Origin of the sequence: Pseudomonas fluorescens (assembly GCF_902497625.1) — a bacterium.
Taxonomy (GTDB): domain Bacteria; phylum Pseudomonadota; class Gammaproteobacteria; order Pseudomonadales; family Pseudomonadaceae; genus Aquipseudomonas; species Aquipseudomonas fluorescens_BQ.
In genome coordinates, this window is the sequence record NZ_CABVGX010000012.1 from 1 (window position 1) to 57,671 (window position 57,671).

The 57,671-nt window shown below is 56.4% G+C and carries 51 protein-coding genes and 9 pseudogenes (1 of these 60 running past the window's edge); 44 read left to right on the plus strand and 16 right to left on the minus strand.

What is annotated here, in order from left to right; translation table 11 throughout:
• Positions 1-566, minus strand: a 566-nt coding sequence (locus F8N12_RS09630; RefSeq protein WP_150580258.1) for an alcohol dehydrogenase catalytic domain-containing protein, incomplete at its 3' end; no start/stop codon positions are given.
• A gap of 289 nt (positions 567-855) precedes the next feature.
• Between F8N12_RS09630 and F8N12_RS27835 the strand changes: the two are divergent.
• From F8N12_RS27835 to F8N12_RS27840, 3 pseudogenes are all read left to right on the plus strand, one after another.
• Positions 856-984, plus strand: a pseudogene (locus F8N12_RS27835) (Na+/H+ antiporter NhaA); the annotation flags it as partial.
• 97 nt (positions 985-1,081) lie between these two features.
• Positions 1,082-1,297 (plus strand): annotated as a pseudogene (locus F8N12_RS09640) (chromate transporter); the annotation flags it as partial.
• Positions 1,291-1,509, plus strand: a pseudogene (locus tag F8N12_RS27840) (site-specific integrase); the annotation flags it as partial. The pseudogenes F8N12_RS09640 and F8N12_RS27840, both read left to right, overlap by 7 nt.
• A 46-nt stretch (positions 1,510-1,555) precedes the next feature.
• Here F8N12_RS27840 and F8N12_RS09650 read toward each other — a convergent pair.
• The 6 genes and pseudogenes from F8N12_RS09650 to F8N12_RS09675 all read right to left on the minus strand — a co-directional run.
• A pseudogene (locus F8N12_RS09650) lies at positions 1,556-1,790 on the minus strand (transposase); the annotation flags it as partial.
• A 358-nt stretch (positions 1,791-2,148) separates the two neighbouring features.
• Positions 2,149-3,411, minus strand: coding sequence for an OprD family porin (locus tag F8N12_RS09655; protein ID WP_077748054.1), 1,263 nt, complete (start codon positions 3,409-3,411; stop codon positions 2,149-2,151).
• 104 nt (positions 3,412-3,515) lie between these two features.
• Positions 3,516-4,691: a 3-hydroxybenzoate 6-monooxygenase gene (locus tag F8N12_RS09660; protein ID WP_077748053.1), complete on the minus strand. Its 1,176-nt coding sequence runs from the start codon at positions 4,689-4,691 to the stop codon at positions 3,516-3,518.
• The gene (locus F8N12_RS09665; protein WP_020300858.1) at positions 4,688-5,545 is read right to left on the minus strand and encodes a fumarylacetoacetate hydrolase family protein; all 858 of its coding nucleotides are present in this window, start codon (positions 5,543-5,545) and stop codon (positions 4,688-4,690) included. The genes F8N12_RS09660 and F8N12_RS09665 overlap by 4 nt, the downstream gene beginning before the upstream one ends.
• Positions 5,542-6,588 carry a cupin domain-containing protein gene (locus tag F8N12_RS09670; protein WP_020300859.1) on the minus strand — a complete coding sequence of 349 codons (1,047 nt, stop codon included), beginning with the start codon at positions 6,586-6,588 and terminating at the stop codon, positions 5,542-5,544. Before F8N12_RS09670 ends, F8N12_RS09665 begins: the two co-directional genes overlap by 4 nt.
• 18 nt (positions 6,589-6,606) lie before the next feature.
• Positions 6,607-8,073 (minus strand): MFS transporter, encoded by a 1,467-nt coding sequence (locus tag F8N12_RS09675; protein WP_057445146.1) that lies wholly within the window; start codon positions 8,071-8,073, stop codon positions 6,607-6,609.
• Between the two features lie 186 nt (positions 8,074-8,259).
• Here F8N12_RS09675 and F8N12_RS09680 point away from each other — a divergent pair, with 186 nt between their 5' ends.
• On the plus strand, positions 8,260-9,006 hold the full coding sequence (locus tag F8N12_RS09680) for an IclR family transcriptional regulator (RefSeq protein ID WP_032904489.1): 747 nt from the start codon (positions 8,260-8,262) through the stop codon (positions 9,004-9,006).
• A gap of 14 nt (positions 9,007-9,020) precedes the next feature.
• Here F8N12_RS09680 and leuD read toward each other — a convergent pair whose 3' ends face one another.
• Both leuD and leuC read right to left on the minus strand, forming a co-directional pair.
• The gene (gene leuD, locus F8N12_RS09685; RefSeq protein ID WP_020300862.1) at positions 9,021-9,665 is read right to left on the minus strand and encodes a 3-isopropylmalate dehydratase small subunit; all 645 of its coding nucleotides are present in this window, start codon (positions 9,663-9,665) and stop codon (positions 9,021-9,023) included.
• Positions 9,666-9,671: 6 nt separating this feature from the next.
• A complete protein-coding gene (gene leuC, locus F8N12_RS09690; RefSeq protein ID WP_020300863.1) occupies positions 9,672-11,084 on the minus strand; it encodes a 3-isopropylmalate dehydratase large subunit in 1,413 nt (470 codons plus the stop codon).
• A 291-nt stretch (positions 11,085-11,375) separates the two neighbouring features.
• Between leuC and F8N12_RS09695 the strand changes: the two genes are divergently transcribed.
• The 3 genes from F8N12_RS09695 to F8N12_RS09705 all read left to right on the plus strand — a co-directional run bounded on the left by F8N12_RS09695 (position 11,376) and on the right by F8N12_RS09705 (position 16,019).
• The gene (locus tag F8N12_RS09695) at positions 11,376-12,971 is read left to right on the plus strand and encodes a GMC family oxidoreductase (protein WP_032904492.1); all 1,596 of its coding nucleotides are present in this window, start codon (positions 11,376-11,378) and stop codon (positions 12,969-12,971) included.
• Between the two features lie 49 nt (positions 12,972-13,020).
• Positions 13,021-14,346 carry an NAD(P)-dependent benzaldehyde dehydrogenase MdlD gene (mdlD, locus tag F8N12_RS09700; RefSeq protein WP_020300865.1) on the plus strand — a complete coding sequence of 442 codons (1,326 nt, stop codon included), beginning with the start codon at positions 13,021-13,023 and terminating at the stop codon, positions 14,344-14,346.
• A gap of 236 nt (positions 14,347-14,582) precedes the next feature.
• Positions 14,583-16,019 (plus strand): carotenoid oxygenase family protein, encoded by a 1,437-nt coding sequence (locus F8N12_RS09705; RefSeq protein ID WP_106118106.1) that lies wholly within the window; start codon positions 14,583-14,585, stop codon positions 16,017-16,019.
• Between the two features lie 155 nt (positions 16,020-16,174).
• On the opposite strand, the pseudogene F8N12_RS09710 reads toward F8N12_RS09705, so the two are convergent.
• Positions 16,175-17,563: pseudogene (locus F8N12_RS09710) on the minus strand (aldehyde dehydrogenase family protein).
• Positions 17,564-17,581: 18 nt separating this feature from the next.
• Positions 17,582-19,378 carry an FUSC family protein gene (locus tag F8N12_RS09715; RefSeq protein ID WP_020300869.1) on the minus strand — a complete coding sequence of 599 codons (1,797 nt, stop codon included), beginning with the start codon at positions 19,376-19,378 and terminating at the stop codon, positions 17,582-17,584.
• A 114-nt stretch (positions 19,379-19,492) separates the two neighbouring features.
• Between F8N12_RS09715 and F8N12_RS09720 the strand changes: the two genes are divergently transcribed.
• From F8N12_RS09720 to F8N12_RS09745, 6 genes are read left to right on the plus strand one after another with little or no spacing between them, the layout of a single operon-like run.
• Positions 19,493-20,956, plus strand: a complete 1,464-nt coding sequence (locus F8N12_RS09720) for an MFS transporter (protein ID WP_224787691.1) — start codon at positions 19,493-19,495, stop codon at positions 20,954-20,956.
• Positions 20,957-20,975: 19 nt separating this feature from the next.
• A complete protein-coding gene (locus F8N12_RS09725) occupies positions 20,976-21,827 on the plus strand; it encodes a fumarylacetoacetate hydrolase family protein (protein WP_020300871.1) in 852 nt (283 codons plus the stop codon).
• Position 21,828: 1 nt separating this feature from the next.
• Entirely contained in the window at positions 21,829-22,650 is an 822-nt protein-coding gene (locus tag F8N12_RS09730; protein WP_020300872.1) for an IclR family transcriptional regulator, read from the plus strand.
• 29 nt (positions 22,651-22,679) lie between these two features.
• Entirely contained in the window at positions 22,680-24,335 is a 1,656-nt protein-coding gene (locus F8N12_RS09735; RefSeq protein ID WP_169868539.1) for a bifunctional 3-(3-hydroxy-phenyl)propionate/3-hydroxycinnamic acid hydroxylase, read from the plus strand.
• A gap of 14 nt (positions 24,336-24,349) precedes the next feature.
• Positions 24,350-25,198: a VOC family protein gene (locus F8N12_RS09740; RefSeq protein WP_020300874.1), complete on the plus strand. Its 849-nt coding sequence runs from the start codon at positions 24,350-24,352 to the stop codon at positions 25,196-25,198.
• 43 nt (positions 25,199-25,241) lie between these two features.
• Positions 25,242-26,723 (plus strand): aldehyde dehydrogenase family protein, encoded by a 1,482-nt coding sequence (locus F8N12_RS09745; protein ID WP_047531102.1) that lies wholly within the window; start codon positions 25,242-25,244, stop codon positions 26,721-26,723.
• 63 nt (positions 26,724-26,786) lie between these two features.
• Here the strand turns inward: F8N12_RS09745 and F8N12_RS09750 are convergent, their stop codons facing one another.
• Positions 26,787-27,743: a hypothetical protein gene (locus tag F8N12_RS09750; RefSeq protein ID WP_224787692.1), complete on the minus strand. Its 957-nt coding sequence runs from the start codon at positions 27,741-27,743 to the stop codon at positions 26,787-26,789.
• A gap of 414 nt (positions 27,744-28,157) precedes the next feature.
• Between F8N12_RS09750 and F8N12_RS09755 the strand changes: the two genes are divergently transcribed.
• The 20 genes and pseudogenes from F8N12_RS09755 to F8N12_RS09845 all read left to right on the plus strand — a co-directional run bounded on the left by F8N12_RS09755 (position 28,158) and on the right by F8N12_RS09845 (position 46,310).
• Positions 28,158-29,453, plus strand: a complete 1,296-nt coding sequence (locus F8N12_RS09755) for a PucR family transcriptional regulator (RefSeq protein ID WP_150580259.1) — start codon at positions 28,158-28,160, stop codon at positions 29,451-29,453.
• A gap of 221 nt (positions 29,454-29,674) precedes the next feature.
• A complete protein-coding gene (locus tag F8N12_RS09760; RefSeq protein ID WP_090406428.1) occupies positions 29,675-30,670 on the plus strand; it encodes a hypothetical protein in 996 nt (331 codons plus the stop codon).
• A 96-nt stretch (positions 30,671-30,766) separates the two neighbouring features.
• Positions 30,767-31,765: a transporter gene (locus F8N12_RS09765; RefSeq protein WP_032904495.1), complete on the plus strand. Its 999-nt coding sequence runs from the start codon at positions 30,767-30,769 to the stop codon at positions 31,763-31,765.
• A gap of 798 nt (positions 31,766-32,563) precedes the next feature.
• Positions 32,564-32,830 (plus strand): annotated as a pseudogene (locus tag F8N12_RS28215) (HAMP domain-containing protein); the annotation flags it as partial.
• A gap of 69 nt (positions 32,831-32,899) precedes the next feature.
• Positions 32,900-33,688, plus strand: coding sequence for a methyl-accepting chemotaxis protein (locus tag F8N12_RS28220; RefSeq protein ID WP_371101270.1), 789 nt, complete (start codon positions 32,900-32,902; stop codon positions 33,686-33,688).
• A 248-nt stretch (positions 33,689-33,936) separates the two neighbouring features.
• On the plus strand, positions 33,937-34,689 hold the full coding sequence (locus F8N12_RS09775) for a hypothetical protein (RefSeq protein WP_032903637.1): 753 nt from the start codon (positions 33,937-33,939) through the stop codon (positions 34,687-34,689).
• A gap of 115 nt (positions 34,690-34,804) precedes the next feature.
• Positions 34,805-35,035, plus strand: coding sequence for an AlpA family transcriptional regulator (locus F8N12_RS09780; RefSeq protein ID WP_020300882.1), 231 nt, complete (start codon positions 34,805-34,807; stop codon positions 35,033-35,035).
• 4 nt (positions 35,036-35,039) lie between these two features.
• Positions 35,040-35,231: pseudogene (locus tag F8N12_RS09785) on the plus strand (ParA family protein); the annotation flags it as partial.
• A pseudogene (locus F8N12_RS09790) lies at positions 35,231-37,075 on the plus strand (DNA topoisomerase III); the annotation flags it as partial. The pseudogenes F8N12_RS09785 and F8N12_RS09790, both read left to right, overlap by 1 nt.
• Positions 37,076-37,972: 897 nt before the next feature.
• Positions 37,973-38,554 carry an STY4534 family ICE replication protein gene (locus F8N12_RS09795; protein ID WP_020300891.1) on the plus strand — a complete coding sequence of 194 codons (582 nt, stop codon included), beginning with the start codon at positions 37,973-37,975 and terminating at the stop codon, positions 38,552-38,554.
• Positions 38,555-38,624: 70 nt separating this feature from the next.
• Positions 38,625-38,882, plus strand: coding sequence for a hypothetical protein (locus tag F8N12_RS27845; RefSeq protein ID WP_032903653.1), 258 nt, complete (start codon positions 38,625-38,627; stop codon positions 38,880-38,882).
• Positions 38,883-39,097: 215 nt separating this feature from the next.
• A pseudogene (gene radC / locus F8N12_RS09805) lies at positions 39,098-39,478 on the plus strand (RadC family protein); the annotation flags it as partial.
• Positions 39,479-39,530: 52 nt separating this feature from the next.
• Complete coding sequence (locus F8N12_RS09810) at positions 39,531-40,286, plus strand: hypothetical protein (protein ID WP_020300893.1); 756 nt, start codon at positions 39,531-39,533, stop codon at positions 40,284-40,286.
• A gap of 106 nt (positions 40,287-40,392) precedes the next feature.
• Positions 40,393-40,935, plus strand: coding sequence for a PilL N-terminal domain-containing protein (locus F8N12_RS09815; RefSeq protein ID WP_020300894.1), 543 nt, complete (start codon positions 40,393-40,395; stop codon positions 40,933-40,935).
• The gene (locus F8N12_RS09820; RefSeq protein WP_020300895.1) at positions 40,932-41,603 is read left to right on the plus strand and encodes a hypothetical protein; all 672 of its coding nucleotides are present in this window, start codon (positions 40,932-40,934) and stop codon (positions 41,601-41,603) included. The genes F8N12_RS09815 and F8N12_RS09820 overlap by 4 nt, the downstream gene beginning before the upstream one ends.
• Before the next feature lie 9 nt (positions 41,604-41,612).
• On the plus strand, positions 41,613-42,332 hold the full coding sequence (locus F8N12_RS09825) for a TIGR03759 family integrating conjugative element protein (protein WP_032903628.1): 720 nt from the start codon (positions 41,613-41,615) through the stop codon (positions 42,330-42,332).
• Entirely contained in the window at positions 42,314-42,862 is a 549-nt protein-coding gene (locus F8N12_RS09830; RefSeq protein ID WP_020300897.1) for a hypothetical protein, read from the plus strand. Before F8N12_RS09825 ends, F8N12_RS09830 begins: the two co-directional genes overlap by 19 nt.
• A complete protein-coding gene (locus F8N12_RS09835) occupies positions 42,859-43,374 on the plus strand; it encodes an integrating conjugative element protein (RefSeq protein WP_020300898.1) in 516 nt (171 codons plus the stop codon). The genes F8N12_RS09830 and F8N12_RS09835 overlap by 4 nt, the downstream gene beginning before the upstream one ends.
• Before the next feature lie 8 nt (positions 43,375-43,382).
• Entirely contained in the window at positions 43,383-45,488 is a 2,106-nt protein-coding gene (gene traD, locus F8N12_RS09840; RefSeq protein WP_020300899.1) for a type IV conjugative transfer system coupling protein TraD, read from the plus strand.
• Between the two features lie 90 nt (positions 45,489-45,578).
• On the plus strand, positions 45,579-46,310 hold the full coding sequence (locus F8N12_RS09845) for a TIGR03747 family integrating conjugative element membrane protein (RefSeq protein ID WP_150580260.1): 732 nt from the start codon (positions 45,579-45,581) through the stop codon (positions 46,308-46,310).
• Between the two features lie 20 nt (positions 46,311-46,330).
• Here F8N12_RS09845 and F8N12_RS09850 read toward each other — a convergent pair whose 3' ends face one another.
• Complete coding sequence (locus F8N12_RS09850) at positions 46,331-46,912, minus strand: hypothetical protein (RefSeq protein ID WP_020300901.1); 582 nt, start codon at positions 46,910-46,912, stop codon at positions 46,331-46,333.
• Between the two features lie 299 nt (positions 46,913-47,211).
• Between F8N12_RS09850 and F8N12_RS09855 the strand changes: the two genes are divergently transcribed.
• From F8N12_RS09855 to F8N12_RS09895, 9 genes are read left to right on the plus strand one after another with little or no spacing between them, the layout of a single operon-like run.
• A complete protein-coding gene (locus tag F8N12_RS09855) occupies positions 47,212-47,547 on the plus strand; it encodes an RAQPRD family integrative conjugative element protein (protein ID WP_020300902.1) in 336 nt (111 codons plus the stop codon).
• On the plus strand, positions 47,544-47,783 hold the full coding sequence (locus F8N12_RS09860) for a TIGR03758 family integrating conjugative element protein (RefSeq protein ID WP_020300903.1): 240 nt from the start codon (positions 47,544-47,546) through the stop codon (positions 47,781-47,783). The genes F8N12_RS09855 and F8N12_RS09860 overlap by 4 nt, the downstream gene beginning before the upstream one ends.
• A gap of 17 nt (positions 47,784-47,800) precedes the next feature.
• The gene (locus F8N12_RS09865; protein ID WP_020300904.1) at positions 47,801-48,172 is read left to right on the plus strand and encodes a TIGR03745 family integrating conjugative element membrane protein; all 372 of its coding nucleotides are present in this window, start codon (positions 47,801-47,803) and stop codon (positions 48,170-48,172) included.
• A 7-nt stretch (positions 48,173-48,179) separates the two neighbouring features.
• Positions 48,180-48,593 (plus strand): TIGR03750 family conjugal transfer protein, encoded by a 414-nt coding sequence (locus F8N12_RS09870; RefSeq protein ID WP_020300905.1) that lies wholly within the window; start codon positions 48,180-48,182, stop codon positions 48,591-48,593.
• Positions 48,590-49,231: a PFL_4703 family integrating conjugative element protein gene (locus F8N12_RS09875; RefSeq protein ID WP_020300906.1), complete on the plus strand. Its 642-nt coding sequence runs from the start codon at positions 48,590-48,592 to the stop codon at positions 49,229-49,231. The genes F8N12_RS09870 and F8N12_RS09875 overlap by 4 nt, the downstream gene beginning before the upstream one ends.
• The gene (locus tag F8N12_RS09880) at positions 49,228-50,040 is read left to right on the plus strand and encodes a TIGR03749 family integrating conjugative element protein (RefSeq protein WP_150580261.1); all 813 of its coding nucleotides are present in this window, start codon (positions 49,228-49,230) and stop codon (positions 50,038-50,040) included. The genes F8N12_RS09875 and F8N12_RS09880 overlap by 4 nt, the downstream gene beginning before the upstream one ends.
• Positions 50,030-51,550, plus strand: a complete 1,521-nt coding sequence (locus F8N12_RS09885) for a TIGR03752 family integrating conjugative element protein (protein ID WP_150580262.1) — start codon at positions 50,030-50,032, stop codon at positions 51,548-51,550. Before F8N12_RS09880 ends, F8N12_RS09885 begins: the two co-directional genes overlap by 11 nt.
• Positions 51,513-51,929 (plus strand): TIGR03751 family conjugal transfer lipoprotein, encoded by a 417-nt coding sequence (locus F8N12_RS09890; RefSeq protein WP_150580263.1) that lies wholly within the window; start codon positions 51,513-51,515, stop codon positions 51,927-51,929. The genes F8N12_RS09885 and F8N12_RS09890 overlap by 38 nt, the downstream gene beginning before the upstream one ends.
• A complete protein-coding gene (locus F8N12_RS09895; RefSeq protein WP_150580264.1) occupies positions 51,929-54,682 on the plus strand; it encodes a conjugative transfer ATPase in 2,754 nt (917 codons plus the stop codon). Before F8N12_RS09890 ends, F8N12_RS09895 begins: the two co-directional genes overlap by 1 nt.
• Positions 54,683-54,720: 38 nt before the next feature.
• Here F8N12_RS09895 and F8N12_RS09900 read toward each other — a convergent pair whose 3' ends face one another.
• The 3 genes from F8N12_RS09900 to F8N12_RS09910 form a co-directional block, all read right to left on the minus strand.
• On the minus strand, positions 54,721-55,455 hold the full coding sequence (locus F8N12_RS09900) for a zeta toxin family protein (protein WP_150580265.1): 735 nt from the start codon (positions 55,453-55,455) through the stop codon (positions 54,721-54,723).
• The gene (locus tag F8N12_RS09905) at positions 55,452-55,700 is read right to left on the minus strand and encodes a hypothetical protein (RefSeq protein ID WP_020300912.1); all 249 of its coding nucleotides are present in this window, start codon (positions 55,698-55,700) and stop codon (positions 55,452-55,454) included. The genes F8N12_RS09900 and F8N12_RS09905 overlap by 4 nt, the downstream gene beginning before the upstream one ends.
• Positions 55,701-56,065: 365 nt before the next feature.
• Positions 56,066-56,323: a LasR-specific antiactivator QslA gene (locus F8N12_RS09910; protein ID WP_096116162.1), complete on the minus strand. Its 258-nt coding sequence runs from the start codon at positions 56,321-56,323 to the stop codon at positions 56,066-56,068.
• 169 nt (positions 56,324-56,492) lie between these two features.
• Here F8N12_RS09910 and F8N12_RS09915 point away from each other — a divergent pair, with 169 nt between their 5' ends.
• Positions 56,493-56,747, plus strand: a complete 255-nt coding sequence (locus F8N12_RS09915; RefSeq protein ID WP_096116161.1) for a helix-turn-helix domain-containing protein — start codon at positions 56,493-56,495, stop codon at positions 56,745-56,747.
• A 105-nt stretch (positions 56,748-56,852) separates the two neighbouring features.
• Positions 56,853-57,671: the 5' portion of a TIGR03756 family integrating conjugative element protein gene (locus tag F8N12_RS09920; RefSeq protein ID WP_150580266.1), read on the plus strand. 138 nt of this gene lie beyond the right edge of the window; the window shows 819 of its 957 coding nt (coding positions 1-819); it begins with the start codon at positions 56,853-56,855; its stop codon lies off the right edge, out of view.

The following is a 57,671-nucleotide window of genomic DNA, read 5'->3' on the forward strand; positions in this document are numbered from 1 at the left end:
GCCTCGCGTAGCGCCGCCTCCTTCGCGCGCGTCCGGGTCGTCGCGATCGGAATGGCGCCGACGCTGTTGGCGATCTGGATCGCGGCCAAGCCGACGCTGCTCGAAGCCGCCGTGATGATCACCGCATCACCGCGCTTGAGTTGGGCAATCTCGATCAGTGCGCCATAGGCGGTCAGATACTGCATCCAGATCGCCGCCCCCTTCACCGCGCCGACGCCCGCCGGCCGCTTCAGAACCCCCGTGGCCGGCACGATCGCCTGCTCGGCATAGACGCCAAACTTGTTCATGGAAAAAGCCGGAATCACGCTGACCGCTTCGCCAACCTCGAAGCCGTGAACGCCGCTGCCCAGCGCCTCGACGATGCCGGAAGCTTCGTAGCCGAGCCGGGCCGGCAGATGCGTCGGCTCCAGGTACACACCCGAGCGGAACATGGCTTCCGCGCGATTCAGGCCGATCGCCTCGACGCGGATGCGCAGCTCGCCGGAGCCCGGAGCGCCAACTTCGAGCTCTTCGATCTGCAAGACTTCGGGGCCGCCGATCTGATGAAAACGGACAACACGGGTCATTTTGGGTCTCCTTCTATTGAGGGATGGGAGCAGCGAGCCAGCCCTTGGCTGGCGCAGGTTAGCCGCCCCGCGCGTTACAACGTCGCTTCGGTCTGTGTGTCCGGTGCGTGGCTACTTCACGGACATGCAAATGCTATTCGCCATATATAGATTTGTAAATATGTAATTTTAATAATTTTATGCCCGTCCCTGCTCCCCCTATCTACGCTGCCTATGAACTCTCCCTGTCGAAAAAAATGCTGCCATCCGCTAAGTGCGCCACGGCGTGGTTCGCTCTTCGCCGGTCATCTGGGTCGCCTATGTAATCATGCCGTTATTTGCGCTCGCCAATGCCGGCGTAAGCCTTGATGGCGTCAATCTGGCCAATGAAGGCTCTTTGACGGTCATGCTCGGTGTGTCGTTGGCACTGCTCCTGGGCGCAAGAGCGCCAGCTATTCAGCCCAGCAGGTTTGCCTCACTCGGACGGCCGGGTACCTGGCAAACCTTCGGCTACTTTCATGCACGAAGGCAAACGCATGACAAACACCCACACTGACCACCACAGCCCGTGGTCTGTCTTTCTCATCTTTCTGCGCCTTGGACTGAGCTCCTTCGGCGGCCCCATCGTGCACTTAGGCTATTTCCGTGACGAGTTCGTCACACGACGGCGCTGGTTGTCCGAACGCAGTTATGCAGACTTGTTGGCACTGTGCCAATTCCTGCCAGGGCCTGCAAGCAGTCAGATCTGGATGTTATCGATCGGTGCCAAAACCATGTACTGGCCGGATCTCGGGTGAGACGTCACTACCTGTATCATGATTACGCCGAAGAAAAGAAGCGCGCTTGGAACCTGCTGGGTGATCGACCCAGTGCAGTTTTGTCCTCCACTTACGATCATCAACCGACCGAATCAATGATGTCTTTTCCAGCGTACGCCGCCACTGGATCACTACCACTTTCATAAGCCGGCATCATTAGTGCTGAGTTCTCATAGATTCGTAGATTACGTCCATGCAGCGACCCAGCACTTCATTAAACAACCAGCGAAAGAGATCGCTGTCGCGAAAACGGCCGTGTGGATTTTTAAAACGTCGAATGATTGGGTATTTCATCTTCAAGGCTCAACCGGCAGAACCAGCGATACGCCATATTCAATGGGCCTTCGCACAATCGCGGCTCTGAGCGAATGCCGTAGCAATAGCCCACGTCCAGCATGCAGATCATCAGTTCAAGATCAATCGACGGACAGACGGCCTATCTAGCTATAGAAATCCGCGAGAAGCGGACATCTAGCGTGAAATCCACGACTGCCATTCTTGGGTCGTGTTTCCCCCGGAACTCGTACCAGAGCCAGTCAAAACTTTGTGGGATAACACATCCAGACAGTGCTCACAGTTTCCTTGGGTGTCCCAGGATCGCGCGTGGATATCGACTGTACTGACCGTGCTAACAAGCAAGGTCAAGCTCCTGCAAAACCTTCCCCCCACTAAGTAGTGGGGTGCAGCCGCGAGGGGGGGGGGCTGAGCAGAAGACCCACAGTGACCGCGCACGGGTCCTGGGGTTAAGCCTGATGTTGGCACGCAGGGCTGGGGCGAACGCAACGCTATAGGAGCTTCCAGGTATAACTGAGGACGACGCGATACTCGTCAATATCAGTTCTGTAATTAGACCGCGCTACCGCGTCGCGAAGCCTGATGCCGAATCCCTTGACAGGCCCGCTCTGGAAAACATAAGACATATCGATATCGCGTTCGCTGTCTTTACCTTCATAGCCGCGCCCTGTCTCAACGTTGTTCCCCACGACGTATCTAGTCGAAAACAGCAGGCCCGGTACCCCCACCGCCGCAAAGTCATAGTCGTAACGCACCTGATAAGACACCTCGTCTTGTGATGAAAAGTCATAAGTGGGCAGTTCATTGGCCAAGGGCGCAATATTGGCGAACACCCGGGGGAACGCGGTGTCACCGTACATTCTTTGGTACCCTACGGTCACAGCATGCCCGGACCTTGCCACCCCGAGTGTGCCATACAGAGCGCGGTTATCGACCTTCCCGATTAGGTGATCACCATCTTCAACAGCATCATACTGTGCCAACGTACCGCTTAGTGACCAACGCCCCACTAACTGCTTATGCTTAATGCCAACATAACTCTGCCGGTAAATGTCCTCCAGTTGGGCGTACCAACCACTGACGGTGGTACGTGACTCATTAAAACTATAGTCACCCCCCATATAATTAAAGGCATCACTGGGCGACGCGCGTTGCGGGATATAGCCCAACATGGCGATCAATTTTTCGTCCCCGGCTTCATTTCGAAGGCTAGTCGATTTGATACGCCCGCCTTGAAGGGTCAGTCCAGCAAGTTCGCTACTGGAAAAGGAGACACCCTGATAGGATGGTGGAAGCAACCGAATGTCGCTGAAGGGCAACACGGGAATGTCGGGTTGAAGTTCACCCAGTCTCAGCTCGGTTTTAGAAAACCTGGCTTTTAAGGTTGGCCCCAAACGACTGTAATCGTCGGCAGGGGCCCCGCTATCCTTGATAGACAGCAAGCCCGTCCCTACCCGCCCACGGCCACTATCGAGTTTGAGACCCAAGGTGGCAACAGCATCGATACCAAACCCAACAGTACCTGGGGTATAACCGGATTTGAAATTAAGAATGAAGCCTTGAGCCCACTCTTCAGCCTTGGGTTTCTCGGTCCCACGAATATCTAAGTAGTTGCGTTGAAAGTAGTAATTTCTGGCTTGCAGTGTAGCGGTTGAATCTTTAAAAAAATCCGAATCCTCAGCCCATGCCAAGCCCGGCGCACAAAAATACAGTAACGCCGGCCACACGAGTGGCGCGCAATTTTTGTTGTTCACGATTTCACCCTTTTTATTTTTATAGAATGATCATTGCGTGCAGCTGAAAGCGACGATCAACCCGGCAACTGAGCACCGTTGAATAATTGATCGTCACTGGATTTCTAAATTACCGCGTCATACAACCAAGAGAGACCGGCATACGCCTGTTCAGGAGTACGGGTGCCGAGCATGTTGTTACGTAGTTCGGCCGCAACTCCCTCGGCGTGGTAGAACTCACCATGAACACGTGCCATGACCTGACAACGGCCCGTGCGAAGGTATCGGCGAGCCTGATAGGCTTTAAAAGCCGACTCAAAATCACCCTGACACTTTTCGATCTCCTGTGCGAGTACGACGCCATCCTCCATCGCCATACACGCCCCTTGTGCAAGGTATTGCAACATGGGATGCGCTGCATCGCCCAGAAGTGTGGTACGTCCCTGACTCCAGTTTTTCACGGGTTCACGATCGCACAATACCCACATCCGCCAGCTTTCAATTTTGGACAGGAGCGTTTGTACGGTGTCACACGTGCCGGCAAACCGACGGCGTAATTCTTCAGGGTCGCCCTCGGTGTTCCAACCCTCTACATAGCGGTCGCTGTGGAAGACTGCCACCAGGTTGAATAGTTTTCCACCTCGAAGCGGGTACTGGACCAGGTGGGACTTTGGCCCCCCCCAAAGAATCATCGAGTTGCGTCGAAACTCAAGCGGCACGTCCTCAATGGGCAACACCGCCCGGTACGCAATGTGCCCGGAGACCACAGGCGCACCGTCACCGACAATTTTCTCTCTGACTTTCGACCACAATCCATCTGCGCCAATCAGTGCGCAACCCCGAATGGTTTCACCTTGGTCAGTGGTCACGCATACGGACAGGCCATCATCTTCGTAGCCCACCACTTTTGTGGCGATCCTGAATTCGACATCAGCGGACTCGCGACACGCGGCCAGAAGAACCGAATGCAGGTCCGCACGATGCACCAAGGCGTAGGGATACTTGAAACGTTCCCGAAACGCTGCGCCTGTCGGGATGGTGGTAACCATCTCAGCGCTGACACTGTCCATGAAGATCAAATCATCGGGTAACACGGTCAGTTCGCGTACTTGATCAGCAACGCCGAGCGTCTCCAACACGCGAAAACCGTTAGGGCCCACCTGGATCCCCGCACCGACTTCGCGAAACTCTTCGGCCTGTTCGATCAAGAGCGTTTTGAAGCCCTTATGTGAGAGTGCCAGCGCTGCTGCCAGACCACCAATGCCCCCCCCAATGATTACAATTGGATCTTGTAGGCTCATGACGACACGACCTCGACAACAATTTCACCAATCCCTTCAATTCGTGCTTTGATCTGATCACCGTGAACAATGGGACCCACACCTTCGGGCGTTCCGGTGTACAACAAATCACCCGGCTCAAGTGTGTAATAGGTCGAGGCGAATTCGATCAGCTCTGCCACGTTCATGATCAAATCCCGAGTATTGGCGTGCTGGCGTTTCTCACCATTAACCTCCAGCAGCAACTCCAAGCCCTGTGGGTCGCTGAGCTCATCAGCCGTGACAAGCCATGGCCCCAACACCGAGTAAGTGTCCAACGATTTGCGCAAGCTTCGCTCTTCAGGCCCGCGGATCGTGATGTCCAGGCCAATGCTGTATCCGGCAACATAGGCCAGTGCGTCTTTCGCCTTCACATCCTTGGCACGCTTGCCAATAACAGCGACTAGCTCGATTTCGTGATCGGTACGGCGCTCTGGAAGATTAATCACAATCGGTTTACTGACACCGATCAGCGAGCTGGTAGCTTTCAGGAAGAGGCCCGTCTCCTGGATTTTTCGGACATTGGCACGTGTAAACGTCTCCGTGTCTGCGATGGCTTCATCAAGGTGAGCTTGATAGTTGACAGGCGCAGCCACAATTTTGCCTGGGTTACCGACGGGGCTAAGCAGCTCGACATCGCTTAACTTGAAGACCGCTGCGCTTCCCTTGGCAAGCGAGATTTCGGGGCGTAGCTCGGCCAGGTTAGCGATCAGCAGGTCATGGCGCGGAAACGGATAACGGGCAGGTGACAAAATACGCAGTGCTTGGGAAACGTCATAGACAATGTCGCCCTCAATCAGGCCCAAACGGTTATCGTTAAACAGACAAATTTTCATGGTTTTTCTCCTGGTGTAGTAGTTGCGCTCGGATTGATTTCGCTGCGCCAAAAACCGAGGTGTTCTTGCAACGGTCGATCGGAAAAGCTGAACAGTACGCATTGCTCGTCCGCCTCAAAACAACGCCATGCCCAACCCGGAACAACAAATACGTCGTCCTTGCAGGCTGTCCACGTTTGGTCACCGACCTGAACGCGCAGGCTGCCTTCAACCACGCAGCAAACAGCTCCGTCGGTTTCACGAAAGCTCGTGCCCTTGAACCCTGCTGGGAACATCTGCATAAAGGCACCCATCGAGCGAATCGGGGACAGCCCATTCGTTGGGTTGGTAAACATCAGTTTGAAACCGTTGCACGCGTCCCACTCATCGACGAGCGACAACTGTTCAAGCGCTGCACGCGTGCGCGAATAGGGGTAGTGAAAAAGTGGGCTGACGGGGCCGCCGTGGGTGTCGCCTACAGGTCTCAGGCCAGCGGCGAATCGCGCATTGGAGTCGCCTGTCGGGCGTGTCAGGGCCTGACGTAGATTCGGGTCATCAGCAGAGAAACCGGCGTTGAGCATTTGCACAACAGGCACATCCAGGCCGTCCAGCCACATCACAGGTTCCGTGCCCTGCGCACCATGGTCATGAAAAACGTTCGTGGGCGTGATGACAAAGTCACCCGGGTTCATTAGTACCTTTTCGCCATGCACCGTAGTGAACCCACCCTGGCCACTTAAAATCAGTCTTAGCGCAGACGCCGTATGGCGATGACTGGGGGCGACCTCCCCGGGCAGGATCATTTGAATACCCGCATAGAGGGATGACGTTATCTGCGACTTGCCCCGAAACTTAGGGTTTTCTAGGACAAGCACACGGCGCTCCGCATCTTCGGCGGAGATGACCTCACAGGCCATTTTCATATTTTGGCGAATGGTTTCGGCGCGCCAGATTACGGGGTCCGCCGTCTGCTTGGGCTCGCGCGGGGTAAGCCCGCGCAATACCTCCCAGAGGGGCGTCATGTTGTCATGGGCAATGTGATCTCTAAAGGCATTGTTACTCACAAATATCTCCTTACCTATCTATCGAACTTCGTTCAGCCGTGCATCGCTACGGTCTTGGTTTGCGGTCCGTGCGATGTGGCGACGGACGAGGGTCAGCGCGACAAAAAGAATCAACATCATGGCTGCTATAAAACCGAAGAACCGAGTGCCTGTGCTGGCAAGAATCCAGGGGCCGATGAAAGCGCTCAGCACCGCGCCCAGCCGTCCGAAAGCTGCGGGCAAACCGACGCCACTTGCACGCATTGAGGTAGGGAATATCTGCGCCGCCAGCACGAATAGGATTGCTTGTGTGCCCGGTACGCAGAGGCCGAGCAGCAGCAGGCTAACGGTGATGATAGGGAGCGAATTCGCAGCAGGTTGCAACGGCGTTACCATCAGCGCAGCGCAGCAGGCCAACGCCCCCGCCGCCATGCAGAGCATGGTTTTGCGCGAACCGAAGCGACTGAACAGCCAGCCGCCGCCCACCCCTCCAATCAGGCCACCGAGGCTGAACAACGCCATACTTGCGCTGGACATACTGACGCTGTAACCGGCCTCGACGAACAGGGAGGGGGACCAGGTAAACATGAGGTAGCTAGACAGAATCACGGTAAAGAAAGCGACCGCCAGAACCCGTGTGTCGCCGGCATATTCGCTGGCCATTAACGTTCGCACCGAAGCCTTCTTGACTGCAGCCGCTTCGCCGCTGTCCTCCAACGTGGTGGTCAATGACACCGCATGCCCCAGGTGGCGAATGATGTTCAGGCACGCTGCCGGCTTGATGCCGCGCGCCACCAGAAATCTCAGCGACTCTGGGACGCCAATGATCAGCGTCAGCGCGACGATCAACGGCGCACACCCCGCAATCACGAAAAAACTGCGCCAGCCAAGGGCAGGAAGAATTTGCGCCCCTAACAGGCCAACGACAATACCGCCAAAAGGCAACGCGCTCATCCCGATGGCGAGGGCAAGGCTGCGCCGGCGCAAAGGTGTGTACTCAGCCAGCATTGCCGTGACGTTAGGCATGGCTGCTCCCATGCCCAACGATGCAATCACTCGGCAGACGCCCAGAAAGACGATGTCATCGGCGAGCGCGCCCAATAACGTCATCAGGCCAAACGTTACGCTGGACGCGATGAGGGTCCATTTTCTGCCGATGCGGTCGCCCAACAGGCCCCCGAGGGCCGTCCCCAGTGCCATGGCCACGAAACTGAATCCAAGCACCGGTGCAAAGGCTGCGCGGCTGATACCCCATTCGGCTGAAATGGAGGACAGCGACAGGCTAAGCACCTGCGCGTCCACGCCATCGAACACCATGACGAGGGCGACCAAGAAGAGAATTCGCTTTTGATAGGACGTCCACTCTCCGTGATCGAGAATAGGGGCGATGTCGAGGACGGGGGACGATGGCTGCGCTAGCTGGCTCATGATGGAACCCTCACACCTTAAGGTGTTTTGTATTATTTGTTGTAATACGATAATTATGTTTTTTCCAAAAAGTGTCAACGCTTTTATCTTATGGCGCTATTTTTGTTTTTACTCACCTCGTGGTCGAGCTTGGCGGTAACATGCGGGCTCCGTCAAGCACACCTTTCTAAGGGGGCAGGGTTGATAAAGCAGCAGGTAACCGGCGCGTCAGCCATGCAAGTCTCAGGCGCAGAAGATCCCAAAGGCAGCTCCCAGGATCGCTTGATGCGCCTGCTCGAATTGTTCAGTGGAGACAGCAAATCTGATTGGTCTGTGGACGAAGCGGCGATCGAGTTAGGACTATCGGCGAGCCATACGTACCGTTACTTTCGAACCCTGTCGGGTGCCGGATACATCAGCGCCTTTACCCCGGGGCGCTACGTGCTGGGCCCAGCAATCATCGCGTTGGATAGAAAAATGCGGTTGGGTGATCCGATGATCCAGGCTGCAAGGTTGGTCATGGGTGACATGCTGAATGCGGCCCCCGCTGACAGCATCGCGATTTTATGCCGGTACTTCCAAGAGCACGTCATGTGCGTGCATGAGGAGTTCACCACCCGTTTCAAGCAAGACATCAGCTATGAGCGCGGCCTCCCAAGGCCCCTTTACCAAGGCGCAGCCTCAAAGGTCATCCTGGCGCACCTGCCATTGCGCCAGGTCAAACCCTACTACGAAGGCGTAACGGGCGAATTCGAGCGCTTTGGCCTTGGGGCCAATTGGGCGCAAGTCAAGCAGACACTGAGATCGCTGAGAAACGAGTCCGTAGTCATCACTTCAGGCGAATTGGGCAATAGCGCTGCGGGTATTTCAGCCGCCGTTTTTGACGATAAACGGGTGATCGGCAGCATCAGCATCGTGATACCCGTCGTCGATGCCTCCCCGGAAGTCAGAACACTGCTCGCGCCTATTGTTGCGAAGGCCGGGGCCGAGATGACGCAGAAAATGACGGTGTTGGCGTCTTCTGGATCATGAAATACACAACGCCGTCAGCTCTCTGGAAACAGCCAAGGCTCGGTGGCGCGTCGCTTGCTTTCGTATAAGCGCACGTCGTCGGCTTGAGCGAGCGTCAGGCTGATTTCATCGAGCCCCAACATCACGCATTTTTTGCGGAATGCATCGATCTCGAAACGGTAGATCACGCCCTCAGGCTGGGAAACGGTTTGGTCCGCTAGATTGATCTCAAGTTGCAACGCAGCATCACGGGCCGCGAGTGAGAACAGGTGATCCATTTCATCCTTGGTCAACACGATGGGCAGCACGCCGTTCTTAAGGCAGTTGCCATAAAAAATATCTGCGAAACTGGTGCTGAGCAGCGCTTTGAACCCGAAATCACGCAAGGCCCACGGCGCGTGCTCGCGGCTCGAACCACAACCGAAATTATCTCGGCACAGCAGGATTTGCGCTGACTTGAACCGGGGCTGGTTGAGCATGAACTGCTCGTTGAGCGGTCGTACCGAGCAGTCGTCCCCAGGTTGGCCTTGGTCTAGATAACGCCAGTTATCGAACAGGTAATCGCCATAGCCATATTTGCTGATCAATTTCATGAATTGCTTCGGCAAAATGGCGTCCGTGTCCACATTGATTCGATCAAGCGGCGCCGCTACTGCACAAAACTGCTTGAATGGTTTCACGGCCTTTCAACTCCTTATCTGGGCAGCGGTTATATCAACGAAATGTCCTGCCAGGGCCGCCGCTGCTGCAGTGACCGGGCTCACGAGGTGAGTTCTGCCACCCTGCCCCTGACGCCCCTCGAAATTGCGATTGGACGTAGATGCACAACGCTCCCCAGGGAGCAGCCGGTCCTCGTTCATTCCCAAGCACATCGAACAACCGGGCTCGCGCCATTCAAACCCAGCGTCGATGAATATCCTGTCCAAGCCCTCGGCTTCAGCCATGGCTTTGACCTGTCCTGATCCCGGCACCACCAATGCTTGTTTGATACGCGTGGATACTTTTTGACCGACTACAACCTGGGCAGCTGCCCGCAGGTCCTCGATGCGTGCATTGGTGCAGGAGCCTATGAAAATCTTGTCGAGTTCGATTGAAACGATGGCTGTGCCCGCTGTAATCCCCATATAGTCGAGCGCGCTGACCAAGGCCTGACGTTTAGCGGGGTCTACTTCGTCCGCGGGGTCGGGCACCTTTTCTAGAACATCGCACACCATTTGCGGAGAAGTTCCCCATGAAACTTGAGGGGCAACTTTTGCTGCATCCAGGTTCACCACCTGTTGGAAAATTGCCCCAGGGTCGCTGTGAAGCGTGCGCCAAAACGTAGCGGCGGCCTCCCAGCCTGCGTCTCGCGGCGCATGAGGTCGGCCGTGCAGGTAGGCCAGTGTGGTCTCGTCTACACCGATCAGCCCGACGCGAGCTCCGGCTTCGATTGCCATATTGCAAAGGGTCATCCGCGCTTCCATGGACATGCTACTGACCGTGCTGCCCGTGAACTCGATTGCATGACCGGTGGCCCCCGCAGTACCGATTTTGCGAATCAAGCTCAGGGCCAAGTCTTTTGCGGTCACGAACGGCTGCAATTCGCCGTCGATCTGAACCTTCATCGCCGCCATGGGTGAAACACGCAGGCACTGGGTGGCGAGAACGTGCTCGATCTCGGAAGTGCCGATGCCAAATGCCAAGGCCGCGAAAGCACCATGGGTACTGGTATGAGAGTCGCCACAGACGATGGTCATTCCCGGAAGACTGGCGCCAGATTCAGGCGCGATGACATGCAAAATGCCCTGCCTTTGATCACCCATTTTAAAGTGGCGCAGGTTCAGGTCATCGCAGTTACGCTCAAGCGTCTGAACCTGAATTTTCGCTACCGGATCCTGAATGCCCAGAGCCAAGTCCCTAGTCGGCACATTGTGGTCCGAGGTGGCGATGATCGTGCCGCTTCGCCAAGGGTTCAGCCCCGCTGCCGATAAACCTTCAAAAGCCTGGGGGCTGGTGACTTCATTGATCAACTGCAGATCGATGTAAAGCATCGCCGAACCGTCCGGGTCATGACGTACGACGTGCGTTTCCCAGAGTTTTTGCAGCAGCGTTTTGGGCACTGGAGGCTCCTCTTGTCAGATCGATCATTACGGACCTGCCTGGCCGGATTGTAGGCAAGCTTGCTCAGACAATATAGAGCGCTTTTATCGTAATGCGCTATTTTTGATTTTTAAAGAGTGGCAAAGTACTATGTGTTGTCCAACTGTACTGTTCAGATTTGTAAAATCTGAACAGCGAAAGCGCCCGCTTAAACGATTCCTGATCTCGGCTTTTGATAGCGATGTCTGATAGGCAGTGCGCTATCCCCCCTCAATACTCATCCGTTCAAGAGCGATCCGCAGTGGGTAAATATGACAACTAAAAGCTTTGACGTGCTGATTGTAGGAAGTGGTGCAGCCGGATGCGTGGTGGCCAGTTATCTGGCCGAGAACAGTCGGGCCAGCATTGCCGTGATCGAAGCCGGCGGCAAGGATTCCGACCCGCTGATCCATATTCCAGCCGGCTTCGGCACCATCCTGGCCAAGGATAAACACGTGTGGACCCATTCCACCGTCGCCCAGCATGGTACTGAGCGACGCTTTCGCTCCGGCAAGGTGTTGGGGGGAGGCACGTCGGTAAATGCCATGGCGTATGTGCGTGGCCAAAAACGCGACTTCGATGCGTGGGACGAAGCCACCGCAGGCGACGGGGACTGGAATCACGCCAGCATGTGGCGTGCCTTCATCGAGCAAGAAAAAAACGACACGTTCCATGATGAACATCATGGCACCCAAGGCAATCTGGCCGTGCAGCTGCCCAAAGGGATCAACGAACTGAACCAGTATTGCCTGAAGGCATTTCAGGAATACGGCCTGCCCTACAATCCGGATTACAACGGCGCCAGCCAGATCGGTGTGTCACCGGTGCAATCGAACATCGAGAACAGTCGCCGTTGCAGTGCCGTAGTCGCGCACCTGCGCCGTCATCTGGAGAGTGGCCGCGTCACCTTGCTGGCGAACACAACGGTCACTCGGGTGCTGATCGATAGCCACCGCGCGGTAGGGGTCGAAATACTCCAGGGCGGGACTACGCAGCAAATCCAGGGCAAGCAGGTCATACTCAGCGCCGGGGCGGTACACAGCCCGAAGATTCTCATGCATTCCGGCATAGGCCCCAAGACCCAGTTGCAGGAATTCGGCATTGAGGTGATGGTCGATTCCCCCGGCGTGGGCGAAAACCTACATGACCACCCTATCGTACCGCTCAGCGCCTATGTGAAAGGGAACTTGGGCTATCAAAGCGTTGCCCAGGGCCTTGGGACGCTGAAGGCAGGGATCCGCTACATCCTGACCAAAGACGGCCCGGCCGCAGGCAGCGGTATCGAGACGGTCAGCTATTGGGATCCCCTGAACTTACAGGGCGACCCTACCGTTCAGTGCTATCACGTACCAATCATTTCCAAAGACGGCTTGAGCCCTACCGGTACGCGCCCCGGCGTGACCTTCGAGTTAGTGGTGCTTCAGCCTAAAAGCCGCGGCTGGGTACGTTTGGCTGACGCTGACCCTACCTCTATGCCGCTGATCAACCCAAATTTCATCGGCCACGAATACGATTTGAAAGTGGCCGTTGAGTCGGTGAAAGCCATGCGCCATGTCCTGACTCAGGAATCGCTAGCGCCGGTGATCGACGAAGAGGTCTCACCGGGTCCCAGCGTGCAATCCGATGAGCAGATTGGCGAATGGGTCAAACGCGTCGCCACCACCATGTGGCACCCGGTCGGCACCTGTCGCATGGGCAAGGACGAAGGTGCCGTCGTTGATGGTCGCCTGCGTGTGAAAGGCGTGGAGCATCTACGTGTCATCGATGCCTCGATCATGCCCAACATTACTAGCGGCAACACCAACGCGCCCACTCAGGCGCTGGCCCTGCACGCTGCCAAAATGCTCTGTGAAGATTACTTTCGCTGATCTGCGTGACGCTCATAAACATCCACTGAATTCGATAAGGTGACAACCCATGAACTATCCAAGCTCCGAGTCCATCGATGCAGTATTCGAGTCGCAGCGTGCCTATTTCGCCTCCCGCCAAACCCACCCCATCGAGTTTCGCAAACACAGCCTGGAGCGCCTGAAACAGGCAGTGCTCAATCACAAAGAGGCGCTGTACGTCGCACTGGACGAAGATTTAGGAAAACCCAAGGCCGATGTGGACCTCGCGGAGATCGGCGCAGTCCTCCACGAAATCGATTTCGCCCTCGCCCACCTTGACGAGTGGGCGACACCAGAAACGGTACCCACCGCAGACCTGATTGCGCCGTCCCAGTGCTATGTCACGCAAGAGCCCTTTGGCGTTACTTACATCATCGGGCCGTTTAACTACCCCGTAAACCTGACGCTGACGCCGCTGATAGGCGCAATCATTGGCGGCAACACTTGCATCCTTAAGCCCTCCGAAACCACCCCCAACACTTCACTGGTCCTCGAGAAAATCATTCAGGAAGCGTTCTCTCCCAACTACATAGCTGTGGTTCAGGGTGGACGCGATGAGAATACTCACCTGCTGAGCTTGCCGTTCGATTTCATCTTTTTCACGGGCAGCCCTAACGTCGGCAAGATAGTGATGCAGGCAGCCGCCGCGCACCTCACACCAGTGATCCTGGAACTAGGCGGCAAGTGCCCTTTGATTGCCCTGGCCGATGCCGATGTCGATCTGGTGGTGTCGCAGCTGATGTTTGGCAAGTTCATCAACAGCGGCCAGACCTGCATCGCACCGGATTACTTGTACGTCCACAGCAGCATCAAGGATGAACTGCTAACTCGCCTGACGCAGCGCATTCAGCAGGACCTGCCCGACATAGGTTCCACGGGAAAAGTCGTCACGAGCCAACAAGTATCGCGTCTTCAAAACTTGTTGAGCAAGAGCGCGGGCAAGGTGCTGGTCGGCGGCGATGCAGACCCAGAACGGCGCGTATTCAGCGCCACCGTGGTCGACCAAGTGCAATGGGACGATGCGCTGATGGCCGAAGAGCTGTTTGGGCCCATTTTGCCGGTGCTGACTTTTGATTCGGTGGATAATGCAGTCGATCTCATCAATCAACATCACTCCAAACCACTGGCCGTGTATGTGTTCACAGGCCACACAGCCAATGCCAACCCCGTCATCGACCACATTCAAGCCGGCGATGCTCAGGTCAACGGCGTGCTGGTGCACGCGTTTTCGCCATACCTGCCGTTCGGTGGGGTGGGCGGTTCAGGGATGGGCGAATATCACGGCCGATACAGCTACCTGGCATTTACCCACAAAAAGTCTGTACGGATAGTTGAGTCTGGCAAGCCGGTATAAATAAAACACCAACTCCGCGAACCTGAGGCAGGTCAACGGCAGGTATTCTTTGCAATCCTGCCTTGATCGCGCGACCACATAAACCGTGACGAGCTCAACATAAACAACTGCATGCACCTCAGTACCAACACTCCATAAGAATTCGTACTCACAACCCGGAGACAGCAATAACACCAAAGGCTAGCATTCTATTAACCCTTAATAAGACACCCCTATTAGCCTTCGGGAGATACATCATGTGGAACAATAGCAGCCCCTTTTTACAAGGTATTCGCCAACCCCTCTCCAACGAAATCATCGCCAATGAACTTCGCATAGAAGGTACTGTGCCGCCTGAACTTGAGGGCGTGCTTTTTCGAACCGGATCCAACCAGCGTTGGGAGCCTGCTCGCCCTGACCGATACCACTGGTTCGACGGAGATGGCATGGTTCATGGGTTTTATATCAGCAACGGCGCTGTCAACTACCGCAATAAATGGGTGCGCACCGAGGGTTTCAAGGAAGAAGAAGCAGCCGGTAGATCGCTCTACAACGGTATTTACGGGTCTTACGAAGTAGCTCAACCACAGCTTGAAAAGGGGCCGGCTGCCGTCAAGCAAGTAGCCAACGTCAATGTCGTGGAAATCGACGGACGCGTATTGGCTCTGCAAGAGGCGGGTAGACACTATTATGAACTTGACCGAAACACCCTGGAAACCATTGGTACCTTTGATTTCCACGGCGCAATTGATGCACTGGTTACCGCGCATATCCATACCGACGCCGCAAAAAATGAACTACTATTGTATACGGTCGAACCCGAAACCCGCCGATTCGTCTGTGCACTGGCTGACAAACAAGGGAACATCCTGAAACAGCACGTCGTTACACTTGACGCCCCCGCCTATATTCACGACTTCATGTTCACTGAAAATCATTTTGTCTTCTTCTTTGGGCCCATCAACTGGCGTCCAGAATCACCCGACCGAGTTCCTGCAGGCAAATCTGCGTGGACGTTTGACCCAAAGCAGAGCAATCGAACCCTGGTGGTCCATCGGCAGACCGGTGCAACTCAATGGTTCACCGATGAAGCTTACCAAACCACACACTTCGTCAACGCCTACGAGGAAGATGGCAAAATAATCGTCGACGGCTGCGTCAGTGACCTCCAGTTTGTCGATGATATAAAAGTCGAGAATTTCTTTCCGTTTCCTTTTCCTGACGCTGGACGCTCGCCGTTCACACCTCCCGCGCTGTACCGCTGGACCCTGGATCTCGATGCCGGTCAGATGACACGAGCACGGGTCGGAAATTTCTCCGTCGAATTTCCTAGGATCAATGAAAAACTCCTGGGTGCAAAACACCAATACGGCTACTTTGCCGGTGTACACCAGCCCAAAAGTGACAGCCACGATTTCAATTGCCTGATAAAGCACGATTTTATTTCAGGCAAAACCGAGTACCAAACACTGGAAGGTGACAGGGACGTGTCCCCTGCCGAGCCGATATTCGTGGCCAAACCCGATGCGGTGAGTGAAGACGATGGTTGGTTGCTGGTCGTCTGGTGGGATCCCCAGACAAACAAAAGCGAACTGGTGATCCACGACGCGAGCGACTTCACGGGCGCACCATTGGCACGGGTAAAGCTGGATCATCATATACCGCTGGGTTTTCATGGGAACTGGATCCCATAACCCACCGGTAGAGGTCTAGCCGAGCGTTCTGGCAACAGCAACGCACAACTGACTGCCCTGCAAATAACGTATCGCTGCAGGGCAGTCTTTGTATGAAGGAACGCCCCTTTCAAGGGGCATTCATGCCATACGATCAGTCCACTAAAACCCTGACCTTAAAACGGATAAGCGCGACGTTTGTGTTGCACCGAGTTCCAGTGATCGCTGGTCAGCTCCGCGATGATCCAATCGCTGTTGAATCGCCCGATACCACTGTTTTTCTCGCCGCCAAACATGTTGTTCGGATCATCATTGACCGAGATGTCGTTGATGTGAGTCATGCCGGCTCCAGCGCATGTGCCTCGTCACGCGCAGTGATGATCGGCGCTACAGGACAAAATTGCTCAGCCTGGGCCAAGTCACTCATGTTATCGACATTGACGAACACATGAGGCGGCAGTACCTACCCGTGTGCAGCGCCACCGAGCAACAACTCGATGCTTTCGGCTTTCGCCGCCTCGATCCGGGCCACTGCGCCCTCCAACTGGCGACGGTTGATCAGCGGGCCAATGACTGTATCTGCAAGGTCAGGATCGCCGACTTTCAACTGGCGAACGCGCTCGACAAACGCTTCGACGAAATCCTTTTGCAACGAGGCGTCGACGATAATCCGGTTACTGCTCATGCAGATTTGACCTTGGTGCAGGAAGCGCCCCACAACGGCGGCGTGCACCGCCAGATCGAGGTCCGCGTCATCAAGCACCACACACGGAGCATTCCCACCCAACTCCAACCCGACTCGCTTGAGCGTCGGGCCTGTGACTGCCAACGCGCCCAATGTGCCGCCCGACCCGAGTCGATCCCGTGAAGAAGATGAATTTTGGAATCGGGTGCAGGGTAAAGGCATCACCCAAATCAGCCACGTCTCCCACGACCACGTTCAAAACTCCCGGCGGAAAACCGGCCTCTTCGTAAATTTTCGCCAACAACAAACCACCGGTCACCGGCGTATCGTCGGCAGGCTTCACGACGACGGCGTTACCGAGTGCCAGCGCCGGTGCGATAGACCGATTGGAAAGGTGCATCGGCCAGTTCCAGGGACTGATAACCCCGACCACACCCAATGGTTTACGGTAAACGCGGCTTTCTTTGTCGGGGGTGTCGATTGGCAGAATGCGGCCGACGACTCTCGAAGGCATGGCCGCGGCCGTGATCATGGTCGAACGTACCGCTGACCACTCGATTTCGGCTTTGGTACGCGTGCTGCCTGACTCACGAATCAATCAGTCGACAATTTCTTCGTGCCTGGCTTCCAGTACGCTAACGGCGCGCATGAACAAGGCTGAGCGCTCATTAGGTAACGTCTGCGCCCATGCTTTCTGCGCGGTTGCTGCCGCCTGGTAGGCGTCGTCGAGGTCGCTAACATCACCCAGCGAAAGCTCGGTCAGCAGGGCGTTGTCATAAGGGTTGCGGTTCTCCAGGACCTTGCGCGTACTTCCGGAACGCCAGGCCCCGGCGATGTATTGGCCAGTAAAGTTTTGCCACGGTGTTGGGAGGTCAGACATGGGTGTTCTCCGGTTGATTCAAAGTAGGTCAGCGCCAGTATTCTTCTTGCTTGCCAGCCTGGAAGTCGCGAGGTTTTCCAATTGCTGGTGCAGTGCAAGGGTGTGATGTTCATCAGTTCGGTGGTGAGCGAAAAGCTGAGCAATCGCTGCGCATTCGAACGCAGCAATGAGCAGTGGAGAGGCCTTTTTTTCGAGGCTGATCAGACTTGTCAGAAGACCCCTGACTTGATCATAAATTCGTGCCTGAGCAGGTGGGGCAGGTGTATCCGAGATCTTCAGTGCGAGCCGCGCAATGCGCTTGCACAGGCGCTTGCGCTGGGAGCCTGGCGATGAAGGAACCAACCATCGGTAGGTCAGCACGGCAGTGAACACCCCGCCCAGAATTGCCAACATCTGCAACAGGGTATGTTCAAGGGAGGTGTCTACCTGCAATCCAGGTTGAGCGATTAACAAAAAGGTCATGTTCAGGTCGATGGCCAGTTTTGCTGTACCGGGCCGAGCCATGAGCAACGCTCCGATCATCAAAAACGGTGCGATAACCAAGGCCAGCTCCCACACCGTTCCCACTTCAGGTAACAGCCAAAAACGGCAGGTCACGCCAAGAACGGCTCCAGCGGTCGAGCCAACAAGTACGTCTTTTAACGCCGCACTGGCGTGGCTATGGCTGGAGAACAGCGAGGCGAACAACACGGCCGTCATGACCATCATTGGACCGTCTGACCAACCCAGGCCCCACCACATTGCGGTGGCGATGGACATCGCAATCAAGGGTCTGGAGCCCGCGAGGCATGTTGCGTGCCAGTCGCGCTGTTGAGTTGATTGCAACGCTTCCCTGCCTGGCGTTTCACAAGCATTCAACGCTGCAAAGACGCGTTGTAATTTTTCAACGAACAGCGTGCCTGCGGCAAGGTTTTCAGTGTTTTTGTGGACCTCATTGATCACCGCGAGCACCATTGCAGCTGCCGATTCAGGATGAGTTGCTACCAACAGGTCAGAGGGAAATCGGAGTTTTTCGCCAACATCGAAATGGCTACTTACGAGCAAATCGACAAGCGCGCCCAGCGTGTCGCGAGTGCGAAAGACCCGTAAACGCATTGTTCGAGAACCTGTAGCAATTTCATCCAGGCACAGATCAAGCGCCGCTAGTTCCTGCAACAGCGCACTAAAACTTTTGGCATCGTGTGCAGTGCCTGCCTGCAACCTTTTGAGGCTGTAGTGAACGCTGGCCACAATCAGCGCATCGAGTCGGTTGTACACGGATTCCAGGGACGCGGACTTGCCTGTAAACGTCCATGAAAAACAAGCTGAAGCCAACACGCCGATGACGGTGCAATAGATTCTGCCAAGGGCTAGGTCCACATCGAGCACGGGGTCTTGAATACCAAACAGCGCGACGATCGCTGCGGTGTAGCCTGCCAGCACAAAACCGTAATTTCGAAAATGTCGAAACAGGTTTCCATACCCGGCGCACGCTGCGATCCAGGCTGCCAGTACGAGCATTAGCCAGTGCTGCTGATCAAAGAACACCGTCAGCAAAAGTCCGCCTGCCATGGCTCCCACCACCGTACCGATCAGCCGCGCGCCGATGCGTTCGATCAAGAGGCCTCGCGTAGGTTGCGCCACCAGCCAGACTGTCATCGCAGCCCACCAAGGATGGTGCAGGTCCAGCATTTGAGCGATGACCAGCGCCAAGAGAGCTGCCGTGGTTGTGTGCAGACTGAAAATCAGTGCTGACCGAGAAGGCCACTGAAGCTCGGGCTGCATGCCAAAACGGCCTATCAAGCGACCGAATGATTGAGTGATCCACTTATTCATTTGATGAACTGACATCCGCAGCCTGATAAGGGAAACGCAGCCGCACGCGGCTCTCATTGCCATGGTGCATGCCGACGAGAAACCAAAATATCATATTTCCTGCTATTTAGGATTTTGGTTTATTTTATCTTTACAGGATTTTTGCTTCGTAATAGATTTAGCCTCAGTCAAGGGCACCTGCCTGCCCAGACAATAAAAACAATAAGAGGCCAGTTCATGCATACGCCTACACCCAGCAATATCCTCTGCGACGTCGTTGACGCCCTCCCTGTCAGCCGGTTGCAATGGGAGGGGCTCGCCCTCTGCGTACTGGTCGCAGTGCTAGACGGATTCGACACCCAGATCGTCGGTTTTCTGGTGACTGCCATGGCATCAACCTTGAACGTAACGCCCCAAGCCTTGGCACCGGTGTTCGCGGCGGGTTTATTTGGTTTGATGCTCGGCGCACTGCTACTGGCCCCTATGGCGGATCGCTTGGGGCGCAAGAGAATTCTGGTGTTGTCGATCCTGCTGTTCGGCACATTCGCGTTACTGACCGCTTTTGTTAACAACGTCTCGCAGTTGCTCGTCGTGCGCTTTCTGACCGGCATAGGCCTCGGCGGGGCAATTCCCAACCTGGTGGCGCTGATCTCTGAATACAGCCCGCGACGTTACTCGCGCAGTGCCGTGACGCTGCTGTTCTGTGGCATGCCACTGGGCGCCATGCTGGCTGGCTTGACGGTCGACCAACTGCTCGCTACCTGGGGGTGGGAAAACCTTTTCCTGATCGGTGGCGCGCTGCCGTTGCTGGTCGCCGGCGTTGTGGTGTGGCGGCTTCCAGAGTCGGTTGAGTTCCTCAGTCGCCAACCCGGCAGTCGTGCTGCCCTCAGCGCTATCATTAAACGGCTCGCACCCAACCTCGCAGAACTGCCCGCCAGTCTTGGCCAACTACGCCAACAGGCAACCTCCTCTACCTCCCTGAGTCGTCTTTTCACAGCCGGCATGTGGCGCCGCACCCTGCTGCTTTGGCTGCCGTATGCCATGAACTTGCTGATTTTGTACTTCATTATGAGCTGGATCCCGACGCTGTTAGTGGCAGCCCATGCACCGCTGAGCATGGGCATTCGCGCCATCATTCTCTTCAGCCTGGGAGGTGTGATCGGCTCGGTCGTACAAGGCTGGCTGATGAACCGCTGGGGGTCGGTCAACGTATTGACCATCGAATTCATGGGCTACCTGACAATCGTGCTGGCGCTCAGCCAATTGCCTGTTTCTATTTATTCGCTTTTCCCCGCAATGTTGTTGCTGGGCATTTTGGTGCAAGGCGCGCAGGCAGGTCTTAACGCTTTGGCCGCCGAGTTGTACCCACAGGAAATACGCTCCACAGGCATCGGCTGGGCACTTGGCGTCGGGCGAGTGGGTTCCATTACAGGGCCCGTTTGCGGCGGCTTGATGTTGGCAGCCGGCTGGGTTTTGACAGAGATCCTCAGCGCAGCGTTGGTTCCGGGAATCATCGCGCTGACGGCGATTACCTTGCTACGACTTGACCCCGCGAGCAAACAACAACCCACACCCTCACAGTCTGTTACACATCATTGATGCAACCAGAGGCATACCCATGAAAATCGCAAGCTTCGTTTACCAAAACCGTTCCACGTACGGCATTGTTAAAGGTGACCACGTCATTGACCTGGAATCACTCAAGTCTCACCTGGGTGCGGACCTCAAAGAAGCCATCGCGCGCAATCGACTGAGCGAACTGGGGGCTGATGCGCTGAAAGACCTGCCTCGCCTGGCATTGAGTGAAATCACCTTTTTGCCGGTCATTGCCAACCCAGGCAAAGTGCTCTGCATCGGGATCAACTACGCCACGCATGTGCGCGAGACTGGTCGGGACATGCCGACCTACCCGATGATTTTCACCCGCTTTGCCGACAGCCAGACCGCACACCTGCAGCCCATCGTTCGCCCAACCGTGTCCCACAAGCTTGACTTCGAAGGTGAACTGGCCGTGGTGATCGGCAAGACCGCTCGCCACGTCAAACCGGAGGACGCCTTGGACTACGTCGCCGGCTATGCCTGCTACAACGACGGCAGCGTACGTGACTGGCAGAAGCACACGATCCAGTTTGTTCCAGGGAAGAACTTCCCGGCCACCGGTGGATTCGGCCCATGGATGGTCACCAGCGATGAAATCGTCGACCCGCAGGACCTGGAACTGACGACTCGTTTGAACGGCGAAGTGATGCAACACACGCGCACCAGCGACATGATTTTCGATGTGCGCAAGTTGATCGAGTACTGCACCGCGTTCACTGAACTGGCCCCTGGAGACGTAATCGTCAGCGGCACCACCGGCGGCGTTGGTGCATTCCGCGAGCCACCAGTCTGGATGAAGCCGGGCGATATCGTCGAAATCGAAATCGAGCGCATTGGTATCCTGCGCAACAGTATTGTAGACGAGAGCTGACATGCAAAAACCGTTTGATTCCGAAGACACCACCGAGCACCTGGCAGACAGCAAAGGCTCCAGCCTGGAGCGGATGCTGCGAATTCTCGACCTGTTCACCGAGCACCATCCCATCTGGACGGTCGACGGGATGGGAAATGCGCTGGGGTTCACACGCTCCACTGCCTACCGTTATGTACGCGAACTGGCCGAGGCCAATTTGCTGTTTCAGGTGGAGGCCGGTCGCTATGCGCTGGGCGCGAGAATCATCACCTGGGATCGCCAACTGCGCGTCAGTGATCCGTTGGTACGCGCGGCGCACTCCCTGGAGTCGACCTTTCCGCAATGGGGTGCCGAGCAAGCCTGGTTGGTGTGTCGGCTGTTCAAGGATCAAGTGGTCTGTATCCATCAAACCGGCAACCTTTCCAACCAAGTGAGCTACTCGCGAGGATCGCCAAGACCTTTGTTCATGGGAGCGACCTCTAAAGCGATCCTCGCCAACATGGGCTCACGGCATCAAAGCCAACTGTTTCTGGAAAACCCGAGTGACATCGAGTCCAGCAACCTTGGCAAGACTTGGGAGGTGTTCCGGCGCTCGCTCCAACGCTTGCGCCGCCAGGGATATGTGCTGAGCACCAGCGAAGTCGATGCTGACGTCTTTGGCCTCGCGGCCCCCATATTCGATGGCGACGGCAAAGTGGTGGGCAGCATCAGCTGCGTGCGCCCGACCTCGCAACGCGATAGCGAACAGGATGAAGTGCAAGGCCAGCAAATCCTCGCCCTTGCCGACAATCTTTCACAACTCATGACCGCGCTGGCGCACAGACCAGAAGTACTGGACTGACCAGCCCGGCGGTCACCGAGGGAATAAAAATGACAACCCTTACACCCGTGAATACTGACGTACTGATTATCGGTGCCGGCCCGACAGGACTCACGTTGGCCAACCTCCTCGGACAGGCCGGCGTGCGTACGACCATTCTTGATCGTAAAGCCGGCACCGTGACTGAACCGCGTGCCGTTTCGATCGACGATGAGTCGCTGCGAACCATGCAGGCAGCCGGGCTGGATGAAGCCGTGTTGGCTGACGTCGTCAAAGGCTACGGCGTTCACTACTTCGACAAGCCAGGGGGACGTTGCTTTGGCAAGGTCGAACCTGTCGGCAAGCAATACGGCTACCCCAAACGCAATGCGTTCAGGCAACCCCTGTTCGAACGCACGCTGATGCAAGGTATGGAGCGTTTCCCTAGCCTGACTCCGCTTTTCTGCCATGAACTGATCGACTTCACACAGAACGCCTCAGGCGTTCTCGCTCGAATACAAAATGCGGCCGGTGACACGGTTGAGGTGCACGCCCAGTACATGGTTGCCTGTGATGGCGGCAGAAGCCCGGTTCGAAAACAACTGGGTATCGATATGGTGGGTTCCAGCTTCAAGTCCCGATGGTTGGTCGTGGATCTGGATCAGGACGATGACCCGTTCTGGCAGACTCGTGTGTATTGCGACGCGCAGCGACCTGTCGTAGAAGTGCCCGGCCCTCATCAGACACGTCGCTTCGAGTTCATGCTCAAAGACGACGAGACTGATGAGCAAATGCTCAGCGACGCTAGCCTTGGCAACTTGCTGCGGCCGTTCCGGGGTGAAAAAGCTTATTCGCTGGTGCGCAAAGTGGTCTACACCTTCCACGCCAGGGTTGCCTCTCGCTGGCAGGAAGGTCGTGTTTTTCTCGCCGGTGACGCTGCGCACCTGACCCCACCCTATGCGGGCCAAGGCATGAACAGTGGTGTGCGTGATGCGCATAACATCGCCTGGAAACTTGTGGCGGTACTCCGGGGACAAATGGCGAAAAGCGCCCTCGAGACCTATGAAAGCGAACGCCGCGATCATGCCTGGGCGCTGATCAAGCTGGCGCTGAATCTCGGGGTGGTCATGGCGCCGGCTTCAGCCTTGCGCGCCAAACTCATTACCAGCACCTTCCGCGTGATCGGGCTGATCCCGCCTCTGCGCGATTACTTTCTGCAAATGAAGTTTAAACCAAAGCCTCGTTTTACCCAGGGCCTGGTGTTATCCCAAGGTAAGGCCGGCAACCTGCGCGCCGGGACCATGCTGCCGCAGCCGACTCTTTTCGACTCTCACGGCTGCGCGCAACTGTTGGATGAGCACATCGGCCCGGGCTTTGCCTTGATTCAATATGGCGATCTGCGCAGCCAACGCATGGATCAACTGCAGCACCCGCTCTGGACCCACCTGGATGCCAAGCGCATCGTGATCATTCCACAAGACGCTCCGCTTCCGCCCCCTTTGGCGGGACTCACGATCGTACATGATCGCAACGGTGAGTTAAGCGCACTGTTTGCCGAGGCCAGCACCTTCCTGCTGCTACGTCCCGACCGCTATGTCGCCGCCATATTTGACCAGGCTCAGGAGTCAGAAACAGCTCTGGCTCTTCAGTCCTTGTTGGGCATTGCACAGGCTACGACAGTCGCCGTCGCGGCTGCCAATACCGCCCATTCCCCAGTTACTCTTTGATCGCGGAGTTTTCCATGACGACCCTCCAGACTTCGACCCCTGCTCAACTGTGCTACCTGCACCTGGCAAGCAAAGAACCTCAACGCCAGGTAGATTTTTATACGCGAATGATGGACATGCGCGCATCGCCACAAGCAGATGGCAGCCAGGTGATGCGGGGGCCGAAACGAGCGGCAATCATTTCGCCAGCCGACCATAGCGGCCTGCTGGCCGCTGCCTTCAACCTCCACTCCAACGCCAAACTGGAAGCGCTGCGTCAGAACCTGATTGAGCGTGAATGCCAGATGGATCCGGTGACCTCGCCTTTACTTGAGCCAGGCGCGTTTGCCATTCGGGATCCACAGGGTCGCCAGACAATATTCGGCGTAGTACTTCCCGATACAAGTGCTGAACTGCAAGGCATGCCGTCGAGGTTGCAGCACGTTGTGTTCCAAACCACCGAGCTTGAGACGATTATCGACTTTTACGTCAACACCGTTGGCTTCACCATTTCCGACAACGTGGTCGACCAGGAAACCGGCCAGCTCATGGTGTGTTTCCTGCGCTCCGACGACGAGCATCACTCCCTCGCCTTTTTCCGTGGGTCGAAGAATGAATGGGACCACCATTGTTACGAAACCAATGAGTGGAATGACATTCGTGATTGGGGCGACCGGTTTGCCAAGGAGCGCATCAGCATTTTCTTCGGCCCTGGCCGTCATGGTCCGGGCAACAATCTGTTTTTCATGGTGGTCGATGCCGATCGGAACCGACTGGAATTCTCGGCCGAACTTGAACTGGCGCCAGCAGACCGTGAAGCCGGCGTATGGCCGCAGAGTGAGCACACTCTTAACTCCTGGGGCCGCGCCTGGATGCGCACCTGATTTTGCAGGGAAGTCAATCCATTAAATTGATCGAGTCGCCTAAATGAACAACCAGAACGCACCCGCTCCATTTGCCATTCAAGGTCATCAATACATTAACGGCCGCTGGCAGCCAGGTCGCTCAACCAAACGCCTGGACAACCGCAACCCCTTCAACAACGAGTTGCTGTTGGACATGCCGCTCGCCTCGGTCGCCGATCTGGATGAAGCCTATCTGGCCGCCGAAAAGGCACAGCTGGAGTGGGCTGCGCTACACGCCGGCCAACGGGTTATGTTGCTTGAAAAGCTTGCCGTTATCGTTGCGCAGCGCAGTGAAGAAATTATCGACTGGCTCATCAAAGAGTCGGGCAGCACTCGAATCAAGGCTGGCATCGAGTGGCAAAGCACGCTGAACCTGGTCCGAGAATGCGCGAGCATGCCGATGCAAGTAGAGGGTCGGATCTTGACCAGCTACAAGCCCGGCGAACAGAGCTTTGTGTTCCGTGATCCACTTGGCGTTGTGGGGGTGATCAGCCCATGGAATTTTCCGCTTTATCTAAGCATGCGCTCCGTTATTCCGGCCTTGGCATTAGGTAATACCGTAGTGCTGAAACCTGCGAGTGATACCGCTGTCAGCGGCGGATTGTTGATCGCCTACCTACTGGAGGCGGCGGGCTTCCCTGCGGGCACCATCAACGTTGTTGTGGGCGCCGGATCGGAAATCGGTGACGCCTTCGTGGAACATCGAGTACCCAGGCTGATCTCGTTCACCGGTTCTACGGACGTGGGGCGCAATGTCGGGCGCATCGCCACGGGTGGCAAGCACATCAAACGCGTTGCTCTTGAACTCGGTGGTAACGCGCCACTGGTGGTGCTGAATGATGCCGACGTTGAAGTGGCAGCTCACGCAGCCGTGGTCGGCCGTTTCCTGCATCAAGGGCAGATATGCATGAGCGTCAACCGAGTGATTGTTGATCGCACCTTATACCCGGCGTTTGCAGAACTTGTGGTGGAGAGGGTCAGCAAGCTGAAAGTGGGTAACCCTAATGATGCGGACACCGTGATTGGGCCTGTCGTCAATCAATCGCAATTGAATGGCCTGTTACGCAAGATTGATCAGGCACACAGCGCTGGCCTGACTAAACTGTTCGGCGCTTCAGCCAACGGTCTGTTGCTCCCACCGCATGTTTTCGGCAACGTAAAAGCCGATGACGCCCTGGCGGTAGATGAAACATTTGGCCCACTGTTACCAATGCTCATAGCCGACGATGAAGCGCACGCCCTGCGACTTGCGAATGCCAGCGAGTATGGGTTGTCCAGTGCGGTATTCACCCAAGACATGGCGCGCGGGTTGCAGTTCGCTCGTGGCATCGTCGCCGGCATGACGCACATCAACGACATCACCGTCGATGACCAGCCAAACGCGCCCTTCGGAGGTGAAAAGAACTCCGGGCTCGGGCGTTTCAACGGTCATTATGCCGTCGATGAATTCACTCGCGCACACTGGGTGACCTGGCAGCCAGGTGGTCACCACTACCCTTTTTAATGCACCACGCAGTCAGCCCCTGTCGGGGCTGATTGTCATGCAGGGCAACAAGGTGAGTTGGCGTTACTCGTCGCCGCCCAAAGCCGCTACCTGAGCCTCTATGGACTTGATGCTTTGTTTGTCGGCTGCATTTTGCGGTGTAACGCCATCGCCCAAAGCGGCATGAAAAGGGCAACCGACAAATTTAGGATCATTCTTGTACGTTTCGACGTAATGCTCGGGGAATTGCTTGTCCAGCGCCTGGATGCCCTTTCGCACTTCGGCTTTATCTTCACTGGACATGTTCATCCGCTCTTCGATATAGGCTTCAGTCGGATCGTCGGCATTCATTTCCATCATGCCCATCATGTAGCCGGCCAGTTGCGGCAAAAGCTGGGCCGCGGCGGGGTCAGGGCGGTCGACCTGCATGGTGTCGAGCGTGGTGGTCAATGACATGGCGCGCAGTAACTGATGGCCAAACCAATGCAACTCCTTGGGGAAGAAGCGGAAGACAAACTGCTCATGAATCGCCGTGATAATGAGATTGCCACGTTCAAGCTTGGGTTTTGGAGCATTTTCGAAGGCTTCGCAAAATTCCACGAGCGCGTCGAAACTATCCGGGTAACCAGTGATCGGCTGATCGTTTTCAGCACGGAAGAGTTTGCACATGTCACGCCAGAACAAGTGCGCGGCAATCTTCTCGTTCTCGGAGAGGCCCGGGGCGCCCATCTTCAACTTCAGACGGTGCATTGTGATGGCGGTGAATGCACAGACGTACACGTAATCGTCATTATAAGAAAAGGCACCGGGATACTGCTTGGCCCAATGCGCATGAAGATTATTAATACCTTCAACCGACTTGATGGTGCGGCTGTCTTCAGGACCGTAGAACCACCACAGCGCATTGGCGCTGCCGGTCTGCTCTACACGCGAGGTGGACCGTGAAACGACTTTGCCACCGTCTTCACGCCAGACCGCTCTGGAGCCCCAATCGGTGACGACAAAATTAGGGAAGGTCAACGCGTAGATGAAGTTCTGCATGAAGTCGTTCAGCCCGTAGCTGTTCGATAAACGCCAGATTTCAATGTAATCCTTGCTTGGGTCGAGGCTTTGGATTTTGGCTCGAATCCACTTTTTAGGGGCAGACATGTAGATCCTCTCTTCGCTTGAGTGCACATAGTGAATACGAAAATAGAGGCCTCTGATCAGCGGCCTTCAGTCGTCAGACAGAAGCGCTCATGGCGCAACGTCTGGGTGCTCTCGATTTAAAAACACCACCACTTACGATAGGGCCTCGCCCCGGGCCAGTCTCCGGTCTGTCCATCCAAGCTCGACGGCGTTTTTGGTATTGCAGTATCACCGCGACGCTATACTGCAATCACAGTGCGCTGGATCCCCACGGGCGGCTGCGTGATGCGTACATAAATAATCATTACGACTCACAGGGAGTACCGTTTGACTACTGATCTCTATTCTCACCTGCAGCCAAAAGGCTCGGTCGAGGACGCTTTTTCCAAGGCGGTGATTGGTCAGCATCATCTGACCAATGCTGTGTTGAAGATGGGTGAAGGTGCGGTGGCCTGGGCGCTTGAGGAGGCCGCCAGTTCCCTCAAGCGCTTGCAGGACGAATTTCAAACGGTGCCTGACTTGCCGACGCCAGAGATACGCCTCAACCTTGAAACGCTCATCCTCGATATATTCATGAGTTCGTTATCGAGAAACAGTGAGCACTTTACGCTGAAATTGATCCCTTCAATGGCGCGACAAGCTGCACGTCGCGAAGTACCGTTCAGCAGCATCGTCAAAAACATGCGAGCCAACCAGACTATCTGGGTCAATCATTTTTTCACCGCGTCGGCGTCCAGGACTTTTGCACCCTCAACGGTTCAACGGTTAGTCACCAACGGTGCATGCGTGGTGGATGAAATCATCGAGCACTTTGTGCTGTGCTACCTGGACGAGCGTCAGGTGCTGATGGAAAGTCAAATCGCGAGACGCCGCGCCCTTGTGGAAAAGTTGATCGGCAATGCGGGCGCGCTTCAACCATTCGAGCTAAAGCAAATCAAAAAAGATCATGGCCTGGATCTTGAGCATTTCCATGTCGGTATCATTATTTCTGATCTCAACACCAAGCTCAGCTCAGACTTGGGTGAGTTACAACGCAATTTACAAGATGCAATCATCGGCGATACACAGCTGGTAGTTTCCTTCACTCAGCATTTGACATGGGCTTGGGTCAGTACACCGCGCGCCCCTACTCCGACCCAACTGAAACGACTTGAAGAAACACTGGGGCAATTAAGTGGAACTCAATGTGCACTGGGTGAACCAGCGAAGGGCCCTGCTGGGTTCAGGCGTACTCATCTTCAAGCCAGAGATGTCAGTAGCGTTGCAATCCTTTCCCCAATCAAAGGCGTCATGCGCTGGGCTGACCATGTCCTGACGATCCTGGTCGGTCAGGATCTTGAAAAGGCCGCGTGGTATGTCGACTCCGTGCTCGGACCTCTGGCAAACAAATCAGAGAAAGCCGGCGGCTACCGCCAAACACTCAGCGCTTACTTGCAGTCAGGCAACAGCTTGCTCCACGGTGCTGAAGCGCTAGGTATTCACCGCAACACGCTAGTGTATCGACTGCAACAGATAGAACTACTGCTGGGTTGTCCTATCAAGCAACGAGAGCTCGAAATACGCTGCGCCTTGCACCTGATCACCCAGTACGAGGGCCGTGTCCTCAAGCATGAAAGGGAATAGAAACAGGTAAACAGTGAGATTGATGTATCCCAGTCGATAGACCATCAACGCACGTTTCAAGCGCTCGAGGGCCGCCGTACTGCAATACCAAAACCAATCATTATTTTGGTTTTCCGGCCTAATGACTGCGCTCGGTACTTCTTCTAACTTGTAAGCCATCCGCAGGAAGCGCAATGACCATGCGCCCAGTGAGATGACAACAAAAATAAGAGGAAAACCCGATGACCCGCAAATGGATCGCCGCGCGTATTGATCAGCTCGACCCTGCTACCGACTATGACGAGATCTGGAAACTCTCTGCGGCTTATCGGCCAACCGACTTCATCATGAATCTTGTGTACGCCGTCACTTTCCCTCACTTCTTCGTAAGGGAACTGGACGCGTTGCCTCTCATTGACAACGGTGACGGGAAAATTCTAAAAAACTCATTCAGACGCTCCGATGACACATCCTGGAAGATGCAGGTTTGGTGGCATTACGGTTCACACCACGACAAGACCCGCGAAAACGTTGAGTCGATAAACAAAATACACTCCCACTACGCTCAGCGATTTGGCGAGAGCTTCAGCCGCAACGACACCTACGTCTACACGCTTTGCTATGAAGCAGCCGGCATGCATCGCCTGATGCAACGCGTAGGTATGGCGGGCATGAGCGAAAAAGAGAAGCTCGCCGCTGTTAAATACTGGCACCAGATGTCAACCATTTTTCGCAACGCCGGGACGGGCGAAGCGATTACAGGCTTCCCTGATTCCTTTGATGGAATCATGGCCTTCATGGATCGCTGGGAAAGTGAGGATGTTCCCAAACACGACATGGGCCCACCGGCGGCGCGAGCAATAATCCAACAGTTCGCCGATCGTTATTTTCCAAAGTTCTCACACTCTCTGGTATTTGCCTGGGTGATCAGTCTTTATCCCGATCATCTGATCCGCGCCTACGAACTCAAACGACCCTCACCGTTGGCCAGGAAAGCATTGCGTTTGTTTACTGCCGGTTTTCTGTGGATGGGGGAAAAGGTGATCCCTGATCCGAAGGACACCTTCACGGAACGCCGGCAAGTGGCGCATGCCGCCAAGCGCGCTGCGGGTGCATCTAAAACACCAGATCAGCAGAGCGAGCAGGCGAAAGTCGCGGGTTGCCCTTTCCATCGATTCAGAGCAAAGCCCTCAGCGTCTGATGCCGCGAGCCCAGGTACCACGCAAGCAAAAAAATAATGTGCCAAAAGCACATTGGTACCAGATTGCTTGATGCAAAAGCACTCTGGGAATTACCAAATAGCGCCAAAAAAAATAACAATAGAGCCAACAACGATGAACACAATAAAAAAAATTTGTCCAGCCTTGCTAGTCCTCGCCACTCTCTCGTCCCTAGAAACTGTAGCCGCCAACGGCCCTCCACCGCCTAGCGTTGGGGAGCCGAACGGGATCAATCTGGGAGGCACCAGTTTTTACGATGGATTTGCCGGCCTGCCCGGCTTTTCGTTCCAGCAATACTTGAAGTACACCAGCGCCAGTTCGATTCGAAATAACTCGGGTAAGGAAATCAAAGACTTTGATAACCCGAAGATCAATGTCACCAGCCTGATCAACCAACTCAGCTATTACTCGCCCAACACTATTGGCGCGGGCGCACACCTGGGCTGGAACATCATTGTGCCGATCGTTTCACTCGACGGTGACTTTGGTAGCAACGGTCCACAACTCAAGGACAACGCCACTGGAGTTGGCGACGTCACCACCGGCCCGCTGGTGCAGTTCGATCCTATTGTCGATGAGCATGGACGACCTATTTTCGTCCAGCGCCTGGCACTGGATGTGTTGTTACCCGTCGGTAAATACGATGAACACAAGGACCTCAACCAAGGATCTAACTTCTACTCGATCAATCCTTACTGGGCGGCGACCTGGATGCCCGCACCCCGCTGGGAAGTGAGCTGGCGCTTGCACTATCTGCAAAACTTTAAAAACAAGGACCCAGCCAGCAGTTCAGTGCAACTGTTCGAAGGTCAGCCTGTGCGTGATACCCAGGCAGGCAAAGCGGCATGGATTAACTTTACTGCCTCCTATGAAGTGATACCCAACGTCTCAGTTGGCCTCAATGGGTATTACTTCAAACAAATAAGTGATGATGAGGTCAATGGTCACCGCCTCGCCGACTCTCGCGAAAAAGTGCTTGGGATTGGCCCTGGGGTGTTCTGGAAAGTAGGCGATGGTGATGGTGTCTGGTTCAACACTTATCGTGAGACCGAAGTAGAGAACCGCGCACGCAACGACTACGTCGTGCAGGTACGTTACGCGCACACCTTTTGAGGTCAAGAGCATTATCCTCGATGTAGCGATACGTCGAGGTGGCGCTCAACTCTTCCCCGCCACGGACGCGTTGGCTTCCAAGTTAACCGTTCGTCGAAATAAATATTGGATATGGAAGTGGGTCGACAAATGGAAGGTGGGCCTCAACGAGCTGAACGGCAATCTGCAGGTAACTCCTACCGAGCACAATAGCCGTTCGTGTGTCTTTTGCGTTTGTCCGGCTGCACTGAAGATTAGCGCTACCGAGAACATATCCGTCGTTCACACCGAGATCGCCTATGACTTGTGCTACCTCAGTAATGCTTAATTCTACACAAATTTCAGATCCGCGTTTCGCCGATTATCTCGCCTACTCCGCAATGCCGCGAGTCGCATCAGGATGAAATTAACCCTGCATCGTTTCTGCTGAAAGACCACGCCAATAAAACGAGATCCATGATGCAATATTCGCTCGCAGGCAAAATGATGATGACGCTCACACTGGTCATGCTTTGCGTTTCACTCGCTGTCGCGACGCTCAACTATCAATTCACGTCTCGGGAGTTGAGCAGACAGCAACTCAGGCAAGCCACTACGTTACTTGAGCTTGCGGCACAATCCCTAAGCGAACCGCTCGCGAGTGGTAATCAGGCTCAGATCGAAAACTTGCTGAATGAACTGTTGCGCGCCCCCGATGTTAATGGACTAACGGTGCGCGATTCCCGTACGCAACGTTCAACTTCTGTCAGTCAGAAAAACGCGGCTAATGTCTCCTTCCGGCTCAACACACAGGTAATGCATCATGGTCAGGCGCTGGCTATGCTGGATATTGAGTTCAACAACCAGGCGCTGAGAACGACCCTGAAAACTGTATTACTGCAAAACTTGGCAGTCACCGCAGTTTTGTTGCTCGCTACCTTGGGGACTGTGTGGCTATTGACCCGGCGTCACATTCTGCGACCAGTCAAAGAGGTCAGCCTTTGCCTGGCGCAGATAGCACGAGGTGAAGCTGACTTGAGTAAACGCCTAGATGCCAGTTGCCCTGATGAAATTGGTGAGTTGGCTGGCAACTTCAACCTAGTGCTTGAACGGCTATCGAACCTGATTGCGGATGTCGGGCTCGTCTCTAGCGCTCTCGATCAGCATGCCGGTGAAATGGACATAACAACTGGTCACACCTCGCACGCTACCGCCCAGCAGGTTCAGCAGGTCGAATCCGTAGCCGCTTCCGTGCAGCAACTCGCTCGATCCGCCATCCAGGTTGCCAGACACGCCTCGAGCACTAGCGCACAAACACGCGAGTCGGCAGCCCATGTCTGCGAAGGGAACGCCATGATGGACGCCAGCCAGCAAATGGTCGAACGCCTGGGGACACAGATAGCCCATACCGCTCTGAAACTGGGTGACTTGATGCGAGACAGCGAGGGGATCGGTGCGATGGTGGTCACTATTCGCGGGATCGCCGAGCAGACCAACCTTCTCGCCCTGAACGCCGCCATCGAAGCCGCACGAGCCGGTGAGCAAGGACGAGGATTTGCCGTGGTCGCTGACGAAGTCCGTGCCCTGGCGCTAAAAACCCGCCAGTCGACCGAAGTCATTGAAAATATTGTCACCCAGTTACAGGGCGCAGCGCATCAGGCACGAGAAGCCATGGAGGGTTGCCAGAATGCGCTGCAGGATGCGGTGGGCACCTCACGGCAAGTCGGTGAGTTCCTGACGCGAATCAGCGAAAACATTCAGGGCATCAATGAAATGAACCAACACATTGCTTTGGCTGCTCAGGAGCAGAGTACTGTCGCGGAAACGGTGAACGAAAATATCATCACCATTCACCGACTGAGTGATGGAGTCTCCCACTATGTCAATGACCTGGCTGATGGAGCACGACTCCTGAATAAGCAAAGTCAGTTGCTGCACCACAGAATAAGCTCTTTCAAAGTCTAGCGATGCATAGGTTATTGGGAGAAGCACCGTGGTGCTGTGCGTCTAAATCGTCAATTGAAACAAGCGTAAGAACTCGATAACCAGAGTGCATTAGGTGCTTAATGCTCGGATCTCTCACGAAAAAAAGGATATCGATTTACCAACAAATAAAACCGAATCAAGGGACAGTTGCCGCACGGAAGCCCAGCTAGTAAAGGCCATAAAAACGTAGTTAGCGGATCTGCTCCCTCGAATATGAGGCTGCTCCTATGTATGAACCCGACAGCTACAACGTTTTTGCAAAAATTTTTTATCGGCCCATTGACGCAGCTATACGCTGGTGCAATCTCATGGCTCATGAAACCCAAATACTAGAATCGGCTTGGGACTGTCCTGCGCTCCTGTCAAAATACTTCCCCCAATGGCCGTGCCTACAGGCAAATACCGAAAAAATTATAGATGCCATTCGCCATGGCGACCTGGCCTATGGCTGCTTCGGCGTGTCGGTCACGATTGGCACGCCCATCGATTGCAGTCAGATAACTATCCGCCATACTGACCTCAGAGTTTGGATGGCGCGCTACTACCCTGACCAAAGACCAAGCTTTCTTTTCGAACAGTCCTTCAACCAACAAGGAGCTATCAGCCCTGGCACCTATCTGGCCTTACAAGCCGACCGAGATGCAATGCAATTGCGGATAAAAAATATAGAAGCGTCTTATCAACAACTACTCGATGAGCTTGAGGCAATGGGGTTGGAAAGAGAAAATATCCATCAGTTACTAAAGTCCAACAGTAAACTCAGTGACCGCAGTGAAATCGGCTACCTGAAAGTCATAGGGGCGTTGCTTGAACTAATCTTAGGACACTCGCCATCAGGTAAACCGCACTCAGTATTTGATAGTCAATCCTCCATCGTCAATTCCATCTCAGCTCATCGCAAAGACGATCCTGGCCTGAGCAAACGCACGCTGGATGCAAAGTTCGCCGCAGCCAATCGCATACTCAAAAAAGGTATCTGAGTGGAGCAATTGCACTGCAATACCTCTGATTGCAGTGCAATGACTCTCCCCCACTTCTGCTATTCAATTCAGGTCACTTCCCACCACGCGCCAATCGGCGCCAGGAGTGACCAGCATGTCCAGCCAATCCTTACCCATCGTTGAAGCACCTCAACTGCAGGTAGAACGCCACATCATGCGACGTGACGAGGTGGAGCGAAAAACCGGCTTCAAACGCGCGCACATCTACAACCTGATGAAGGAAGGTAAATTCCCTCAGGCTAAACGCATTGGATTGCGGGCAGTCGGTTGGGACTCGCTAGAAATCGAGCAGTGGGTCGTTGAACGCTTAGGCAAACAGGCCTGATGCCATGCGTGTGGTATCGGTGGTTTCCACCAAAGGCGGGGTGGGCAAAACCACAGTAGCCGCCAATCTCGGCGGCCTACTGGCTGACGCAGGCCTACGCGTCCTGCTACTGGATCTGGATAGCCAACCCACCCTCTCCAGCTATTACGCCTTGAGCCAGAAGGCTGATGTCGGTGCGTACGAGTTCATCGCACTCACCTGCTGGAGACAGCACCGCCTGAAGCTTATGGTGAACACTTCAAGAGTTGGTCGTTAGATCATCTACCGATCATTCCCGCGCAGTGGCAGGTCGAGGTCAAACCCAAGACTGCGGCACAGTTCAAAGTCATCAAGCGCCTGCTCAGTAAAGCCACCACCGTCGTCATCGCGACCGACGCCGACCGCGAAGGTGAAATGATTGCCCGCGAGTTACTGGAACTCTGCAAGTATCGAGGCCCCGTTCAGCGCCTCTGGTTGTCGGCACTCAACGAGGCGTCGATTCGCAAAGCATTGTCCTCGCTGAAGTCTGGTCAGGAGACCTTCCCGCTCTATCACTCAGCCCTCGCCCGCAGCCGTGCTGACTGGCTGATCGGCATGAACCTCAGTCGTTTGTTTACCCTCCTCGGTCGGCGGGCAGGCTACGACGGCGTGCTGTCGGTTGGACGCGTACAGACACCCACTTTACGCCTAGTGGTCGATCGGGATCGTGCGATTGCCAGTTTCGTTCCGGTGCCCTACTGGAACGTTGAAGTGCACTTATCGTCGAGGGGTCAGCGATTCATCGCATCGTGGTTACCGCCAAGCTCAGGACAGGACGAAGCGGGTCGTTGCCTGCAACAGGCGCTTGCCAGTCAAACGGTCCAAGCGATCTCTTGCAGCAAGACCGCCACAGTACTCTCGCTGCAGACTGAGCATTTCCGCGAAGCGGCGCCCCTGCCCTTCGACTTGAGCACGCTGCAAGAAGTCTGCTCGCGCAAGTTGGGACTCGGCGTTCAGGAAGTCCTGAATATCGCCCAGGCTCTGTATGAAACCTACAAAGCAACCACCTACCCGCGCAGTGATTGCCGCTATTTGCCAGAGAGTATGTTCGACGAGGTATCTGGGGTATTCGATGCCCTGCTCAAAACCGATCCCACCCTGCGGCCCGCATTCGGAAGACTCGATCGATCACTGCACTCCCGCGTGTGGAACGATGCCAAGGTCACCGCGCACCACGGCATCATTCCCACCACCGAGCCGGCGAACCTTGCGCGGATGTCCGAACAAGAACGCCAAGTCTACGAACTGATTCGTAGCCACTACCTCGCGCAATTTCTTCCGTCTCATGAGTTTGATCGAACCCAGGTCGAACTGGAATGTGGCGAAAAACGATTGACCGCTGTTGGCAAACAGATCCTGGTCCAGGGCTGGAAAGGCTTGCTCTCCGAAAACACCGAGGAGGACGAACCCAGTCACAAGTCCCAAGTCTTACCCGTCTTGCAACAGGGCACGCAGTGCGCAGTGGACGACGTCGAACTCAAGTCCATGCGCACCGCCGCCCCCAAACCACTCACCGAGGGCGATCTGATCAAGGCGATGAAAAACGTCGCCAAGCTGGTCAACGACCCACGCCTGAAACAGAAACTTCGGGACACTACCGGTATCGGTACCGAAGCCACGCGAGCCGGCATCATCAAGGGGTTGATTGATCGCGGTTACTTGCTGAAGAAAAAACGCGCCTTAATGGCCTCCGCAGCGGCCCATACCCTGATTGAGGCGGTACCCGCCGCAATCGCAGATCCGGGCATGACCGCGATATGGGAACAGGCCCTGGACGAAATCGAAACGGGACGCCTGACCCTTGATGCGTTCGTCGCCAAGCAGGCGAACTGGATTGCACAATTGGTCGAACACTGTGGCGCACTCACCTTGGCGGTACCTGTCGAAGCCGGCCCGGCCTGCCCCATTTGCAATGCCTCGATGCGTAGACGTAAAGGAAAATCAGGGCAGTTCTGGTCATGCTCCCACTACCCAGATTGCAAGGGCACTGTGTCGATCAGTAAAGATACGCGTCGCTCATGATGTTCCATGGGACGATCATTATGAGAACGGTGCGTTCTCTGCCTTGACGTCGTCCCACCCTCTCTGCTGTAGTGCCTCAGGATCATCGCCAATGGCGACCCAAGACCGATTTGCTCCGGGTAGCTCGGTCGAACTCGTCGAGTTCGGAGCCTTCTCTTCTGCGGGATTTCATTCCCGTTTTGTGCTTGACCTGATCGTGGTGGCGGATGACCACTGTTGCCTCTACCCGGCAACAGCGGTCATCCGCTTCGGCGATCGTATTCAGTCCCGGAGCCCGCCGGGGAAACACTGGGCACCTTTTGTGCGCGGATGCGTGCCAGCATGTTCCGACCCAGGCCACGACAAGGGTCGGTTGGCGAATCATGGCGCAGTTCAACCAAGTGTTGCGAGGCGCTGGTCGACTGCGTAAGACCGTCAAAGGTGGTTTTTTTCTTCCTCGACTGGCATCCCGTCAGGCCCACTCTTCACTTTCTTCAGTCCAGTGACTGCCACTGTATTCCGGCTATAAAAAATCGGGTTGCAGCGTCTTGACGCTCCCCTGTGACAGGCTTATACAAAGGGCGTGGTTTGCTGTCGTTGACAGCCCAGCCCAGGTAGCTTGAACCTTCAAGGCTACGCCACGTTCGTGGTGGTTTACCCAAGTGCGATCAGCGTTCGGAAGCTCGCACGGTTACCGCCTCAGCGGTGATGAATGCCCACTACCCCATGTCTGCTAACCACTACCGCAGACGTTCCTCAGCTGCACCGTTATTCCGCCAGACGCATCGTTCTGATCGTCATCGGCTTGCCGGTGGTGAGTCGTTCATCGCTCTTCTTCACCTTACCCACCCTGACGGGGGCTCACTTCCCCATCAGGGACTGTGCGTCGCCGTTTCCCCTTGAAACAGGAGAACCACCATGGCCCACGCCAACCAATCCAAAGAAGCGACCACTTACTTCAACCTGCACACCGTCGGTATCGGCTACCTCAACCGTGTTCGTGAAGTCCAAGTCCGCCGCGGCCAACCATTCATTGCCTGCGATATCGCAGCCCTGCACGGTGCCACCGATGCGGTGGAGTACACCCGCTTCGACTGCAAAGTCGCTGGGGGTGAAGCTGAACGCTTGATTCGTCTCTATATGGACGCCGTCAACGCCGAGAAAAAGGTCTTGCTGTCGTTCCGTATCGGCGACCTGTGGATCGATCCGTTTCTCTATGAGAAAGGCGAGAAACAAGGCCAACCGGGCGCCAGCCTGAAAGGTCGTTTGCTGTTCATCGACTGGATCAAGATCAACGGCACGTTCGAATACAAAGCACCCGCCAGGCAGGAAGCAACAGCACCTGCTGAGCAAGCGCCAAACAGTGAACCATCCCCACCGTCGGCTGATGCCGAAGTTGAGGATACCGAAAACCCAATAGAGGCTCGGGTGGAACCTGAATCTCCACCCGCTCCGCGCACGGCCCGCCGTGATGCCACCCGTACCGTTCAGTCCGCCTGAACAGTCCACGATGTTCCTCATCAAGGCGCTCCGTCGAGCGCCTTTTCTTCAATCAGCACAGGGGACCATTATGGAATCCTTCTGGCTTTGCGACGACTGCCTGTTCGCTACAGCTTACGAGGACTACAGCACCTTATCGCTGTATTACTCGCAGGATGAGGTCGAACAACGCATCGCCGCGATACATCGTGAGCTAGTTCGGTTGATGCCCATCAGTGCCGACTTCGATCCCGAAGCCGGCTGGGGAATAAGAACCTTTTCTCCATCGCCTTGCGACGGCTGTGGTTCACATCTACACGGTCAACGCCACCGATTCACTCGGCTGTAAACAGCGCGCCATCTGCTAACGCCCAAGACTCCACACCCACCTTGGGGGATACCACTCCCCTCGGGCGTGTACCCCTGATTGTTCCCTTCGGAGGTACCGCCATGAGCACCCAACTTACACTGATTGAGACCTCGGATTTCGAGGCTGATCGCATTGTCCAAGAAAACCAGCTGATCGACGAAGCGCAGCATATTCTGGATCGTCGGCTGTTCGCCCGCGGCCCTATCCTGACGTCGCCTGACACTGTTGCCTCCTACCTAAAACTGCAGCTTGCGCAACAAGAGCATGAAGTCTTCGGTGTGATCTTTCTCGATGCCAGGCACCGGGTGCTGGCATTCGAAGTCCTCTTTCACGGCAGCATTGATGGCGCCAGCGTTTACCCCCGCCAAGTCGTTAAGCGTTCCCTAGCGCATAACGCTGCGGCCGCCATTTTGGTTCACAACCATCCCTCGGGTTGTACAGAACCCAGCCAGGCGGATCGCGTCTTGACCGCACGGCTGAAGGAGGCCTTGGCCTTGATCGAAGTGCGTGTATTGGATCACTTCATCGTGGGTGAAGGTCGTCCTCTCTCCCTTGCCGAATACGGCTGGCTTTAACCCTCACAGGCGCCTTCGGGCGCCTTGTTCATTTTCATTCTGGAGAACCCTCATGAACCCCGCACACCAAGCCCCAGCTCTGCTGATGGCCTCAACCCCATTTGCTCGCGGCTACGACAACCTTCATATCGAACGGCTGCTACTGATCACCTACGAAAACGACTGCCCTCCCTGCGTTCGACCAGTGCACGACTCACAAGCACATCTGCCCGACAATGAGCTGCAACTGTTCACCTGCCTGTTCAATGACGATTTCGCCTTGATCAGCGAAGGCCAATCCATTCCGGATGAATTGGATGAATTAGATGAACGCTGCCAGTCCACCGGGTTGGTGCGCCAAGTGATCTACGCCGTGATGGGCGACATGCTCAACGAGCGGCATCACCTCGGCGATCTGTACTCCCTGGAAGAAGCCCAAGCCATGGTCCATCGCTTGAGCTTCGAAACGGGGCACTACAGTCGAGCCTGGGAGATCAGTACCGCACACCTTCCTGAAGAAGCGATGTTCTATCTGGAAGGATGGGCAAGTAACTCCGCTCCGAGGCAAACCGGCCTTTTGTTCGAGCTTTTCGAGTTGCCGGATTGCTGCGGCATCAGTTGCAAGCTGATTGGCACGCCATGGACGGACGAAAACTTGCTGAACATTGAGGGCAAACGTTATTCAAGCTTGAGACAAGAGCAACTCGACGCAGGCACACCGGAAGTCCTAGTCAACGTACTGTACCTGGCGGCATTGGCGGATGCGAGATTGTTGATCTTCGACCCCGACGCTGCCGTCTTGAATGGGCTCGCTATTTTTGATGAATAGCAACGCGTTCAGCGTTAACACGACCCGCCTTGAATCAACTTTCTCACTGAGTTGCTCCTTCACCTCATGTCAGGTTTTGCACTGAATCTGTCATGAGGTTTTTTCCATGGAGCGTTTTTTCACGCCTGTCTGCCTGCTGGGTTTGTTGAGCGCCTGCACCGCGCAAATCCCCAATACATTGCCAACCCATCCAGAGATCGACAGTGGCTCCAATCGGGCCCAGCTTTCGAGGGACACAGCGGAAGGAAACCATCCGACAGAACTCCGCTATGGCCGCTATACGCTGGTCAGCACCGAGCCCACCACGGAACAACGCTATCTTCTCGCTCAAATCATTGAAGTGAACATCCCGTCCAGCCTAAACCCCTCAGTGCAGGATGCGTTGCAGTACGTATTGCAGCGCTCGGGCTATTCGCTCTGCCCCGTTACTGCGTCGGTGAAGTTGCTGTTTACCCGGCCTCTGCCTGCAGCCCATTACCGGCTTGGTCCAATCCCTTTGCGCCGCGCGCTACAAGTGCTGGCTGGCCCCGCCTGGCAACTCACGACCGATGAAGTCAGCCGTTCGGTCTGCTTCGAACAGCAGAAAACGGATGCCGGTGTCGCGCTGATTACACCCGTCTTGCCCCATCAATCGGAGGCGCGGTCATGAAAGCCTCAACGTTTCAAACCCTCATCATCGGGCTCCTTTGCCTGGCGGTCGCCGGGCTGAGCGGTGGTTTGTATAACCAGTATCAACGCATGGCAAAACTGCAGAGCACGGACACGCAATACCGACAAACTTTGGACACCCTGCAACATGATTCAAGCGCCCTCAAGGATGCACAAGAGAAGCTGCAGTACGCGCTGAAAGACCTGAAGCAGATGGTCGATACTAGTGAGCAACAGGCCAATACCCTCGATCCGATGCTGGATCAGTGGGCGCAAGAAATACAGGAGCTGCGCGATGGTCTGGCAGCCCGCGCCACCGTGGCAGAACTGACAGCGCTGCGCGCACACCTTGAACAGGTCGAGCAGCAGTTCCAGGAGCACAAGACCCAGCCATCACCCCCACCGCCGTCGCCTTCCGCGACTAAACCGAAAAAGACCGCTCGCCCCAAGCCCGTCCCGCTCTCGCCACCGTTCTCGGTGTTGGGGGTCGAATCCCGTGGTGGTGAGCGCTTTTTGGCAGTCGCACCTCATGACAGTCGCTCTCTCATAGATGTTCGGCTGCTGCATAGCGGCGAGCAGCTCGGAGCCTGGTACCTGAAAGTGCTGGAGCCGAACTCAGCCATCTTCGCGGTGGCCGCTCAGCCAGACCAGACCGTGCACCTCCCTTGAGAAGCGATCATGAACAGAGCGCTACTGCCCACCGTCGTCTGTCTCGCTTCGCTACTGGCCATGGACGCTGCGATGGGCAACCCCGTCACGACACAGTCACAGACCCAGGACACGCAGTCTGCTCCGCTGGGGCGCTCTGACTCTGAACAGGCAGCGAGCTGGGGCCTGACGGGGCAGGAGTGGACGCGCTTCGAACAGATCCAATCCGGCCCACGCGGTTTCTGGAGCCCGAACCTCGATCCGTTGACCGCGCTCGGGGTTGAGGCCCAGACCGACCAAGAGCGCCAGCGCTATGCCGAATTACAGGTAGCGCTGGAAGCCAAACGCGCCGAGCGCGAGTTGGCCTACCAAAACGCTTACGCCGCGGCCTGGACCAAGCTGTTTCCCGGGCTGCTACCGATCCAGGGCATGGCATCCCCGCCCCCTATCAGCTCAGCGGCCGCGCCGCGCCAGGCTCTATTTGTGGAGGACCACTGCTCAGCGTGTACCGCCGAAGCCCAGCGTCTGCAAAGCAGCGACACGGCGTTCGATATCTACCTGGTGGGCAGCCAAGGCGAGGATGAACGCGTCCGTAGCTGGGCTCGGCAAGCGGGCATCGATCCCGTCAAGGTTCAACGCCGGCAGATCACCCTGAACCATGACCGTGGTCGCTGGTTCAGCCTGGGTGCCCCGGGGCCAATGCCTGCCACATTTCAACAGGTGAATGGACAATGGCAACGCCTCGACTGAGTGGTCTTGCGCTGGTGCTGACGGTGCTCGCCGTCCAGGCCGACCAACTTCCGCCTCCGGCCTATCAATTGGCGGCGCATGACGCCGACATCCCTTCTATGGTGCTATTCGCAATTGCCCTGCAGGAGAGTGGTATCCACGTCCGTGGTCGATTGCTGCCCTGGCCCTGGACCCTGAACATCGCCGGAATACCCTACCGCTTCGCCACTCGCCAGGCCGCCTGTCACGCCTTACTTCAGGCGCTCGCGCGACATGACGCCAAGCGGGTCGATGTCGGTCTTGGACAAACCAACCTGGGTTACCACGGGCAACGTTATTCCAGCCCCTGCGAAGCCCTTGACCCTTACCGAAATCTCGCCGTGACCGCCGCGCTGTTGCAGGAGCATCACGCCACCACCGGTGATTGGGTATCAGCTGCCGGCCGATATCACCGCCCGGCAGGAGGAACGCCGGCCGCGCGTTACCGCGCCGGCTTTTCCCGGCAACTCGAACGGTTGCTGGTTTCTTTCAAACAGGGCACACCACCATGAAGCGAATCCCCATCGCCTGTTATTTCATCCTGCTTTTGGTATCTTTCGCCCAGCCGGAACTGACCGTAGCCGGGGATCAGCCTAGCGACTTCACCCGACACCATTTTCAAGTTGCCAGGCCGCTAATAAACAACAAGATCCAGCCTGATCGGGCCATGCATGCGGACCTGTCCACGTTTGCCGATGAAGCCTGGATACTGCCCATCCGTAGCCCCCACTTGAGCCCCGGCCAGATCACGTATCGCGCCCTGAACATGCCGGGCTTGCGGCCATTTTTTCTGGTCGGTGACGATCCCCTGTCGCTGACTTGGCTGCGTCAGCGCGCTGCTGAACTGCAGGAAATGGGCGCGGCTGGCCTCGCCGTCGAAGTAGCCGACACTGAAGCCCTGGCCCGAATTCGCGCAGCCGCTCCAGACATCACCATCCTGCCGGTCAACGGCAACGACATCGCCACCCGCCTGCAGATTTTGCACTACCCCGTCTTGATCACCGCCACCTCATTGGGACAGTGAGTCAGGTCATGGCCGAGCATGCGATGGAGTCCAAGCTCCGGCCAGCGGTCGAGTTGTACACCGTAACAATCTGCATCGCCGCCGCGGTGTTGTGCGTGTACTCGCCCTGGGCCGTGGCCCTGTCACCCGAGATCGGGCAGGTTGCGGCGCTGGCCTATACCCTGTTCGGCCTGATCCGCCTGCGACAAGCCTGGGAGGTGTTGCGCTATCGGCGCAATATCCGCCGGCTGCCCCGCTACGAGCTGACCAGCCGGCAGATTCCGGTCAGTCGTAAGCGTTTGTTCATGGGTCGCGGCTTTCGCTGGACCCGCCTGCACACCCAGCGCTTGGTCGAGGCCCAGGATCCGGCGGTCGCCCATTATGTCGACCAACCGACCCACTACCGGCTGGCCCGTGAACTCGAACGGCGCCTGGAGCATGCACCGTTTCCGCTCTCGATACTGGCCCGTGTCACCGCCTGGGACAGTGCCTTCAATCCGTTGCGCCCTTTACCCCCAGTCGGTGGCTCGCCTCTGTTGCATGGGGTCGAGCCCAACGAAACGGAAGTCAGTCTGCCGCTGGGCGAACGGGTCGGACACACCCTGGTGCTGGGCACTACCCGTGTCGGCAAGACGCGACTCGCCGAGGTGTACATCACCCAGGACATTCACCGCGTCGAACATGAGGTGGTCATCGTCTTCGATCCGAAGGGCGATGCCGACCTGCTCAAACGCATGTACGTCGAAGCCAAACGGGCCGGTCGGGAAAAGGAATTCTATGTTTTCCATCTAGGCTGGCCAGAGATCTCCGCGCGTTACAACGCGGTGGGACGTTTCGGGCGCATCTCGGAGGTAGCATCGCGCATCGCTGGGCAACTCAGTGGCGAAGGCAACTCCGCAGCCTTTCGCGAGTTCGCCTGGCGCTTTGTCAACATCATTGCCCGGGCTTTGATCGAGTTGGGCCGGCGCCCAGACTACCTGCAGATCCAGCGACATGTGGTCAATATAGACGCGCTGTTCATCGAATACGCTCAGCAGTTTTTCGCCAAGACCGATCCGAAAGCCTGGGAAGTGATCGTCCAACTGGAAGGCAAACTCACTGAGAAGAACATTCCCCGGCATATGGTGGGACGCGAAAAGCGTGTGGTGGCCATCGAACAGTACCTGGCGGTGAAACGGGTATTCGATCCGGTGCTGGATGGACTGCGCTCGGCAGTACGTTACGACCGCACCTACTTCGACAAAATCGTTGCTTCGCTGCTGCCGCTGCTGGAGAAACTCACCACCGGCAAGACCGCCCAACTGCTGGCCCCCAACTACACCGACCTAGATGACCCGCGACCAATCTTCGACTGGATGCAGATCATTCGCAAACGCGGCATCGTTTACGTCGGCCTGGATGCGCTGACCGACGCCGAAGTCGCAGCCGCTGTGGGCAACTCCATGTTCGCTGATTTGGTCTCGGTCGCGGGCCACATCTACAAACATGGCATTGACCACGGCCTGCCCCCATCAGGCAGCAGCAGTGACAAGCTGCCGATAAACCTGCACGCTGATGAGTTCAACGAATTGATGGGCGATGAGTTCATCCCCCTGATCAACAAGGGTGGCGGCGCCGGTATCCAGGTAACCGCCTACACCCAGACCCTCAGCGATATCGAAGCACGTATCGGCAACCGCGCCAAAGCTGGCCAGGTGATTGGCAACTTCAACACCCTGCAGATGCTCCGCGTGCGCGAAACCGCCACCGCTGAACTGCTCACCCAGCAGTTACCCAAGGTTAACGTGCTGACCAAGACCCTGATGTCGGGTGCGACGGACACATCCGATCCGGACGCCAACACGGACTTCACCTCGTCCTCCCAGGACCGTGTCAGCAGCACCAGTGTGCCGCTGATCGAGCCTGCTCATATCGTCAGTTTGCCCAAGGGGCAAATGTTCTCCTTCCAGGCCGGTGGGCAGCTCTGGAAAGTCCGCATGCCGTTGCCAAAACCCTCCAACGTCGACGCCATGCCCAAGGACCTACAGGAACTCACTCAACGGATGCGGGCGGCCTATAACGCGCAGGCGGGGCAATGGTGGAGCGCAAGCGGTGGCGGCCCAACTACCAACTTCGATCTGGATCAGGTGGGGTAGCCCTACCCCACAACAGGTTTCGATTCAGCAGAAAACGATCCAGGAGACGTATTGCCCACATCAACTCTGCAGCGCGCAATGGGGTGAACTATGGCGACTTCCACCCAGAACACGCCGCCACAACCGATCCAGCGTCCGGGATTGATCATCTCGACGATCAGCCTAGTCCTGCGCATCATCGGTTTGCTGATTGCCTCGTTGCTGTTCTCGATCCTCATCGAGTTCGCCGGGCTGCTACTGTTCTGGGGTGATCAGGGCTGGCGGCATAGTCAGGCTATGCTAACCAGTGAGTTGGGCTGGCTCAGCGAGCACTTAAAAGCTTCACTTCTCATCCAACAGCCTGGGAAAACAATTGTCCAGTGGCTGGAGCTCCTCAATCAGTGGCTGCTGGTCAAGACTGGCTTTGAGGATTTTGCCCGGCAGGCGCGGGTTTCGGGCCAGGGCAATGGCTTCTGGAGCTGGGCGAATCAGCTCTACGTGAGCATTGAGGATTTCGTACTGGCGGCGGTGTATGTGACCTTTACCTTCGTAGTGCGCCTAACCATCTTGGCTCTGGCCACACCGCTATTTTTGTTGGCCTCGTTCACCGGTTTTGTCGATGGTTTGATGCGCCGCGACCTGCGCAAGTTTGGAGCCGGGCGAGAAAGCAGTTTTGTCTATCACCGAGCTAAACGAGCAGTGATACCCCTGCTGCTCGTACCCTGGATCATGTATCTGTCCCTGCCCTTTTCGCTCAATCCTATGGCCGTCTTTTTGCCTTGCGCGATGATGCTCGGAATAACGACAGCCATCACCGCGGCGACGTTTAAAAAATACATTTAATAAAATGTAACGCTGACGTGTTAAACCATTCCGGTGAATTTAGCCAAAATCGCGACGACATAACCGCCAATAATAGACAAACCAACAATACCCAACGGCCGCTGCCACCAATCACCGCTAGGGGACGGCGGCATAGACTGCTGATAAAAATTGATCTGCCCGATCTGATTTGCGTTGACTTGGGTGGCTGCTCCATTTTGCATCGAGTTGCGCCACTGAGCTTCCTCAAGACGTTCGAATTGAACCTGAACACGCCTCTTGAGTTGGCTAGCGGAAAGGAGAATTTGCTTTCCAATAATCATCACACCCAGCAAACCGAAAAACAGCAAATTTCCATAGCTGAGCGGGTTTTCCTGGCTGAGGGTAGGCGCGTGCTCCCATACAAAACCGATGTAGGGTGATGTGACCTGGTAAACATCGGCTACTAAATTTTGCACAACCCCTCCCAAATGCCCAAAAAATTTTGTGCTCGCGAGAGTCTCTGCTTGATGGTGCAGAAAAATCAACGATGAAACCAAATAAAATAGCCCCCCGAAGACCATCAAGGAGAAGCCCACGGCCTGTCGAATACGGTACCGCCGAATTGCTTGTTGGATGTTCACTCTCTGCTATCACTCTTCGTTAACTGATTTCGTCCGCGCTTATCTGCGCCCCGCTAACAATGCTGTTAGCGGAATCAAAAGTTAACGGCTACTAATCGTTTTTCATGAGTAACCAATGCTGTACTTGCGGTCCAATCGTGTCATTTTTCCGCGTTTCGTAGCTCTCGATACGGTGTTCGAACTCGCTCCACGATCAGAGACTGTATCGAAATAAAATGACGCAGCGTGTTTCGTGTTTCTTACTGCTGAGTCCTGGACGTTAGTTGAATGCTGGCCCCATCTCCAAATGGGCTATCCACATGCCGACTACATTTTTCCGAATCTGCCTACTGCTCATATTGATGACGTTCCATAGCGGCGGCTATGCCGCATCTGCTCATGAGCGCGAGCAGCTCAGCCTAGTTCAGCAGCAGGTCGACACTATTGAGCGCCTTGCGGCGCAAGCTAAGGTAGCCAGGACCTCCGAACCAAACGAACGCTATCGCTTCGACTATCCCCGCCTGTCTCAGGACATCCAACGCATTCGCCAAGGAATGCAGAACTATCTGTCGCCCTCCCGTGCTCAACCTCACGACGCTGGTGAGCTGGTCGGCGATTACCGCCTCGACATCCCGTCCGTGGAACCGTCGCCATGAGCATGACCGACGCTCAGACCGCAGCGTTCCAAAACGCCTCCGGTTTCTCGGCACAGAGCAGTTCGACACTCTGGTTGTCCCTGGTTCTCGTCCTGGCTTTGCTCTGGTGCACCTGGGTGATGTGGACGGCTTACCGGGGCTGGGCCACCGGCAGTGTGCGCTTCGGCGCGTTTGGCGGCAGCGCCGCACGTGTTTTGCTCGCCCTACTAGTCCTGATGTTCTTCACGCTGTCCTAATCCAGGAGATCACTGCCATGCTCAAGTGCTTTACCCCTCTAAAAAACAACCTGCGTGATCGTGCCAGCCAGCGCTTGATCGGCCTGCTGTTGGTGCTCGGCCCAAGCCTGGCTTTTGCCGAGCTTCCCACCATGGAGGCTCCTTCGCGTGGTGAAGGTTCCGGGTTGATCGAGACGATCAAAAACTACGCCTATGACGGCGGCATCCTGCTCGGTTTGTTGATCGCCCTGCTCGCTTTTCTCGGGGTGGCTTGGCATTCCCTAACTGTCTATGCCGACGTGCAGAACCAGCGCAAGACCTGGAAGGACCTCGGCGCGGTGGTCGGCATCGGCGCCCTGTTGGTGGTGATCATCATCTGGTTCCTGACCAAGGCCGCCGCGATTCTGTGAGGTCGACATGAACGACACTATCGAACGCCTTGCCGACGGCACCTTGGTCTTTCTGCCGGAGCGACTCAACCGCGATCCTGCCGTACTGCGCGGTTTGACCAATGATGAGATGTGGGTAGCTCTCGGCACTGGCGCCGCCATTGGCCTGCTGCTGGGCGTTCCTCTAGGGATCGTCACCTCGTCTATTGCCGTTGCGCCGACCAGCATGATCGCAAGCATGGCGCTGGTGTTATTTGCCGGTGGTACGCTTTTGCGTCGGGCCAAACGGGCTCGCCCCGAGACCTGGTTGTACCGCAAGCTCGAATGGATACTCGCCAGCCGTTGGCGCCTGGGGCGCGGAAGTTTGATTCTCCACTCCGGCGCCTGGACGATTCGCCGTTCGCGTCGACTGCGCCCTGCCCTGTTCCGGTGGCAACCATGAATCGTTTTCGGAACAAGGTGGATGCCCAACACGCCCACATCTTCAGCCTGCGTCTGGCGGTAGTGATTCTGGCCCTGGTCTGTGCCGGACTTTGGTATGGCTGGCGCTCGGCACCGACCGATCTGACGGTGCATGTCCCCCCGGATCTGCGCTCGGGCAGCACTCGCAAGTGGTGGGATGTCCCCCCAGAGAATGTCTATGCCTTTGCCCTGTACATCTTTGGCCAACTCAACCGCTGGCCTTCGGATGGCGAGCAGGATTATCGCCGCGCCATCTATGGCTTGCAGTCCTACCTGACACCCGCCTGCAAGGCCTTCCTCGACGGTGATTATGAGTACCGCAAGGCCGCCGGCGAGCTGCGCCAGCGGGTGCGTGGCGTCTACGAAATTCTGGGCCGAGGCTACAGCGAAGATCCGGAACTCAGGGTCAAGCAACTCGACCGCGACAGCTGGCTGGTCAAGCTCGATCTCAATGCCGATGAATATTACGCCGCCGAACCGGTGAAACGGGTGGTGGTGCGGTATCCATTGCGCGTGGTGCGTTTTGATCTGGACCCCGAACGCAATAAGTGGGGGCTGGCACTGGATTGTTATCAGGGCACTCCGCAAAAAATCTCCCTGCCTGGAGGTGAGCCATGAAGCGGATTTCTACCCTGGGACTCACCGTTGCACTGATGCTATGGGGAGCTGTAGCGCAGGCCGTCGAGCTGATGCACTGGGAACGCCTCCCCCTCGCGGTCCCGCTGGTGATCAATCAGGAACGAGTGGTCTTTATCGATGAGGCTGTTCGCGTCGGTGTGCCCTCAACCCTGACAGGCAAACTGCGTGTGCAATCAACTGGCGGCACGCTGTACCTGCGCGCGTCAGAAGCCATTGCACCGACACGACTGCAACTGCAATCGGTCACGACTGGCGAGATTATCCTCCTGGATATCGCGGCCACTCCCGGCGATCAACCGCTGGAGCCCGTACGTATTCTCAAGAATGCTCAGGGGCAAGCTACCGAGGCTGAATCTAGCACCGTCCCTGTTCCAGAACACACACCGATCCCGGTCGCTTTGACGCGCTACGCCGCGCAAAGCCTGTACGCGCCGCTGCGCACCGTGGAGTCCCTGCCCGGTGTACGCCGCGTCCCGCTCAAGCTGCGTACCGAACTGCCGACCCTGCTGCCGACCGAAAACGTGTCCAGCACACCCATCGCCGTCTGGCGACTCGGTGATTACTGGGTGACGGCGGTGAAATTGCGCAATCGTGGTTCAGAGACGGTGCAACTCGATCCACGTCGACTTCAGGCCAAGCTGTTCGCCGCGGCCTTCCAGCATGCTTTCCTCGGGCCTGTCGGCAGCGCTGAAGACACCACGATCGCCTACCTGGTCACCCGCGGTGCCGGCCTCGAGCAAGCCGTGCTGCTCCCGCCCGTTGCGCGAGGTGCTGACGATGAAAGCTAACGCCTTGCTCAAATGGCTGGTACCGGCTGCGCTGTTGGGCGTGGTGCTGATCATCCTGAAAACCTGGGTCCCGGGTGGCAGCACACCTTCTCCAGAGCACCCAGTTGATCAGGGCAATATTCAATTATCCGCCGAGCAAGCCAAGTCGCTCGGCATTGCAGGCGATACCCCACGCGACACGGTCGCCACCCTGGTCGGCCAGGTGAAGGCCATGCGCAGCGACATGCTCGGTTTGAAGAAACACAATGACTCATTGCAGACGGAAAACAACCGCCTACGCGAGCGGGAAAACAGTGTCGATTCGCGTATCCAGACCGCGCTTGGCAGTGTGACCCAGCAGGTCGACGAAGGCCGCCGCCAAGCCAACGAGGCCCGACTCAAAGCGGAACAAGACAGTCGTCAGGCTCGCGGCCTGCTCACGCAATTGCAGGATCAGTTGTCGGGGCTGACCGGCAAAGGCAAGGATATGCCAATCGGATTGGGGATCGAGCCTGGCGACGGTGCTCAGTTTGACGGACAGCATCCTGCCAATGATGCGCTGCAGTGGATTGAACCCTCGGATGCTTCGGGCACCGACACCCGAGGCAAAACCAAGACCTCCTCCCCCGCATTGAGTCTGCCTACCGCCTTCAACTCACTGGAAGGCTTGAAAGACAATCCTATTGATCGCAGCCAGAAACAGCTACGTGCAGTCACCAAGGGTGAGCGTGACCTGACGCGATCCGTTGACCGAACCGAAGGGGCGAAGCCGGTCTACACCATCCCCGAAAACGCGACATTGATGGGCTCAGTCGCCATGACCGCGCTGATCGGCCGCGTCCCGGTGGACGGCACTGTGAATGATCCCTATCCCTTCAAAGTGCTGGTTGGCCCTGAGAACCTGACCGCCAACGGCATCGACCTGCCAGACGTCGCGGGTGCCGTGATGAGCGGCACGGCGTCCGGTGATTGGACCCTGTCTTGCGTACGCGGACAGGTCGAGTCAATCACCTTTGTGTTTACCGATGGCACCATCCGCACGGTGCCTCAGCCAAAGGCGGTAGCCAGCCGCAATGCCTCCACCACCCAGAGCTCGAACACTGACAAGATCCGCGGTGGACTCGGTTACTTGTCCGATCCGTATGGCATTCCTTGCATTGCCGGCGAGCGCCGCTCGAACGCCCAACAGTACCTCGGCAGCCAGAGCTTGATCACCGCAGCCGGCGCCGGGGTCGCTGCCCTGCTCGGGGATGAGCGGAACAACAGCAGCGTGATCAGTTCGGGCGGCAGTGCCTTCGGGGTCACCAACAGCACGGGCAACAGCGCGCTGAATTCAATCCTCAGTGGTGGGGTCAGCGACATCCGCGAGTGGGTGAACAAACTGTATGGCGAAACCTTTGCTGCCGTGTACGTACCACCTGCAGCACAGGTCGCACTGCACCTTGACCATGAGATCACCATCGACTACGAGCCCAAGGGCCGGAGCGTTCGCCATGAAAAAGACCATGCTTCTCTGCCTGACCTGGATTAGCTTGCTCTGCTGGGTCCTGACGGGGTGTTCCACCGATAAGGAAACGCTTTTGCCCCATGGCGAGCAAACCATGCTGGACATCTGGAACGGCGCCGGTTCACAAGGAACTCAGCAGCAACTGTTGGAGGCTCGGCAACAGTTACGCTGCCCGCTGGCTCAGGCAGATTTCTCCTCTTCTCTCCAGGAACCGTACACTCGCACAGCGGCGAATGAGATCCGCAACCTGTTCCCTCGCCTGCCCAATCCCGATCTAGTGCTGTACGTGTATCCGCACCTGAGCGGTACCGAGCAAGCACCGGTCCCGGGTTACTCAACCGTCTTTCCGTTCTACCAACGGGTGCAGTACGCATTACCTGGTGAACGTCAGGAAGACTTGTAGTGCGTACCGGCGATTCGGGCAACCGCACTCACGCGTGGAAAGCTTGGCGCAACCCGTCGCGCCCGCGCGTGACCTTAGCCGATGAAACCGCACTGTATGCGCACAACCCCAGCTTCACCGATCACCTGCCTTGGGTCGAGTACCTCGACACTGAGCAGTGTTTTCTGCTCGATGACAATCGTTCGGTGGGTGCGGTGTTCGAGTTGCTGCCCATCGGCACCGAAGGGCGCGAACCCGATTGGCTGATGGCGGCCCGCGATGCCCTCGAGGATGCCCTGCAGGATAGCTTTGACGAGTTGGATCAAGCGCCTTGGGTGGCGCAGTTTTTCTGCCAGGACGACAACGATTTCACCCCCTATCTGACCCGACTCACCGACTATATCCGGGACAGCGCGCGAGGCACGGTCTTCACCCAAGCATATTTGGAGCTCAGCCGTCGTCATCTGAAGGCCATCACCAAGCCCGGTGGTCTGTTTGAGGATAAGGTGGTTACGCGCCTATCCTGGCGTGGCAATAACCGACGGGTGCGCCTGGTGATCTATCGCTGGCTTGAGTCTGACGCTGAGGAGACGGGACTCACTCCAGTGCAATCCCTGCAACAAGCTTGCGAACGTATCGCGGCTTCGTTGCAGGCGTGCGGGGTGCAATCGACACGAGTCGATGGCCGAGGTCTTTATGCCTGGTTAGTGCCCTGGTTCAATCCTGCGCCCACGCTAACCAATGAAGCGCCCGAGGAGTTCTACCAACGCGTTGCCTATCCGGAGTCTGCCGAGGGCGAGTCGCTGGAACTGCCCTTCGATCATGACTTTGCCGAGCGGCTGTTCTTCAACGAACCGCGTTCGGATGTGCAGCACGGACTCTGGTTTTTTGACGATCAGCCCCACCGGGTCATGGTGGTGGACAAGCTTCGCCGGGCGCCCTTGATTGGTCAACTCACCGGAGAAACTCGCAAGGGCGACGCGGTGAATGCCCTGTTCGACCAGTTACCCGAAGGCACGGTGATGAGTCTGACCTTGGTGGTCAAACCGCAGGATGTACTTGAGGATCAGTTGAACCGCCTTGCCCGCAAAGCCATCGGTGAAAACCTAGCCTCGACCCAGACCCGCCAAGATGTTGAAGAGGCTCGTACGATCATCGGTCGCCAGCACAAGCTGTATCGCGGCACCCTGGCGTTCTACGTGCGCGGTCACGATGAGCAGCAATTGCACCAGCGCTCGGTCAGCCTGGCCAACGCGCTGTTGGGTGCGGGGCTGCAACCGGTACGCGAAGGCGATGAAGTCGCCGCCTGCAACAGTTACCTGCGTTGGTTACCGATGGTTTACAACCCAGCCCGCGACACGCGCAACTGGTACACACGCCTGATGTTCGCCCAGCACCTGGCGAACCTCGTTCCAGTCTGGGGCCGCAGCACCGGCACTGGCCACCCAGGCATCACCCTGTTCAACCGCGGGGGGTCGCCACTGAGCTTCGATCCGTTGTCACGCCTGGACCGGGCCATGAATGGTCATTTGCTGTTATTCGGTCCCACCGGTGCCGGCAAGTCGGCCACCCTGGTCACCCTGCTGATGCAGGTCATGGCCGTGTACCGTCCTCGCTTATTTATCGTCGAGGCCGGCAATTCGTTTGGTTTGCAGGGTGACTACTTCGCGACACAGGGCCTGTCGGTAAACAAGCTCCAATTGAAACCTGGTGCCTCGGTCAGTCTCGCGCCCTTTGTCGATGCTTGGCGCCTGGTCGAGCAGCCGGATCAGGTCGCGAGTCTGTCGATCGATGAGCTGGACGATGAGGCGGTAGCCAGTCACGAAGACCGGCGCGATGTTCTCGGCGAATTGGAGATCACCGCCCGCCTGATGATCACCGGCGGCGAGGCCGAGGAAGAAGCCCGCCTAAGCCGGGCCGATCGCAGCTTGATCCGCGAGTGTATCCTCGATGCAGCACATACCTGTGTCGCAGCGGACCGCCAGGTACTGACCCGCAACGTGCGCGACGCCTTGCTGCGCGTCGCCGCTGACCCGCATTTGCCGGAGAAGCGTCGTGAGCGTGCCCAGGAAATGGGCGAGTCCATCGACTTGTTTTGCCAGGGTTTCGAGGGCGAACTGTTCGATCGCGAGGGCACGCCTTGGCCCGAGAGCGATGTGACCATTGTCGACCTGGCCACTTACGCTCGCGAAGGCTATGAGGCACAGATGTCCATCAGCTACATCAGCCTGATGAACACCGTGAACAACCTTGCCGAGCGCGACCAGTACCTCGGGCGGCCGATCATCATGGTCACCGACGAAGGCCATATCGTCACCAAGAACCCATTATTGGCACCGTTCGTGGTCAAGGGTACGAAGATGTGGCGCAAACTTGGCGCGTGGTTCTGGCTGGCGACGCAAAACCTTGCCGACTTTCCCACTGCTGCGCAGACCATGCTCAACATGATCGAATGGTGGATTTGTTTGAACATGCCGCCGGCGGAAATCGAAGAGATCGCCCGCTTCAAGAAGCTCACACCAGCGCAAAAAAACCTGTTGCTGTCCGCCAGCAAAGAACCAGGCAAATACACCGAAGGGGTCGTACTGTCGAAGAAGCTCGAGACGCTGTTTCGGGCCGTGCCACCCAGCCTCTATCTCGCCCTGGCTATGACGGAGCCCGAGGAAAAAGCCGAGCGCTGGACACTGATGCAGGAGAACAGTTGCTCAGAGTTGGAAGCGGCTTACCGGGTAGCTGAACGGATCGATAGCGCACGAGGAATAGAGCCCATATAAGGGAGGTGTGGCGCTCCCAGCTTTGGCCAATCCGGCAGCTAGCCGTTGGACACCTTTTCAACGTAGGCATCCATGAACCAGTCAGGGACCTCATCAACCCTGAACTCAAGGTCCGTCCCATCCGTAACTTCGGCCAGCAGCACCAGATCGGCACCGGAGTTATCGAAGATGTAGGCCCGGTCCGAAGCAGCAATAGCCACAGGCAGCAGGCTCAGGCAACGGCCGTAGCGCTGTACAATTTTTTCTGTGGGAACTGGGTGCCCACCTGCCGCGACACGGTTCCTGACCCTGTTGATATTGATGTCAGGGTCTTCAGTTGCCACAAAGTACAGGTAGGTTCGGTATCCAGACTCTCTTGCCTTGAGCATAAAAGCGATTTTGTCGTCGCTAGACATCACCGTTTCGAAGGTGAAAGACAGCTGGTCTTCGAGGAGCTTGTTCCGGATGAAGTCAGAGAGCACGGAGGCAAAATAGGAGTTCATCGCGACCGTCTGGAAATTCAGGCCGTTGCTGCTAAAGCCTATGTTGGTCGCCTCCTCATCGAGCCGGGCAGACCTGACCAGCCGATGCTCCCTAATGAAACCGAGGACCTCATCACCCTCAACTTCCAGTTGAAAATCACTGAACTCCAGACGACCGCTGTCTTTGGCAGCCTTCTCGATTTCATCCGGGTTAATGTAGATACCGATCAGGTGGGAAGGGATGGCACTTTTCATCGTGCTCTTGCCGGAGCCGTTGGGTCCAGCAAAGACCCTCAACCGAGGGACAGTCATGAGCAACGGCGCACCTTAATGACGCCACCCAGAGTCACTTTGTGCTTGGGCTTGGCCACCCGAATGACTTTGTGCTTACCGTCAGCAGTCGTTTCAACAAGCATGCCGTTCATGACTTCCATCACACTGCGGCCGGCAGCCAGGGCGTTGATATAGGCGGTATTGATGGCGCCTTCAGCCATGACCGGGATCTTATCCTCCAGTCGGCTCACCAGATCGTCACTCAACACTCGTTTGGCTTTCATATCGCGCTCCACGTTCTCAGAGCGTGCAGAATCTGCACTTAATCAGAATCTTAGCTACGTAAACCTGTTTGTAACAGGGCGAAAGCTACTTCTGTCAGCCTCCATTCTAGAGGAATGGCGTCTGGAACCATACCTTTCAAGAGATTTTCACGTTCGATGCATGACCGGTGGCATTTGAAGCAAGTGCCGCCCTTGGTGCAGCGCCCAAATAAGGGAAGCACAATCCCCCACCGAGTTGTTCAGCCGGTGGAAAAAACGCGCCAGCGAAGCGGCAATCGTTCTTAAACTGCATGGTCTGTGTCGATGCAGCCAGGTTGAGTGCAAACGGGCGATCAAGACGATGCAATCGCCCATAAGCAACAGGGTTACTGTGACACGCTCCGAAGCCGTTGCTGAATTCTCAACAGAAAACCGGCTTCGAAGGCATCTTGGCAGTCACCGACAGGAAAGGTCTTGCGCGTTTGCGCCAGTTCCCACCACAAAGGAATATCGGTCGTTGCCTCAAGCCAAGCCTGGGCACATTGCACACCACGCTCGATCATCGGCGAAAATTCGCTGCCCCAAGGTGTCAGAAGACTTGGGCAATCATCCGCCGCGGGAATTGAAATGTAGTTTTCGTCCATACGCACCCTAGATTTCTGATTTTATTGTTAGACACTGGACCCAGCCTCGAAATCTTAACGACACCAAATGAACGCTCGATAACAGGCATGGGCACCAAATGTCCTAATTCAATGCCAATGTAGACTATATCCCGTGGATTGAGAGTCCCTCAAGGCGCAATTTGCGCGCATGACTCAAGACTACGAACAACTTCGTCTGCAACTGGCGGAGAACATCCGCTGGATGCGGCGCGTAAAGAACCTTACCCAGGAGCAGCTGGCGCTCATGGCCGAGGTGGATCGCACCTACGTCAGCCAAATCGAACGATGCGCGGGCAACCCCTCGCTGTTGGTCCTGTGCAAACTCGCCAATATTTTCGAAATCACCACAGATCAACTACTTGTAGACCCCGATACCCTGCGCAGCTCCCTTCACGTCAAATAATAGTCCCACGCCTCACAAATCCGATAGATCCGCCTTCATAATTCCCACTGACAGTCTTCAGTCCCTAACCGAACCTGCCCAGGCCATACACCGAGAGCCTGGATAATGCCTGTTGCCTGCTCGTCACTTCCGCCCACAAAACTACGGCCCTTGGCGCTAAGCATTCTGCTGGCGTGCGGCCTAAGCATGGCGCTGGACACCGTCAGCATCACCTCCTCCGTGCTTTCGCCAAACTGTCTCGAATACAGGGTCGTCGGTATTTGTTTCTGGCTCCTCTGCACGCCCTTCGGCTGCACAGTCAAAACCTCGACCAAGGTTCGTCATTTCATTCCTGAACTGGTCGTCTCGAGCTACGCCACCACCGGCAATAACCCCTGGACCGAGATGACCACCCTCTCCGCTCCCATCAGCGGTGCAGAAGGTGGCGGCAACCTGATCACGCCGAACGCCCGCCGCGACAACCTGCCTCGATTCAAGAACGTTGATGGCATCGGCCACCCCGGTGGCTGGGTCGCAACGCAACTGGCTTCGCAATCCGGCTATGCCTGCGCCAGCGGTGCAACTGCATTAATGCCTTACTACCTGAGTACCCTGGACTCACTGGCCTGGCGCCATGGCATCCCAGAAAGTTTCTACCCCGAATCGCTCATGCCGGGGATCCGTGAAATTGGTCGTCAGGTCTCGGGAAACATGTGGGGCAACGTTTATCCCCGGCAGGGCTTTCTGGTACAGCCCGACGATTTCAAGGCGGCCGCAGTCATGGCGCAACGCGCCGGCGATGTGATTACCCACAACTGGCAGCCGCATGTGTACTTACCACTCACGCCCGCCAAACGCGACGGCTACTGGCCGCCTGGCCCGATCGTTGAAAACGACGCTTCGACCCACAAATGGCAATTGCTCTACCCCCAGGTGCAGCCCACG

Coding starts and splice junctions, on each gene's coding strand:
- F8N12_RS09870 (WP_020300905.1), top strand. CDS start 48,180: ATGAACGACACTATCGAACGCCTTGCCGACGGCACCTTGGTCTTTCTG.
- F8N12_RS09665 (WP_020300858.1), bottom strand. CDS start 5,545: ATGAAAATTTGTCTGTTTAACGATAACCGTTTGGGCCTGATTGAGGGC.
- F8N12_RS09860 (WP_020300903.1), top strand. CDS start 47,544: ATGAGCATGACCGACGCTCAGACCGCAGCGTTCCAAAACGCCTCCGGT.
- F8N12_RS09890 (WP_150580263.1), top strand. CDS start 51,513: ATGAAAAAGACCATGCTTCTCTGCCTGACCTGGATTAGCTTGCTCTGC.
- F8N12_RS09815 (WP_020300894.1), top strand. CDS start 40,393: ATGGAGCGTTTTTTCACGCCTGTCTGCCTGCTGGGTTTGTTGAGCGCC.
- F8N12_RS09660 (WP_077748053.1), bottom strand. CDS start 4,691: ATGAGCCTACAAGATCCAATTGTAATCATTGGGGGGGGCATTGGTGGT.
- F8N12_RS09845 (WP_150580260.1), top strand. CDS start 45,579: ATGGCGACTTCCACCCAGAACACGCCGCCACAACCGATCCAGCGTCCG.
- F8N12_RS09835 (WP_020300898.1), top strand. CDS start 42,859: ATGAAGCGAATCCCCATCGCCTGTTATTTCATCCTGCTTTTGGTATCT.
- F8N12_RS09735 (WP_169868539.1), top strand. CDS start 22,680: ATGACAACCCTTACACCCGTGAATACTGACGTACTGATTATCGGTGCC.
- F8N12_RS09885 (WP_150580262.1), top strand. CDS start 50,030: ATGAAAGCTAACGCCTTGCTCAAATGGCTGGTACCGGCTGCGCTGTTG.
- F8N12_RS09715 (WP_020300869.1), bottom strand. CDS start 19,378: ATGAATAAGTGGATCACTCAATCATTCGGTCGCTTGATAGGCCGTTTT.
- F8N12_RS09725 (WP_020300871.1), top strand. CDS start 20,976: ATGAAAATCGCAAGCTTCGTTTACCAAAACCGTTCCACGTACGGCATT.
- F8N12_RS09905 (WP_020300912.1), bottom strand. CDS start 55,700: ATGAAAGCCAAACGAGTGTTGAGTGACGATCTGGTGAGCCGACTGGAG.
- F8N12_RS27845 (WP_032903653.1), top strand. CDS start 38,625: ATGGAATCCTTCTGGCTTTGCGACGACTGCCTGTTCGCTACAGCTTAC.
- F8N12_RS09825 (WP_032903628.1), top strand. CDS start 41,613: ATGAACAGAGCGCTACTGCCCACCGTCGTCTGTCTCGCTTCGCTACTG.
- F8N12_RS09810 (WP_020300893.1), top strand. CDS start 39,531: ATGAACCCCGCACACCAAGCCCCAGCTCTGCTGATGGCCTCAACCCCA.
- F8N12_RS09695 (WP_032904492.1), top strand. CDS start 11,376: ATGACAACTAAAAGCTTTGACGTGCTGATTGTAGGAAGTGGTGCAGCC.
- F8N12_RS09820 (WP_020300895.1), top strand. CDS start 40,932: ATGAAAGCCTCAACGTTTCAAACCCTCATCATCGGGCTCCTTTGCCTG.
- F8N12_RS09760 (WP_090406428.1), top strand. CDS start 29,675: ATGACCCGCAAATGGATCGCCGCGCGTATTGATCAGCTCGACCCTGCT.
- F8N12_RS09680 (WP_032904489.1), top strand. CDS start 8,260: ATGCGCCTGCTCGAATTGTTCAGTGGAGACAGCAAATCTGATTGGTCT.
- F8N12_RS09750 (WP_224787692.1), bottom strand. CDS start 27,743: ATGCAGAACTTCATCTACGCGTTGACCTTCCCTAATTTTGTCGTCACC.
- F8N12_RS09855 (WP_020300902.1), top strand. CDS start 47,212: ATGCCGACTACATTTTTCCGAATCTGCCTACTGCTCATATTGATGACG.
- F8N12_RS09780 (WP_020300882.1), top strand. CDS start 34,805: ATGTCCAGCCAATCCTTACCCATCGTTGAAGCACCTCAACTGCAGGTA.
- F8N12_RS09765 (WP_032904495.1), top strand. CDS start 30,767: ATGAACACAATAAAAAAAATTTGTCCAGCCTTGCTAGTCCTCGCCACT.
- F8N12_RS09705 (WP_106118106.1), top strand. CDS start 14,583: ATGTGGAACAATAGCAGCCCCTTTTTACAAGGTATTCGCCAACCCCTC.
- F8N12_RS09910 (WP_096116162.1), bottom strand. CDS start 56,323: ATGGACGAAAACTACATTTCAATTCCCGCGGCGGATGATTGCCCAAGT.
- F8N12_RS09730 (WP_020300872.1), top strand. CDS start 21,829: ATGCAAAAACCGTTTGATTCCGAAGACACCACCGAGCACCTGGCAGAC.
- F8N12_RS09900 (WP_150580265.1), bottom strand. CDS start 55,455: ATGACTGTCCCTCGGTTGAGGGTCTTTGCTGGACCCAACGGCTCCGGC.
- F8N12_RS28220 (WP_371101270.1), top strand. CDS start 32,900: ATGGACATAACAACTGGTCACACCTCGCACGCTACCGCCCAGCAGGTT.
- mdlD (WP_020300865.1), top strand. CDS start 13,021: ATGAACTATCCAAGCTCCGAGTCCATCGATGCAGTATTCGAGTCGCAG.
- F8N12_RS09795 (WP_020300891.1), top strand. CDS start 37,973: ATGGCCCACGCCAACCAATCCAAAGAAGCGACCACTTACTTCAACCTG.
- F8N12_RS09865 (WP_020300904.1), top strand. CDS start 47,801: ATGCTCAAGTGCTTTACCCCTCTAAAAAACAACCTGCGTGATCGTGCC.
- F8N12_RS09875 (WP_020300906.1), top strand. CDS start 48,590: ATGAATCGTTTTCGGAACAAGGTGGATGCCCAACACGCCCACATCTTC.
- traD (WP_020300899.1), top strand. CDS start 43,383: ATGGCCGAGCATGCGATGGAGTCCAAGCTCCGGCCAGCGGTCGAGTTG.
- F8N12_RS09745 (WP_047531102.1), top strand. CDS start 25,242: ATGAACAACCAGAACGCACCCGCTCCATTTGCCATTCAAGGTCATCAA.
- F8N12_RS09740 (WP_020300874.1), top strand. CDS start 24,350: ATGACGACCCTCCAGACTTCGACCCCTGCTCAACTGTGCTACCTGCAC.
- F8N12_RS09880 (WP_150580261.1), top strand. CDS start 49,228: ATGAAGCGGATTTCTACCCTGGGACTCACCGTTGCACTGATGCTATGG.
- F8N12_RS09830 (WP_020300897.1), top strand. CDS start 42,314: ATGGCAACGCCTCGACTGAGTGGTCTTGCGCTGGTGCTGACGGTGCTC.
- F8N12_RS09775 (WP_032903637.1), top strand. CDS start 33,937: ATGTATGAACCCGACAGCTACAACGTTTTTGCAAAAATTTTTTATCGG.
- F8N12_RS09915 (WP_096116161.1), top strand. CDS start 56,493: ATGACTCAAGACTACGAACAACTTCGTCTGCAACTGGCGGAGAACATC.